The organism is Mesorhizobium tianshanense (genome assembly GCF_007830515.1).
GTDB classification, from domain to species: domain Bacteria; phylum Pseudomonadota; class Alphaproteobacteria; order Rhizobiales; family Rhizobiaceae; genus Mesorhizobium; species Mesorhizobium tianshanense.
The window spans coordinates 110061-165367 of record NZ_VLKT01000001.1 but is presented as its reverse complement, the minus strand read 5'-3'; the positions used below and the strand labels follow the sequence as shown (position 1 = coordinate 165367).

Below are 55307 nucleotides of genomic sequence, written 5' to 3'. Positions count from 1 at the left end.
TCGCCGTCCAGCGTGATGTTTCCGCCGACGCGAGCGCTGTCGATCGTATCGTTCATCCGGTTGAGGCAGCGCAGAAAAGTCGACTTGCCGCAACCTGACGGCCCGATCAGCGCCGTGACCTGACGTTCGGGAATATCGAGATTGACGGCGAAAAGCGCCTGCTTCTCGCCATAGTGCACGGTCACGTCCTTGCCGCGCATCTTGATGTTGGACTCTTTCGTCATCGGATTCAGCTTCTTTTCGACAGCCACTTCGGTCAGCACGTTCATGTCCCTTTACTCCATTACCAGCGGCGCTCGAAGCGCTGCCTGAGAAAGATCGCGATTGCGTTCATCAGAATAAGGAAGCCGAGCAGAACCAGGATGGCGGCGGAAGTGCGCGCGACGAAACCCCGTTCCGGACTGTCGGCCCATATGTAAATCTGGGTGGGCAGCGCCGTCGACGCCTCGAGGACGCCGGCCGGCGGGCTGGTGATGAATGCATTCATGCCGATGAGCAGCAGCGGCGCGGTCTCGCCGAGCGCCTGAGCCAGGCCGATGATCGTGCCAGTCATGATGGTCGGCATCGACAGCGGCAGGATGTGATGGAAGATCGCTTCGGTCTTGGACGCTCCGATTCCAAGCGCCGCCTCCCGGATGGAGGAGGGAACCGAGGTCAGCGAGGCGCGGGTAACGATGATGATCGTAGGCAAGGTCATCAGCGCCAGCACCATGCCGCCGACTAGGGGAACGGAGCGCGGCAGCCCGAACCAGCCGAGGAAGACGGCCAGACCGAGCAGACCGAAGACGACTGACGGAACGGCGGCGAGATTGTTGATGTTGATTTCGATCAGGTCGGTGAACCGGTTCTTCGGGGCGAATTCCTCCAGATAGATTGCCGCCGCGATGCCGATCGGAAAACTTATCAGGAAACACACTAGCAACGCCCAGAACGATCCCGAGATCGCACCGGCAAGGCCCGCCAGCTCGGGAAAGCGGCTGTCGGAATTAAAGAACAGCCCCCAGTTGAACGGTTTCGAGATGGCGCCCGCCGCAGACAGCTGCTCGTAGAACTCGATCTGCCGATCGGTCACGCGACGCTGGCTTTCCGGAGTATCGCGGTCAACCTGGCCCTTCGCGAGCTGATCGAGCGGATCGGAGAGCGGCACGCTGAACCGGGCGACCCCGTCGAGCAGGGCCGGGTTCCTGATGACCTGGTCGCGCACCAGGAATTGGGCGGATGAGGTGAACATGGCGAAATAGGCGCGTTCCGATGAACGCGGCAGTTCCGGAACCTTCTCGCGCAGCGCGCCGCGGACGATGCCGCGCCAATCCGCGCCCATGACGTCGCTCCGATCGATCTCGGCCTTGCTGAGGTCGAGTTCGAACGTCACTACGGACTGCGTGAAGGCACGGTATCCGGTGAAGGTCAGCGTGCCGATCAGGATCGCGAGAAACCCTAGCGCGAATGCAATCGCGATCATCCCGTAGATCTGCAGCCGCCGGTCGGCAGCGTAGCGCCGCTTTCGCCGCGCCGCCATCTCGTCGGACCCCCAGTTGATTACCACTGCAGGAAAAGTGACGGCCGTCATCAGTATTTCTCCCGGTATTTGCGGACCGTACGCAACGCTATCAGGTTCAGCCCGAGCGTGATAATGAACAGCATCAGTCCAAGCGCGAAGGCTGCCAGGGTCTTGGGATTGTCGAACTCGCTGTCGCCGATCAGCAGCGTGACGATCTGTACCGTGACGGTCGTGACCGCATCGAACGGGTTGAGCGTCATCTTGGCGATCAGCCCGGCGGCCATGACCACGATCATGGTCTCGCCGATGGCGCGGCTTAGCGCCAAAAGCACGCCACCGACGATGCCGGGCAGCGCCGCGGGCAGCAGCACCTTGCGGATCGTCTCGCCCTTCGTCGATCCGAGCGCATAGGAGCCGTCGCGCATGGCACGCGGAACGGCCGCGAAAGCGTCGTCGGAGAGCGACGATATGAACGGTATCAGCATCACGCCCATCACCGCACCGGCCGCGAGCGCGCTGTTCGGCGCGGCCTCGACCCCGATCGTGAGGCCCAGGCTGCGCACGGCGGGGGCGACTGTCAGAACCGCGAAGAAGCCATAGACGACGGTCGGAATACCGGCCAGGATTTCAAGCAGCGGCTTGACCACCGCCCGGAACCGCGCGCCGGAATATTCGGTCAGGTAGATTGCCGACAGAATGCCTGTCGGTACGGCGACCAGCATCGCCAGTGCCGAGATGACGAACGTGCCGAAAAACACCGGGATTGCGCCGAATGCGCCCTGGCCGGCGACCTGATCGGCGCGAAGCGCGATCTGCGGCTCCCAGCGGAGGCCGAACAGAAACTCGGTGAGTGGAACCCGAGCGAAGAACTGTGCCGCCTCATAGACCAGCGAACCGACGATGCCCAGCGTGGTCAGAATGGCGACGAGAGACGAGAAAAGCATGAAGATGGTGATCGACCGCTCGACGCTGTGACGGGCGCGGTAGCGGCTTTCGATGACCTTCAGGCCGAAGAACGCGCCGACCGTCACCAGCGCCGCGACCAAGGCGACCATGGCCCAGCGTGCCAGCATTTCGAGCGACTGGAGGTGCGCCACGGCAGCCAGGATTTGGGGCGACGGTTCCCTGAAATTGTTGCCGTTGGCAACCTGCCTGATCTCACTCAGAACCAGCGAGCGCTGCGCGCCGCTCAGTGCATCGGCGCCCGGATAGCTCCCCATCACGATCATGTCGACGATGGCGTTCTGCCCCGTCAACCAGAGAATGAGGAACACGAAAGCGGGCACGCCCGTCCAGATAGCCGCGTTCAGGCCGTGATAGATCGGGCGGGAATGAACTTTCTCCGCCTGACTGGTGCGGACCCGGCGTGCGCGCGAGATCCCCAGTAGCGATACGACAATGGCGGCGAGCGCCAGAAAGCCGAAAAGATATGCCGCCATGACGTCCCCTGCCGGTCAATTAAAACTGCCGCCCGCGAAACGCGGGCGGCAGGCTGTCGGAATTTACGATCCGAACTTCTTGCCTTCGAGAACGGCCTTCTGTACCTCGGCGCGTTTGTCGTCGGCGAGCGGGGTCAGGCCACGCTCGGCGAGGTAGCCATCCGGGCCGAGGGCGGCTTCGGACACGTATTCCTCAAGGAACTCCTTCATGCCGGGAATAACGTCGCGATGAGCGTTCTTGACGTAGAAGAACAACGGACGCGCCACCGGATAGGAACCGTCGGCGATCGTGTCGAAGTTTGGCTCGACGTCGTTGACCTTAATACCCTTGAGCTTATCGGAATTCTCATAGAGGAACGAATAGCCGAAGATGCCGACACTGTTCGGGTCGGATTCGAGACGCTGAACGATGAGGTTGTCGTTCTCGCCGGCTTCGACGAAGGGGCCATCCTGACGCATGCGCGAGCAGACCTCGGTCCACTTGTCTTCATCGGCCTTCTTCAGATCCGCCATGCCCGGGAGATCCTTGCAGCCGTCATGCATCACGAGCTCGACGAATGCATCGCGTGTGCCGGACGTCGGGGGCGGGCCAAAAGCGACGATCGCGGTCGCCGGCAGGGATGCGTCGATGTCCGACCACTTCTTGTTCGGGTTGGCGACGAAGCCGCCTTTGCCGTCCGGAAGTTCGGCGGCGAGCGCCTTGAATATCTGCTCTTCGGTCAAATCCCAGTCGGTGGTGTTGGCGCGCGAGACGGCGATGGAAAGACCGTCATAGCCGATGAGGGCTTCGGTGATGTCCGTTACACCATTGTCGGCGCACAGCTTGACTTCGGATTCCTTGATGGCGCGCGAGGCGCCGGTGATGTCGGCATGGTCGGGGCCGACGCCGCCGCAGAAAGCCTTGAAGCCGCCGCCCGTGCCGAGCGACTCCACGACCGGAGCCGGCTTGCCGGTCTTGTTGGCGAATTCCTCGGCGACCGCCTGCGAATACGGAAACACGGTCGACGAACCGACGATCTTGATCTGGTCGCGCGCGGCGGCATAGCCTGCCGACGCGGCGAGCGCCAGCGTTGCCGCCGACGCCGTAAGGATGAATTTGTTCATGTGGCCTGCTCCTGTTCGGAAGATGGTCTCTCGGCGCCATTGTCTGTTGGCGCCCAGAGAGGCCATAGCCCCCGATTATTACAGTCACATGACAGTTTCATGTCACCCCGGTAACGCCGCACAGCGATGGCGAAAAGAGATGGCCGCTGGTCCCGCCGGCATAGCCGTGGTTTGCCGCCGGAATCAGTGGCTTGCACGGTTTCCGGCCGGAATTCCCCCTCGACAGTCGGCGTCGAAAGAAAATCCGGGCGGGAGCGCGTTGCGTACGGCCAGATCATGTCAAGGCCGCGCCATCGCCGAAACAGGTCCGTTGGGGTAGATCTGACCCTGTTTCTTGCCGGCGGTCGCTGCTCCCGCCCGTAACTGGAGAAGCGGAACTCGAATGCGCTTATTGTCCCAACCGGGCGCACGCTTTGGTATGGTGCGATCGCGCCATAGTCTTGTCCGCAACGCGTTGCCGAATCTCGGCTGAACGCCACAGCCCGACAGGAACCCCTATCCCGCGTTGCGCTGGGTTTCGCCGTCGGCGCCGAGCCAGCGCTCGACCTTTTCGAGCAACGCACTGGGGCTGATGGGCTTGGACAGGTAATCGTCCATGCCTGCCTCCAGGCACCGTTCGCGATCGCCCTTCAGCGCGTGCGCGGTGACGCCGACGATCGGGACATGCGTGCCGGTCTCTTCTTCCAGCCGGCGAATTGCGGCGGTCGCTTCGTGGCCGTTCATCTCGGGCATCGAAACATCCATCAGGATCATGCGCGGATTGAGCCTGCCGAAGGCATCGAGCGCCTTGCGGCCATTGCCGACGATCTCGAAGCCGTAGCCGGTTTCGCCGAGAATCTGGGTGAAAACCATCTGGTTCACCTCGTTGTCCTCGGCAACGAGGACGTCCAGCCGATGCCCGGCGCCCGCCGACGCGCTGGTGCGGGGACGAACCGGTGGCGGCTGCAGCAGCGCCCGTCCGGGCGCTGCCCCATATGTCGGCAACGGCGATGGCTGCGACATGTCGCTCTTGGAACCGTCCGCCGCCGGCTGCGCGCCGGTGCCCATCGTGTTTTGACGGTGCCGCTGGATGGTGGCGACCAGTGTTTCCAGCAGCACCGAAGAGCGCGCCGGCTTGATCAATTGCGCGTCGATGTAGAGATCATGATGGCCGGTGTTGGCCAGCGACTGGTCGACGGATGTCAGCATGATGATCGGCGTATCGGCGAGACTGGCAGTGTTGCGCACGATCCGGGCCATCTCGGCCCCGTTCATGCCGGGCATCTGATAGTCGAGCACGACGCAGTCGACCGGCACGCCGTAGGCAGCGGCGGCGATAAGCACTTTCAGCCCCTCGGCACCGCTTTCGGCCGCGCATGAATCGAAGGTCCATGACGTCATTTGCTCGGTCAGGATCGAACGGTTGACGGCGTTGTCGTCGACGATCAGCACCCGCGCGCCGGTCACATCCACGGGCGTGATGCGTTGCCTGGTCGACGGCGCAGCGCTTGGCAGCGTCACGGTGAACCAGAAGGTCGAGCCCCTGCCTTCGGCGCTGTCGACGCCGATCTCGCCACCCATGAGGTCGACGAGCCGCGAGGTGATGGCAAGGCCGAGCCCGGTGCCTTCATGCCGTCTCGTCGACGACGTGTCGACTTGGCTGAATTTCTCGAAGACAAGCTGCAGCTTGTCCTGCGGAATGCCGATGCCGGTGTCGGTCACCGAGATGGTGAGCTTCGTTCCCGTCGGACCTCTTTCGCCGGTCACGTCGACCAGCACGTAGCCTTCGTCGGTGAACTTCACCGCGTTGCCGAGCAAATTGGTGACGATCTGCCTGATACGGCCGACGTCGCCGACGAACAGACTTTCGAGGCCGGGCTCGATGCGCACGATGAGCTCGAGATCCTTCTCCTTGGCGCGTGTCGACACCAGCGTCGCCACATCCTCGATCGCCTCGGGGAGATTGAAGGGCGCCGGGTCGAGCACGAGCTGGCCGGCATCGATCTTGGAGAAATCCAGGATGTCGTTGATGATGGTGAGCAGCGCGTTTCCCGATTTCACGATGATGTCGGTGAAGATCTTCTGCTTCGGATCGAGATCCGATTTGGCAAGGAGTTCGGCCATGCCGAGCACGCCGTTCATCGGCGTGCGGATCTCGTGGCTCATATTGGCCAGGAATTCCGACTTGGCGCGGTCGGCGAGCACGGCCCTCTGCCGCGCCTCGCGCAGCTCGGCCTCGCGCTGCTTCAGTTCGGTGATGTCGGTGGTCGAGCCGATCAGATAGAGCGAACCGTCGGAAGCGATCATCGCGCCCTTGCGCGCGAACTGATGGCGGACGCTACCGTCGGCCGGCGTTGCGGTCTCCTCGATCTCCTGGGTCTCGCCGCTGCGAAGCACGGCCAGATCGCCTCTTACGAAGGCTTCGCCATCCGCCCCGAAAATCTCGATGTCGGTCTTGCCGATCGCCTCTTCCTTGCTGAAGCCGGTGAGATCGCACCAGCCTTTGTTGACGTAGAACAGCCTGAGGTCCGAGCGCTTGGCGTAGATCGACACCGGCACATTGTCGATGAGGCTGCGGAACACCTCGTTCTCGCGCATGCTGTCATGCAGTGCCTTTTCACGGCTCTTGATCTCGGAAATATCGACACGCACGCCAATGAAAGTGCCGTCGTCGGTCCGCATGTCGTGGACCTGATGCCAGCGGCCGTCGGGATTGACGCGTTCGAAGGGCGCGTTGGGTAAGCGGTAGCGTGCCAGCATGCCGTCGAGCCAGCGGTCGGAATCGCTGTCGTAGAGCCGGTCGAGTTCTGGATCGCCACTGAGCCGGAAATAACCGACCGAATGGCCGAGCGCCAACGCCTCGCGCAATGTGCGGCCGGCCTGCCACGCGGGCTTCAGTGCCGGCAACGTGTCGCGCAGCCTTCGATTGGCAAAGACGAAATTGTCGTCGCGGTCGTAGATGATCACGCCGGCTGGCAGCGAATCCAGCACGGTGACGAGTTGCCTGCGCGCATCTTCGGCTTCTGTCTCGCGGCGCTTCATGTCGGAAATGTCGAAGATGAAACCGGCAACATAGTTGCGACCACTTGCCATGCTGACGCGGTTTTTCCTGACGATGCGGGAGCGGCCGATGCCGGAGAAGGCGAAGTCTTCTTCCACCTCGTAGGGCCGGCCGCTTGCCAGGACCTGCTTTTCGCTTTCTTCGAAGCGCATGGCCTCGTCGGGCGTGGTGAAATCGCCGCAGAGCTTGCCCAGCATTGCCTGCGGTCGCCGTCCGTACCGCGCGGCGAACGCCTCGTTGACGAACACGAAGCGCAGATTGTCGTCCTTGACGAAGATCGGATCCTTGACGTCGTTGATCACCGCCTCGGCCAGCCGCGATTTTTCCAGCGCTTCGGCAAGTTCCGCCTCGCGGTCCTTCATGGCGGTGACGTCGACATAGGAAATGAGTCGCTTGCCGCCGGCAAGCGGTGCTGTGGATGCGATCAGCGTCCGACCATCGTTGCGCGGCAGCTGCCTCGATCCGATCGTACCCGCCCTGATTTCCGCCTCGCGCTCGGCGACGTGCCGCTGCCACGCCTCGTCATCGGAACCATAGGGGTCGACGTCCCGGCTGGCCTCCATCAGGTCGCGAAAACGGCAGCCGACCTCGGCGCGCCGGGGGTCGATCCTCCAGAAATCGTAGAAGGCACGATTGATCACTTCCGCGCGCAGTTCGGTGTCGACGACGACGATGCCGATCGGCATCGAATCGACCATCGTGCGAAGGTTGTCGAAGGTTTTCCGCTCGAGATCGGCCAGATGCTGCGCCGTCTCGCCGCCTGTCGATGGATCGCCCTGCCTCAATTCGTCGAACGCACCGGCGAGCATCGTGACGTTGCGACCGATACCTCGATAGCCGGCAAATTTTCCCTCGGCGTCGAAGCGCGGAAAGCCGGTGATCGAAACCCAGCGGCAGCCGGGCCGGCCACCCTTCAGTTCGTAGACGAAATCACGAAACGGCCGATGTGCCTGCAGGTCTTCCAGATGTGCGGCCGCACTCCGGCTGCCGCTCACAACCTGCTTGAGGAAGTCGAAGCGGAACCGGCCGATAACGCTCGCCGGATCGATACCGGTTGCGGCTCGATAGTTTTCCGAAAGCCAGGAAAAGCGCAGCTCGGCGTCGCTCTCCCAGATCCAGTCCGAGCCCGCCTCGACCAGTTCGCGAAGCGCTTCCGACGTATCAGGATCCCCGGCCGACGACGGCGCATCGCCGCCGCGCGCAGCCGCTTTGCGGGGAGCGCGCTTGCCGCGTCTTCCAACTGGTCCGTCCGCTTCCGCCATGCCGTCCCAACTCGAGAATCAGGGCCGAACCCCTCCCTCCGCGGTTCGCCGGCGGAATGTGCCCCACAAGCATTAACGTTCCGCTAACCTTAACGGATCGTCACCGGTGCGGTGGATTTGGAATTCGCCCGTTGCGCTGCTCAAACCTGGACGAATTTCGGATTCGCCCCACTGCAGCGCCGCGCGTCCTTTCGGACGCGCAAAAGGATGCTGCAGCACTTGAATGTTGCGTTATGATCCCCAGCGAAAATCGATTCCGATTTTCTGGGTCATGCGCTAGCCTTGCCCGCGGCGTTCCGTCGGTTGTCGGCAGAACCGAAGCCGCGTTATAAATCCTGCAAGGTGTTGCTGATGTTGGGACGGATCCTGCCTTTTTTCCTGTGCCCGATGCTGCTGTTCGGGAGCGGTTGCTCGCGCAGCTACGACGGCACCGTCATCATTCCAAGGCCGCTCGATGTCCGGCGGGTCTGGGACAGGCCGCCGCAGGCGCAAGCCGGACAGCCGCAGGTGGGGACCGATGTCTTTCCGGTGGCGCCCGAAGTCCCGAAGGAAGCGGCGACCCGCAGAACGACACCGCCTGTCACGCCGAGAAGACGAATCACGAAGTCGTCCAACAATTCGCCCGTGTCGTCCGAACCGGCAAAACCACTCACCTGCAAGAACGTCAGTCAACCCGGAAAACGGGTCCGGATGGTCTGTGAATAGCCAGCCGGCGTTCAAACGACGATTACCAAAGATCCGCCCTCAAAACCTTGCTGCGCATCCGATGCAGCGGTCGGCCGCACGCCATCAGTTCTGCGGCCCGGGCTTAAGTGGTCGGTCTTCAGGGAAAAAAGCCGGGCCGACCACCCTTACCGGCCGCGCGTCGGTCAATTTTTCGATCGACTGATGCTGGGCGGCGCCTTTGGCCTCGACCCCTGATGCTTTGATGTCCAAGGCTTTGGCATCGGGTCCGGGAATTTCCGCAACGGCTCCAGGATCCGGCCTTGCCGTCGGCAATGGAATGATGGCATTGGCCATGTTGGCGGGCGTTACCGTCCGTGCCCTGAGTTCGGCGACCCGCCGGGAATACCGCCTGACATTACACGCCTTGAAATTCGCGTCGTCGCGGTACCTGAAGGCGGCCGGAAGCTCCGTATAGGGTTTTCGCGTCTCGAGAGCGACCATTTCTTCGGTCTCGCGGCTGGCATCTTCCAGCATGTAGAGGTCGACGCCGGCATCGTCGCAAATGTAGCGGCACTGATCGACAGTGTCCTTCAGATCATCCCTTTTGGCGAATTGCGATTTTGGCGCGGGGAAGAAATATCCGTCCGAAAGGCGCACACAAAACAGCATCGAACCGCCAGGCGTCACGCCGGCGAACTGGGCCGCTGAACGCTGTTGCGCTTGCCGTTCCCGCTTCTTGGCTGCAGGTGCGCAGCCCAGGGCGACGAACCTGGCCTGCAGGCCGGACTTGTCCCTGTACGAATTCGACGCGCTCGCGATCCGGCGTTGCACCTGCGCCTTACTCCTGACGAGATCGGCGCAGGGGTTGAAGAAGAACCCGACCATCGAACTTTTCGCCGAGCATTGGCGCTGTTTCTCCAACCTCTGGATCGCGACAAGCTGCCGGCGCAACTGGGCAAGCTGCGGACTCGACCCGCCGCGATCGGCCGAACGCATCTGGCTTCTGATCGCGCTGCAGCTATCCGCATAAGAAGAGGAAATGCCGAGCGTAAATGTCGCTACCGATACCAGCACAAGGACCATGTCAGACCAGAAACGTGTCATTGGAGCGACTATTGTCCCTGTTTCCGCCGAGAACCTGGAGCGTATTCTTTGTCGATCTTGAATAAGTCGTTTCTAAATGAGGTTTATCTAATTCTGGCAAGCTTACGTTTGCCAGAGACTTCAATATTTGCGCAATATATTCAATAGCGTAAATTCGATTTTACACTTTTGTTTCAAGATTTAGCCGAACCTGAAAACAACTCCGACGCGATCGCCAAAATCTAACATAACCGGTGGATTTTGGGTTCGCTCGATCAATCCGGCCGCCATCGATCAATCTGTCGTTACCACCAGATCCACGCTGAAACCTTTATCCTGCCTTCGGCGTTAATTGGCCATTGCAGCGCTGCGGTCCGTTGGGATGCGCAAAGGAGACTGTACGTTTGATTTTGCGCTTCCGAGAAATCGAAATCGATTTTCGGGATCGTGCGCTGGATGGTCAAAGGACACCGCAAATGTCGATCCACTTCAATGTCTCGGACCTGACCAGAAATCTGTTTCACTCGCTTGGACTGGACCACGAACGCGCGCCGAGACCTCTCAGTCCTGGGCAAAGTCTTCTGCTGGAATGCTATCTGGCCGGCCAGATTCCGGAATCGGCCTGGAGCGACTACGTCTTCGAGACGCCGGAACTGGCACGCCATGTCGATGCGAGGCGCGGGCACCGCTGATGCCGTCGGCTCACCCGGAAACGAGCGGGGATAGCGCCCAGCTATTGTTTGGGCGACAAGCTATTGTTTGGGAGAGTCGAATTGCAGGGTGAAGACGCTGCCTGCAATCCCTTGGGCGAGCGCCGGCGAAAAGCGCAGCGGCAAGCAGTCTTCCAAGGCGGCGATCGCGGCATCGACAAATGATTGCCGTGCCTTCGCGTCGCCGGTCACATTGATGGCGGTCGGCCTGGGCGGGCCGATCAGCGTGCCGTCGCGCTTGAAGCTGAAGCTTAACGTGACGGTGGACTTCCCGGCATCCGCCGGCGGAGTCCAGCACGCCTGGATCGCAGACCCGACGTCGTCCATGGTGTTGAGCGTCGTGGCATTCGATTGACAGGTGGCGCCTGCCAACATCGCGCCCGCAATCGCCGACAGCCCCGCTGCGCGTTTCATTGCAAGTCCTCGTCCTTCCGCCTTGCCCGCACCGCGATATGGTACGGACAATGGCGGCGATCACAATATGTTTTGCAAAGGCACGATGCCCAACGAAACCGCGAAGTGATTTCCCGCGCATAATAGCCCTTGAAAGCAAAAAGGCCGGCACACGGCCGACCTTTCGTTCCACCTCGACACCCGTGCCAGTACATCCGTGGTCGCGAGTTGGAGGTGAATTGCCGATCAGTAGATAGGGTTTTGGTTAACGAATCCTTAGCTGACGGGAGCAGGTCATCGACGCATCATGCGATCCGATGACTGCGGAAAGTCGTCTTGAAAAGACGTACAGATTATTAATCGTTGCCGACCAATATGTTGGCGCATGAAGCATATCTAAGTAAATTTGTCGTATCCTAGAGTTGATTATGGCCGTACTTGGCGCTCTCCCTTCCGATCTTCGCTGTCGCCCAATTTGCGAAGCTGATTGGGAAGGAGTGGTCGACTGCCTGTGCAGGGGCTTTCCGGAGCGTGATCGGAGTTACTGGATACAGGCGCTGACCCGTTTGTCGCAGCGGCCCGCCGTCGCCGAATTCCAACGATACGGCTTTGCCTTGGAGAAGGCTGATCGGATCGTCGGCGTCGTGCTGACCCTTTACAGCCGTTACCGGGGGCAGGACGGCGACGAAATCCGCTGCAACCTTTCAAGCTGGTCGGTCGACGCGGAATTCCGTCCCTATGCCGCCATGTTGGTTGCGAAGGTTCTCAGGCGAAGGGATGTGACCTACACGAACATTTCGCCGGCGCCCGCGACATTGAAGGCCAACTGGGCGCTCGGCTTTCGCCCCTTTTCCACCGGACAATTTGCCTTCTTGCCGGCTTTGAATTCGGCGCCGCGGTCATGTCGCGGGCTCGAAGTTCGTCCCGATCTCGCGGAAATGGCGATGCTGTCCGACAGCGAGAGATACATCCTCTCGGAACACGCCGCGCTGGGCTGCCTGTCATTGATTTGCATTTGCGACGGAGAGGCGTTTCCCTTTGTGTTGATGCCGCGCCGAACATTGCGCGGCCTTATCCCATGCTTTCAGATCGCCTATTGCCGCTCTCTCACGGATTTGGCCCAGTGCGCCGGTGCTCTGGGGCGCTTTCTCTTGCGACGCGGGATCCTGCTTTGTGTCGTCGATGCCAAGGAGCCGATTGCGGGTCTGTACGGGTGGTACCGCCCCAACAGGGGACTGAAATACTTCAAGGGTCCCAGACCACCGTCGCTCGGAGATCTGACGTTCACCGAGCTTGTGCTGTTCGGTCCCTGAACGAAGGCGCGACATCAATCAGGCTGCACCGATTTGCGGCTGACGCGTCGGTGATCTTGCTCGATGCGATTGACGCCGAAGGAGCCCCCGCCTCGGGCGAGGCGAGGGTTCGATTTCTCTGAAACTACGATCCGCTACTGAACAGGGGCGGTCTGAGCTGGTGCCGGCGTCATCGTGTCGGCTGGAGGTGGCGGCAGCTGGCCAGCGGTCGTCGCCGGCGTTCCTCCTGTTTGAGTTTGGCTACACGCCGCGAGGGCAGCAAGCGCCAGGCCGAACGCGGCGAATAAGGGCAGTTTGCGGGTCATATACAGTCCCTTCCATGGACGCCACCCGCGCAGGCGTCATCATCGGGACCGGTGCCCGACAGGTCAACCGTCGCTTCTTCGTCGACGCATCAAACATTCTTACGTCCAGTAAAAAGCAGCGGGCTGGTCGGGGCTGTCGCCTGCAGTTGATTATGAGAATAGCTTGTCAGCGACTTCAGCGGTTCAGCCATGCAGCCAATTCGAGAATTTGCATTTCATTTCAAAATCGTCTCCGGCATTGGCGTAATACTCCTCCGGGACATGCCTGATCGCGGTCAGGTGGAACGAAGAGTTTGCGCACGGCGGAACGATCGGGACGAAGCGGTCAAACCCCTTCGAGGATGATGATCGTCGGCCGGTCGGGCAAGGTCTTCAGCGAAACCGTCAGCGACCGGCCGGAGAGGAATTCCACCGCGAAATCGTCGCCCATCCTGCCTGTGAATTCGCTGATCGGAGTTGAATGGCGATGCATAGGCAGGATCATCGAGGAATAGAGCCGCGTGGTGATTTCGGTCATCCGGTCGAGCGACAGCGTCATGCCGCCGTCGATAGGCACCATGAGGATGTCGAGCCGGCCGATGGCGCCGTAATGCGCGTCCTCCAGCCGGTGGTGCAGATGGCCGAGATGGCCGATGCAGAGTCCCGCCACTTCGAAGATGAAGATGGAATTGCCGTCCTTGCCGAGATCGCCGCCATTGCGGATATCCGTCGGCACGTTGCGGATGTAGACATCGTCGACGACAAGGGCGTGGCGCGCCGGACCGCCGTCCGGATTCCAACCGCGCAGCACATATTCGATAGCAGGATCCGGAAGGTCCGAATAATGGGTGCGGTGGGCCTTGTTCATGGTCACCACGCGCGGCAGCGGGTCAGTGCCGTAGACGCCGGAAAAGTCGGTGGCGATCCTGACGCCGGCGGGCGTCTCGATGATGTAGGTCGAATGGCCGGCATAGGTGATCGTAACGTCGCCGTCGGCGAGAGCCTCGGCCAGCAGAGGCGCCCGCGCCTCTGGCGTCGTGAAACTGGCATAGGTGGCCGACGGCAGCGCTTCGGCGATCGCAACGCATCTCGACGGCGGCGGCACGCCCTGGGCCAAAGCGGCGAGCGGCCAGAAAGCCAAGGTCAGCAGAACGGCGGCGGATAGGCGGAGCATGGCTGTCTCCCGTGGCAGGCCTGGCGCGCTCATGCCACGATAGCGCTGGCGATCATGATGGCTATCGCCGTTACGGTCACGTTTTCGCGAGCGCCGGAGCGGCTGATCGCCTGGACCTTCTGTCCCGGCTTGCGCGACAGATACGCGCCATGGCCCGGCCCGGCGATTGATATCGCCAGCGATCAGGGCGTCGGACGGAAGACGCCGTTCTCGTCGCGCTTGAGCGGCGCGTTTTGCCGGGAAAGCGGCACACCAGGCGCTTCGGTGACCGAAACGCCCTCCGTCCAGTCGGCGGGTGCGATAGCGATGTAACGCGCATATCCGCCTGACCCGCCGAGCGGCTTGGCAAAGCCGATTGTGACCAACGCCCCGGCCTCTGGCACCTTGTCGAGGTTTGCAACGCCTTCCGCCTGCGTGAAATCGTTGTGTAGCAGCCAATGTTCGCCTTCGAGATTGGGCGTGGTGTCGGTGTCGAGCGGCTCATGGCCGTGGAACAGAATCTTCCGCTCCAGATGCAGGAACTTCAGCGCGTCCAGACTGACGCCCGGAAACGGCTTCTGGTTGAAGCGGGCGGCATCGGACCATTTCTTGTACCAATCCGAACGCACGAAGACGACCGAACCCTCCGGTATGCGGCCGTGCTCCTTTTCCCACTCTTCGATGTCGGCGACCTGGAGGTGATAGCCTTCGTCAGTCTGCACCTTGCCGCTGATGTCGATGACGACGAGCGGCCGCACGGCATAAGTGGCCGGCAGGTCGCTGATCGTTGCACCGAGCGGGTTCCAGTGGGAGGGCGGATCGAGCTGCGTGCCATACTGGTCCGTCGACAACTCGTAGGCGCTCGCGACGAACCCATGCTTGTCGTAGGTGAACTCTTCGCCGGCCTTGACGTAGCCCTCGATGCCCTTCCCGGCGACAGCCGGTTTGAATTTGGCATTGGCGAAGCCCGGCCATACGGGTTGCACCGGCTCGTAGGCATGGGTCAGATCGATATACTTTGCCGATTTGAGCGTGTTCTCATAAACCGGCCAAAGGGACGATTCCTGCGCCAAAGCGATCGACGGCACTGACCAAGCGGCTCCCAGCAAGGCGATACGAACGAATCTGGATACATTCATCTGCAATCTCCCCGAAATGTCGCGGAGTATCGCCAGTTTCTCGCAGGACGACAAGTAAATGCATTCCTTCCGGGATGTCGCGGCATACCGCTTCCAACAGGCTCGCCTATCATCCCGCGATCGCCTTGGAGGAGCTGCACGAACAAACGTATTGAAAGACCCACGCCCCGTGGCGTCCCTGCCCGTGATCACGCGCAGAAACCAAAAAAAGGCCGACACATGACCGACCTTTCCTTCCACCTCGATATCCCGCGCCAATACATCCGTGGTCACGAATTGGAGTTGAATTGCCAGTCGACCTTGGTTTGGGTCGGCCTAAGGGAAGCAACCGTTGGAGCGAAGCGCCTCACGCATTGGCCTGCGACTTCACATAGGCGATATAGCCGCGCACGTCGCCAGCCGGCTCGGCATAGGCCTTGCCGAGCTTCTTTTCCATCGCCGCCATATATTCCTTCGCCCAATTGGGCAGCTCGTAGTCGATGACGGCCAGGAATTCGAGCGTCGCCGCCAACCGGATGTCGGCGATCGATGGGTTCTTGCCGCCGATGAACGGCTTGCCGTCGCGGAAGAAGCTGTGAAAGACCTCCAGCGGCTCGGCAATTGCGGCCGCCGCGGTCTTTTGGGCTTCCGATTTCTTGTCGGGGTGGGCGTCGCTATGGCCGACCTCGCCGGCATATTGCGGAAAGTTCAGCGCGGGATAGGTGGCGCGCGCCACATAGGGGTAGAGCGTGCCGATCAGGTAGAACATGGCGCTGTCGATCATCGCCCGTTTGGCAGGCGCCTTCGGGTAGAATTTCTCCAGCCCGTGCTTGTTGGCGAGATACTGCATGATGGCGCAGCTCTCCCACAAGACGCCTCTCGGCAAGCCCTTGTCCTCGATCATCGGCGTCAGATGGGCCGGGTTTCGCGCCATATATTCGGGCGAGCGCGTGTGGCCCCAGACGTCGGTCTCGGAATGGTCGAGCCCGGCCGCGCGGGCAAACACCCTGACGGTCATGTTGTTGACGCTCGGCTTCAGCATGCTGAGGCTCAGTCCGGGTTTTTTCGCTGATTTCGCCTTGGCCTTCGCCGAGGGCTTTTTGGCCGAAACCTTGGCCGCCGGCTTTGCCGCTTTCGCCGCTGGCTTGGCGGCAGCCTTGACCGCCGGTTTCGCTCCCGGCTTGGCTGCCTTGGCCACAGGTTTCTTCGCCGTCGCTGTCTTCGCCATTGTGTTCCTCCTTTGTTTGGCTGTCGTCAGTATGGATTTTTCGGTGCCCGGTCGTCCGACAATGTGGCGCGGGAACGCTCGACCAGCGCCTGGATCGCGTCGGCAAGATGCACTTCAGCAATATTGTAGTCGCCGCGCGCGACGCGGACCTTGTGCGCTTGCATCAGCACGTCGGCATGGCTGAAGCCCGCCGGCGGCTCGAAACGGTAGGAGGCGAGTTCGATCAGCAGGCCGAGCGGATCCTCGAAATAGATCGAATCCATGAAGCCGCGATCCTTGACGCCGCTGTGCTTGACGGCGCGCTCGTCGAGCCTGGCGACCGCCTGCAGGAAGGTGACGCGCGACACCGCAAACGCGATGTGGTGGACGCAGCCGATATCGGTCGGTGTGCGCCGTTTCTCCGGCGTGCGGCTCTCATCGGTGAAGACTGTGATCAGCCGGCCATCGCCCGGATCGAAATAGAGGTGGCTTTCGCTTGCCTTGTCGAGATTGGGCTGCTCGAAGATGAAGGGCATGCCAAGCACACCCTCCCAGAAATCGATCGAGGTCTGGCGCCCCGCACCAACCAGCGTGATGTGATGGACGCCCTGCGATTGCAGTTTCTGCATTGGTTTTCCTCCCTGCGATCTTCTCGTCTCGATACTGGACGAGCGTCGACCTATGTTCGCTGCACGTCGTTCCCCGGCGGCGTTCTGCGCACCATGCTGGACCCTTGGCCCCTGATTATGTGACGCGATGCTAATTCAATTGGGGGCGCCGCGCCAGAAGCGACGAATATGGGCGGCTTATCGCCAAGCGAAACGGAGCGTGCCTGCCGGCGGTATGTTCACCCGCCAGTCAACGGGCTGAGGACGTACCAAACGACCTTCACGGCTTCATCAGTTTCCGAAGGGGAACCGTCGGTATGACGCAATCCCCCTCTGGCGGAGTATTATCTTCCTCTGGGGGCTGAGGTACTTTTACTATTTGGACGGGCCTGCCTTTCCAGTCACAAACGTCACATGTCGGTCGTTCCCACTCATCTTCAGGGTCTTCCGAACGATATCCACGCTCGGGTGAAAGACGATGGGACCCGCAGGACGGGCAGACTTCAGGAACTCCGCGCATGTGTCGGATGACTGCAGAAGTTGCCAAACTAATCGCATTCTCAGTGGTCGAAACCGCAGTTTCTGCATCGTGCCACTTTGAGGTTTTTGAATGAGTGAGCCAATTCGCGAACTGCCACTCGCTTTCCAGAAGCGTCTTGAACAGATGACGCCGTTCCTTGTGTGTTTCACCCGGCATGGAAACGAGGCAGATATGATCAGCCCATGCTTGGAGATTAGCGCGCTGGGGCTTCTCCTGCTCGAAACGCCAAGGCATTACGGTTTGCGCCGCTGACACAAATGCCAGCAGCGCCTCGCGGCATCGCACTCCTATAGCCTGATAGTCCGCGACCTCTTGGGCTTGAGCCAGCGCGTCGGAGGCTCCGGACATAATGCGATAACATTCAGCCATCGGCTCAACGGGGAGATCGGACAGCTTCTTTTTCTCACTCCGCGGAATTCTCAAACACAAGCCAACGTGAAACGTCAGCGCGAGATCCATATTCGGAAATTGCTCTTGCGCGTAAAGATTGGTTGGGTTCGTGATTACCCACCATCGATCCTTGTTGGTGTGAATGTCCCAAACGCAATGCTGATAATCGAGAACGTTTTCGACATAGACTTTTTGAAGGAACTCGACCGTTAGATCAGGAGCCTGCCACTCAAAGTAGCGCGTCACTGTATCGATTTCATCTTGGGTCGCCGGCAGCATGAATTCCTTTTAGCTAATTCCTGCAGGCTATGCGCGCCGCCCTACCAACAGCCTTAGGATAACACGCAGAAGTGTCCGGATTTCCCGGATCGACCGCGAACATGACGACTGCGATGACGAGAGGACAGCCACGACGCGGAGCCTGATGTCTGCGACGGCGAGACGGTCATGTGGCCCGAAAACCTGAAGTCGCAGGAAGTGCTCGTGCGGCTGTGACCGCCGGCTGATCATTCCGCGTCCGAAACGACATGGCCCGCTGCCTCACAGGTGGCGGGCTTTCTTTATCTTGTGGCAGAAAAGTCACGCAGCTTGAATATGCAGAGATTCAACCGGTGCGAGCTTATTATCCAGCTAAGCGAGGCGTACCGTTGTTCAAGGGCCAAGGGGGCTCTCCTCCCGAACTAGCGCCCGCCGCCTCTCGCTGGGTGGCGGGCTTTTCTTTGCTTCAGGCTTTGAAGGCCGCGCTAGCGTGCCCGACCAATAAGCCGGCCGACGACGGCGGCTTATCGCAGGGCTGAGCGTTCCATTGCTTACCACCATCGAAATGCGGGTAGCTCCCGGCGATAGGTACAGGGTCACGTCTCTGCCCGGGCTTTCCGAGCTAAAGTACATTGCTGCGTCCTCCGGACCGCCGGCCGCAATGAAGATCGTTTCGAAGCTGTCTTGGATTGTTTTCCATATCTCGGCGGTCTTGGCGCCGTTTCTGATTTCGATCTTCTTCCACATGGCAGTCTGCCCTCCCCATGTCGTGCGATCTACCGATAGTCGCAGGAAACCCTTGGAAATCAAACAGGGGGCGATTCGACCGATACCCTGAAAGGAAATTGGCCAAACGTTGGACAGGGCCGGTTCGATTTTAGCTAAGTGTTTGATTTTATTGGTACGCCCAAGGGGAATCGAACCCCTGTTCCCGCCGTGAGAGGGCGGTGTCCTGACCGCTAGACGATGGGCGCGTTCAAGAACCGGCGATATAGGCTGACGGCCGGGAAAAAGCAACTGGGCTTCGGGCTGCCGATCACATCGGCGAAATATCCGTCGCAAGCCTATCGTTTTGGCTCGATCAGGTCCCAGAGATTGCCGTGGAGATCGGCGAAAACCGCCACAGTGCCATAGGGCTCAACGCGGGGTGCCTCGCGGAACTCGACGCCCTTTTCGAGCATTGTCGCGTGGTCGCGGACAAAGTCGTCGGTCTCGAGGAACAAAAAGACACGGCCGCCGGCCTGGTTGCCGATGCGGCTTTCCTGCATCTCGCCGGCCGCTTCGGCCAGCAGCAGCCGCGCGCCTTGCCCGTTCGCCGGCGCCACCGTGACCCAGCGCTTGCCGCCGCCCAGATCGACGTCCTCGGTGAGCAAAAAGCCCAATTTGCCGACATACCAGGAGATCGCCTCATCGTAGTTTCGAACGACGAGCGCAACAGTGGCGACGCGTCGATTTTCGGCAAAGCCAGTCATTGGTTGCGGATCGAAAAGCGCCCGACGATACGGCGCTCGGTGGTGTCGTAGACAAAGATGGCGCGGCTGCCGTCGGCAAGCTCGGCATCGATGGAGAGGCGGTTGCCCGAGAGCGACTGGCTGACGACCTTGGCGCCGACCGGCAGCACGATGTCGCCGGTCAGTGGCTCGCCTGATGGCACCTGGATGTCGCCGGCAAGTGATGGGTTGGCGGGCGGCGGCGCGGTGCGCGTTTTGTAGACAAGGGCTGCGATCACCACCATAAGGGCAAGGAACAGCAGGCCGAGATTGATGGCGACGAAGCGGACAAGCTTCCTGCGCACTTTTTCGACCTCGGGGTCGAGCGGCTTTTCCTCGTCTTCGTCGGCAACAGCCATGGCAGAATATTCCGGAACTTTTTTCGATGAGCGCTCATAACGAAGAGGCCTCCATATTGATAGAGGATGGTTTGACAGGGGATGGATTGATGGAAGGCGGATCGCCAGACGGGGGATCGCCAAACGGGGGATCGACCGTGCTGGAGGCAGGCCCCGATGCGGCCGGCCAGCGCCTCGACCAATGGCTGGCCGGCAAGCTCGGTCCGGACATGTCGCGCAGCCGGGTGCAGATGCTGATCAGGCAGGGCGCGGTGAAGGTTGGCGGCCAGCCGGTCAGCGAGACCAAGCGCAAGATGGCGGCCGGTGACCGCGTGTCGGTCGACATGCCGGAGCCGGAGCCGGCGGAGCCGCAAGGCGAGAACATCCCGCTCGACGTCCTCTATGAGGACAGTGAATTGATCGTCATCAACAAGCCGCCAGGGCTTGTCGTCCATCCCGGCGCAGGCAACTGGACCGGCACGCTGGTCAACGCGCTGATCCACCATTGCGGCGACAGTCTTTCCGGCATCGGCGGTGTGCGGCGGCCGGGCATCGTCCACCGCCTGGACAAGGAGACCAGCGGCGTCATGGTCGTCGCCAAGACCGACCGCGCCCACAAATCATTGTCGGAGGCCTTTGCCGACCATGGCCTGACCGGCGATCTCAAACGCGCCTATCTGGCGCTGGTCTGGGGCATACCGACGAGACCGACGGGCACGGTCGACGAGCCGCTCGGTCGCGCCGCCGACCGCGTGCGCCGTGCCGTGGTGCCGGAGGGTCGCGACGATGCCCGTCACGCCGTCACGCATTTCAGCGTGATCGAGCGCTTTGGCGAGCAGCAGAAGGACTTTGCCACGGCCAGCCTGGTCGAATGCCGGCTCGAGACCGGCCGCACCCATCAGATCCGCGTCCACATGGCCCACATTGGCCACCCGGTCGTCGGCGATCCCGATTACGGCCAGGCCTTTCGCACCAAGGCGAACCGGCTGCCCGAGCCGATGAAAGGCCGGGTGAAGGCATTTCCGCGACAGGCTTTGCATGCCCGCCTCCTTGAATTTCGGCATCCGGCCACCCATCTAACGATGAGGTTCGAGGCAGCGATACCGAGCGATATGGAGGAACTCGTCGACGGCTTTCGCAAACTCTGAACCGCCTTCCACCCATTCAAAGCCAGATCGGCAAAAACCTGACCGGCGTTGTTCACTTTGGCGTGACACACTGTTTCGTGTTGAACCAAATGCTGTCCTTTCTGGTTTTGTTCCTATATACATCCGTTGTCGCGAACGAGCCTTTGGCGTTCGCGACATATGCCCGCCGCGTTTCGGGGGCACCACTCCAAAGAGAGGGGGCGCTATCATGGCCCAGTCATTACCCAGTATCGTTTCCGGCGAAGGCGGCCTCAGCCGCTACCTGGAGGAAATCCGTCGCTTTCCGATGCTTCAGCCGCAGGAAGAGTACATGCTCGCCAAGCGTTATGCCGAGCATGAGGACACCACGGCTGCGCACAAGCTCGTCACCAGCCACCTCAGGCTCGTCGCCAAGATCGCCATGGGCTATCGCGGCTACGGCCTGCCGATCGGCGAGGTGATCTCGGAAGGCAATGTCGGCCTGATGCAGGCCGTCAAGAAATTCGAACCGGAGCGCGGCTTCCGGCTCGCCACCTACGCCATGTGGTGGATCAAGGCCTCGATCCAGGAATACATCCTGCGCTCGTGGAGCCTGGTCAAGATGGGCACGACCGCCAACCAGAAGCGCCTGTTCTTCAACCTGCGCAAGGTGAAGGGCAAGATCCAGGCGCTCGACGACGGCGACTTGAAGCCCGACCAGATCGCCGAGATCGCCACCCGGCTGAACGTGTCCGAAGCCGAAGTGGTGTCGATGAATCGCCGCCTGTCGGGCGACGCCTCGCTCAACGCACCGATCCGGGCGAGCGAGGGCGAGTCCGGCGAATGGCAGGACTGGCTGGTCGACGACCACGAAAGTCAGGAAGAGATGCTGATCGAGCAGGACGAGCTGGAAAACCGGCGCGGCATGCTGTCCGGTGCTCTTGCCGTGCTCAACGAGCGCGAGCGGCGCATCTTCGAGGCGCGCCGCCTGGCCGAGGAGCCGCTGACGCTGGAAGAGTTGTCGGCCGAATTCGACATCAGCCGCGAGCGCGTGCGCCAGATCGAGGTGCGCGCCTTCGAGAAGGTGCAGGACGCCGTCAAGGCCGCCGCCAAGCGCCAGATACAGGCCCTGCGCACCATCGACGCGCAGCCGGCGGCGTAAAGCCAGCTTCGGCAACGAGATATAGCGGCGGCGCCAGGAAACTGGCGCCGCCGTTTCCTTTTGTGGGTTCGGCCAATAATGGCGGCGGCCTTCATCTTTTGACATCAGCTCCGCCCCTCATCTGAAGGGGGCTGGCCGCAACCTTGGCTCCATCTCTACGACGTTGGGAATTGGCGAAATCATCGACGAAAGCGTCTTTCTCCCCGTCACTATACGGGGAGAAATGTCCGGCAGGACAATGAGGGGCGGCGCTGACTTCCCGGAAGGCGAGCCGCCGTCTGCTAGCCCTTCAAAGGCAATCGAGCGGAAACTTCAGATACCGGCGGCCGTTGGATTCCGGTTCCGGCAGGCGCCCGCCATTCATGTTGACCTGCAGCGCGTGCAGGATCAGCCTCGGCATCGGCAGCGTCCTGTCGCGTGCCTCGCGCAACGCCACGAAATCGGCCCCTGTCCTGCAGGCGGCAACATGGATGTTCTTGGATTTCTGTTCGGCAACCGTGCTCTCCCACAAGGGTTCGCGCCCTTCCGCCTGGTAGTCATGGCCGACGAAAAGGCGTGTCTCGTCAGGTAGCGCGAGGATATCCTGGATCGAGCGCCAGAGCCGCGCGGCACTGCCGCCGGGAAAGTCCGCTCTCGCCGTGCCGCTGTCCGGCATGAACAGCGTATCGTGGACGAAGGCGGCGTCGCCGACTACATAGGTGACCGAAGCCAGCGTATGGCCAGGCGAAAACAGCACCCTCGCCGGAATGTTGCCGACCGAAAAGCTCTCGCCATCAGCGAACAGCCTGTCCCATTGCGAACCGTCCGCGGGAAAATCCGGCCAGTTGTAGATCACCTTCCACAATTTCTGGACGTCGACGACCTTCTCGCCGATCGCCGTGGGCGCCCCTGTCCTTTCGCTGAGATAATGCGCCGCCGAGAAATGGTCGGCATGGGGATGCGTGTCGAGGATCCACTCGATCTCCAGCCCGCTTTCCCCGATGAAGGCCAGTACCGCGTCGGCATTTTTCGTTGCCGTTGCGCCGGACTTCTCGTCGAAATCAAGGACCGGGTCGATGATCGCGCATCGCCGCGTCTGCGGATCGGCAACGACATATTGGATGGACCCGCTCGGCGTGTCGTAAAAGCCTGTGACCTGCGGCTTGACCGATGATGCGTCCAATCCCGGTTTCCTCAACTCGCATTGAGGCAGGAATGCTTTTCTCTGCCGTGACGAAAGAAGAGCATGATCATCCGCGAACGCGGCACCGTCAAGCACCGCATGCTCGCGCCAGCGCGAAAACCGAAAATTCTCCTGTGCTGACCCTGCCGCTCAGGCTGAGGGCTGCTTGGTCTTCCTCAGATAGGGCAGGATCGTCTCGTAGGCGCCGAAACGCTTGATTGCATCCTCGTTGGAAACCGCGGCGGTGATGATAACGTCCTCGCCCTGCTTCCAGTTCGCCGGCGTCGCCACCTGGTGCTTGGCGGTCAGCTGCATCGAATCGACCGCGCGCAGGATCTCATCGAAGTTGCGGCCGGTCGTCATCGGATAGGTGAGGACCAGCTTGATCTTCTTGTCGGGGCCGATGACGTAGACCGAACGCACCGTCGCATTGTCGGCGGGCGTGCGGCCTTCCGAGGTTTCGCCGGCACCGGCCGGCAGCATCTCGTAAAGCTTGGCGACCTTGAGGTCCTTGTCGCCGATCAGCGGATATTTCACCGAATGGCCGGTCGCCGTCTTGATGTCGTCCTGCCACTTGCCGTGGCTTTCGACCGGATCGACGGAAATGCCGATGATCTTGACGTTGCGCTTGTTGAACTCGCCTTCCAGCCCGGCCATCGTGCCGAGTTCGGTCGTGCAGACCGGCGTGAAATTCTTCGGATGGCTGAAAAGCACCGCCCAGCCGTCACCGATCCATTCGTGGAAGCTGATCGTCCCTTGCGTGGTTTCGGCCGTGAAATCCGGCGCGATATCGTTGATACGAAGGCTCATGACGTGTTCCTCCCCTGTGATTGCAGCCGGCATTGACCGACCACCGGCGCTGCTTTTGCCTTTCTACCACTCCGGTGTCGTCCTTCAAACGCCTATTGCCGCCGACGTTGGCGTCGGCCGCGAAAAATTTTCGTTCTTCTCGGCAAATGGAGCAGGAATTACGCCGCAAATGAAAGCGAGGAGGCTCAGCCCTTGTTCACCGCCAGCGTCGTCGCCAGATCCTCCATGCGCTGGGCGAGCGCGCCAAGCGCATTGGTCAGCACGGAATCGTTCTTGTCGGCCTTGGTCAGCGCGTCATCGCGCGTCTTGCGCAGCGTCAGCACTTCGCTTTCCATGCCCTTGACGCGCTTTTGCAGCTCCGAAAGCTCGTCCATGACCATGATGCCGGCCATCACGGTCAGCCGCTGGTCGCCGATCTCGCCGAACGAATCCTTCAGATGCGAGACATAGCGGTCGAAGCGCTCGGCAAGGTCGATCAGATGCTCTTCCTGGCCCTCGTCGCAGGCCATGCGATACTGCTTGCCGTCGATGGAAACCGTGACTTGTGCCATTGGGCCAGCCCCTTATCTGTCCAACACGGCGCGGATGGTTTCCATGGCGGTCACCAGCCGGCGCGACACTTCCTTGTTGGCGTCTTCCAATCGTTCGGCGCGCGCTTCGGAATTGTCGAGTTCCTGGGCCAGCCGCGAGCGGTCGGCGTTCATGCGCTGCACCTCCGCCTCGGCTTCCGTATAGTCCCGCTCGTGCTCGAGCTTGGCCGCGACGGCATTTTCCAGCCCATCGATGGCCTTACCCAGCCTGGCGATGACTTCCCTGAGTGTCGTCTCCCCGGTCATGGCTTTCGTCCTGCGCCCTGCCCATCACCGAATCATCCACGTTCATAACGCGTTACCCTTGAAAGATTACGCGCCGTGTGAAGCCAACGTCAATAAAGCTCTCGCGACTGTCCCCCGCTAACGCTAATGTAGGGTTCCTCAAGGCCCTTCTGGCGGCATCACAAGCCCGGCAAAAGCGCGCCGGTTTATTGACTAAAAAGCCGCGCCTGCTATGTGTCGCGCACCCTTTTCAAGGGCTCTCCCAAGGCCCAAACCCCCACACTGGAGGAAGCATGACCTCGCGTGAACAACATGACCGGATGGCCAACGCGATCCGTTTTCTTTCCATGGACGCCGTCGAGAACGCCCAGTCCGGCCACCCCGGCCTGCCCATGGGCTGCGCCGACATCGCCACGGTGCTGTTCACGCGCTTCCTGAAATACGATCCGAAGAACCCGCATTGGCCCGATCGCGACCGTTTCATCCTGTCGGCCGGTCACGGTTCGATGCTGCTCTATTCGCTGCTCTATCTGACCGGCTACGAGGACATCACCCTCGACCAGATCAAGCATTTCCGCCAGTTGGGGTCGAGGACGGCGGGCCATCCCGAATATGGCCATGCCGCCGGCATCGAGACGACGACCGGCCCGCTCGGCCAGGGGCTGGCCAATTCGGTCGGCTTCGCGCTCGGCGAGCGCATCATGAACGCAGCTTTCGGCAACGACCTCGTCGACCATTACACCTATGTGCTGGCGGGTGACGGCTGCCTGATGGAGGGTGTTTCCCAGGAAGCCATCGCGCTGGCGGGGCATCTCAAGCTGAACAAGCTGATCGTCTTCTGGGACAACAACAACATCTCGATCGACGGTCCGGTGTCGCTGGCCGACAACACCGATCAGGTCGCCCGCTTCCAGGCCTCCGGCTGGAACGCCAGCCACATCGACGGCCAGGATCCGGAAGCGATCGCCTATGCCATCGAGGCGGCACGCCATTCGGACAAGCCGACGATGATCGCCTGCAAGACCACCATCGGCTTCGGTGCGCCGACCAAGGCAGGCACAAACAAGGCGCACGGCTCGCCGCTCGGCGCCGAGGAAATCGCCGGGGCGAGAAAATTCTTCGGTTGGGATTCGCCCCCCTTCGAGGTTCCGGCCGACATCCTCGACGCCTGGCGCGTCGCCGGCAAGACCGGCGTCGAGGCGCGCACCGACTGGGAAGGCCGCCTCGCCAAGGCCGACGCCAAATTGAAGGGCGAGTTCGAACGTCGCATCGGTGGCACTCTGCCGGCGAATTTCGACGCCGTCATCACCGACTACAAGAAGAAGCTCAGCCAGGACAAGCCGAAGGTCGCCACCCGCAAATCGTCGGAGATGGCGCTCGAAATCATCAACGGAGCCGTGCCGGAAACCATCGGCGGCTCGGCCGACCTGACCGGCTCCAACAACACCAAGACCAGCCAGACCAAGAACATCACATCGGACGACTACGGCCAGCGCTACATCCACTACGGGATCCGCGAGCATGGCATGGCGGCCGCGCTCAACGGACTGACGCTGCATGGCGGCATCATCCCCTATGGCGGCACCTTCATGTGCTTTTCCGACTATGCCCGTCCGTCGATGCGGCTTGCCTCGCTGATGAGCATCCGCTCGATCTTCGTCATGACCCATGATTCCATCGGTCTCGGCGAAGACGGCCCGACCCATCAACCGGTGGAGCATCTGGCCGCATTGCGAGCCATTCCGAACCACAATGTCTTCCGCCCGGCCGACGCGGTCGAGACCGCCGAATGCTGGCAACTGGCCATCGAACAGGAAAAGACGCCTTCGACGCTGGCGCTGACCCGGCAGAACCTGCCGATGGTGCGCAACGACTTCGTCGCGGAGAACCTCAGCCGCCAGGGCGCCTATGAACTGGCCGCCGCCAATGGCGACGCGGCGGTGACGATCTTCGCTTCGGGCTCCGAGGTCGAGATCGCGCTGGCGGCGCGCGAAGCACTGGAGAAGCACGGTCATCCGACCCGCGTCGTCTCTGTGCCGTGCTTCGAATTGTTCGACAAGCAGAGCGCCGACTATCGCAAGAAGACGATCGGCAACGCGCCGGTCAAGATCGCCGTCGAAGCCGGCATCCGCCAGGGCTGGGATCATTTCATCGGCACCGACGGCATCTTCATCGGCATGACCGGTTTCGGCGCCTCTGGTACGATCGAACAGCTCTATCCGCATTTCGGCATCACCGCCGAAGCGACGGTGAAGGCGGCGGAAGCCCGCCTGCACGGCGAGTGAACCCTTTGCTCGGGCGGCGAAACCGCGGACATGATGTCGCGGGGCTAGTCCGAGCTTAATCGATTTAACTCCAGTCGCCGACGGCTGGATTCTTTTCATGTCCGCCGCTATGAAACTGCGGGCACCAACTCCCAGGGAGAGACAAATGACCGTCAGAGTTGCCATCAACGGATTTGGCCGCATCGGCCGCAACATCCTGCGCGCCATCCACGAGTCCGGCCGCAAGGATATCGATGTCGTCGCCGTCAACGACCTCGGCCCGGTCGAGACCAATGCGCATCTGCTGCGCTACGACAGCGTGCATGGCCGCTTCCCGCATGAAGTGACGGTTGACGGCGACCAGATCACCGTCGGCAAGGAAAAATTCAAGGTCACCGCGATCAAGGACCCGACGCAGCTGCCGTGGAAGGAACTCGGCATCGACATAGCGCTCGAATGCACCGGCATCTTCACCGCCCGCGACAAGGCTGCCACGCACCTGACCGCCGGCGCCAAGCGTGTCCTCGTCTCGGCGCCTGCCGAGGGCGCCGACCTCACCGTCGTCTATGGCATCAACCACGACAAGCTGACCAAGGACCACGTCGTCATTTCGAATGCCTCCTGCACCACCAACTGCCTGGCGCCGCTGGCAGCCGTGCTGCATGAGGCCGTCGGCATCGAGAAGGGCATGATGACGACGATCCACTCCTACACCGGCGACCAGCCGACGCTGGACACCATGCACAAGGATCTCTACCGCGCCCGCGCCGCGGCGCTGTCGCAGATCCCGACCTCGACCGGTGCGGCCAAGGCGATCGGCCTGGTGCTGCCCGACCTCAAGGGCAAGCTCGACGGCATCTCCATCCGCGTGCCGACCCCGAACGTCTCGGTCGTCGATTTCAAATTCATCGCCAAGCGCGCGACCACGGTGCAGGAGATCAACGAGGCGGTGATCGCCGCCTCCAACGGCAAGCTGAAGGGCATTCTCGCCGTCACCCATCATCCGAACGTGTCGATCGACTTCAACCACGATCCGCATTCCTCGATCATGGCGCTCGACCAGACCAAGGTCATGGACGGCAACTTCGTTTCGGTGCTGTCCTGGTACGACAACGAATGGGGTTTTTCCAACCGCATGTCTGACACCGCCGTCGCCTTCGGCAAGACCATCGCCTGATTGGAAAACAACCATCGTCTCGTGGTACGAAACGCCCGGCTTCGTCCGGGCGTTTTTCGTTGGAGATTGGCCTGAACGGCGATCGCGCTTCGTCATCCTGAGGACGCCGCAACCCCGCTTCGCGGCTGCTCCGCCCTAGGATGACGACGTTGGAGTGGCATAGGGCAAAAAACCACCCTCCCGCCTTGCACTGGTCATGTCTTCGCCTCACTCTCCCGTAAAGCGAGTGGAATACGAATTCGAGGGGGCAATTGGCGGATGGAGCATACGATCTATCTCGTGACGCTGGTCGGCGCCGCACTGATCGTTGCCGCCGCGTTTTCGAGCCTGATCGCCTTCCGCTTCGGCGCCCCTCTCTTGCTGCTGTTTCTCTGCATCGGCCTGGCCACGGGAAGCGACGGCCTCGGCATCCAATTCGACAATGCACGGCTGGCTTATTTTGCCGGCTCACTGGCGCTGGCGGTCATCCTGTTCGATTCCGGTTTCGGCACGCCGCTCAACGCCTTGCGCCAGGCGGCCGGACCGGCGCTGTCGCTGGCGACCGTCGGCGTTCTTTTGACCACCGGCCTGTTCGGCGCCGCCGCCTACTATCTGCTCGATCTCAGCTGGCTGGAATCCCTCCTGCTCGGCGCCGCGGTCGCCTCTACCGACGCCGCAGCGGTCTTCTTCCTGTTGCGCGCCGGCGAGATCAATCTGCGCGAGCGCGTGCGTTCCACGCTCGAGGTGGAATCCGGCACCAATGACCCGATCGCCATCTTCCTGACCATCACCCTGGTGGAGATCATCGCCGTCAACGCCAATCCCGAGGCCAGGGTGCTGGCTACCGACCTCGCCCTCGGCTTCCTTCTCAACATGGGGCTTGGCGCCATCGTCGGCATTTTCGGCGGCCTCGCCATCGTGCGCCTCGTCGAGCGGCTCAATCTCGACCACGGACTGCTACCGATCTTCGTGCTGACACTGTCGCTGATGGTATTCGCCGCCGCCGGCGCCATTGGCGGCTCCGGCTTTCTGGCCGTCTATCTCGCCGGCCTGATATCAGGCAATTCCGACATCCGCGCCGTCACCATCCTCAAGCGCTTCCAGGACGGCATGTCGTGGCTGGCACAGATCATCATGTTCCTGATCCTCGGCCTGTTCGCGACGCCCTCGCAATTTCCGGCGATCCTGCTGCCGGCGGTGCTGCTGGGCCTGTTCCTGATATTCGTGGCGCGGCCGATCGCCGTCTGGCTCTGCCTGATGCCGTTCCGCCTGCCGCGCCCGGAAGTCGCCTTCGTCTCATGGGTGGGCCTGCGTGGCGCCGTGTCGATCCTGCTCGCCATCACGCCGCTGCTTGGCGGCCTTGAGAACGGTCGCCTCATCTTCAACACCGCCTTCATCGTCGTGCTGGTATCGCTGGTCGTTCAGGGATGGACCGTCGGACCGCTGGCGCGCCGCCTCGGCCTGATCGTGCCGGCCCGCCTGGGCCCGCTGGACAAGGTCGAACTCGAATTGCCGGGCTCCGCCCATCACGAGCTTCTCGCCTATCGCGTAGCACCTGGCAGCCCGGTGGCGCGTGGTGAGCGCATCCCACGCTGGGCACGGCCCTCGCTGGTGCTGCGCGACGGGCGCTCGATGCGCTTCCAGGACATGGGCAGGCTCGCCGCCGGCGATCATGTCTACATCTTCGTGCCGGATCGCTATCCAGGCCTGCTCGACAAGCTGTTCGCCAGCCGCGCCGTGGTCGATCCCGAGGATGCGGACTTCTTCGGTGCCTTCGCCGTCGATCCGGCGCGCTCCGCCGCGGAACTGGAAGCGGCTTACGCGCCGGGCCTGACCGAGGAGGAACGCAAGCTGACCGTCGGCGACCTGGTGACGGAGCGGCTCGGCGGCCATGCCGAATATGCCGACCGCGTGCTGCTTGGCCCGATCGAGCTGATCGTCCGCGACGTCGACGACAAGGGCAAGATCACTGGCCTCGGTCTTTCCCTCGAGCCGACGGCGCCGATGGCTCGGGTGCCTGTGTTCCTGAGTGCTGGCGAGATCGGCGACCGCATCGTTGCCTTTGTCCGCAAGTGGCGCAAGCGGACCAAAAAGCAGAATGCCGAAGCGCCGGCGGACCCGGAACCGGCTCCACAGCCGGTGGTGGAAAAGGCAATCGACGAGGGCTGACGGCTCCCGACACGGGCTGTGGTCATATTTTCCGCGTAGCACCATTGCAGGTCTTGCATCGTCGTTGATGCGGGGTAAGGTCCCCGCGATTTTTCGCGAAAGGGAACAGCATGGTCGGCTTCAAGACACTGGACGACATCGGCAATATCGATGGCAAGCGCGTGCTGGTGCGCGTCGACCTCAACGTTCCCGTCACTGAGGGCAAGGTCACCGACGCCACGCGCATCGAGCGCATCGCACCGACCATCGCAGAGCTTTCCGGCAAGGGCGCCAAGGTCATCCTGCTTGCCCATTTCGGCCGGCCAAAGGACGGGCCGTCGCCCGAATTCTCGCTTGAGCCGATCGCCAAGGCGACCGCGGACGTGCTCGGCCGCCCTGTCGGCTTTGCGCCGGACTGCATCGGCGACAAGGCCGCAAGCGCCGTCGCCGCTATGGACAACGGCGACGTGCTGCTGCTCGAAAACACCCGCTTCTACAAGGCCGAGGAGAAGAACGACCCGGATTTCACCGAAAAGCTCGCCGCCAATGGCGACATCTTCGTCAACGACGCCTTTTCCGCCGCCCACCGCGCGCATTCGTCGACGGAGGGGCTTGCGCACCTGCTGCCGGCCTTCGCCGGCCGCACCATGCAGGCCGAGCTCGACGCGCTGGAAAAGGGCCTCGGCAATCCGGCCCGACCTGTCGTCGCCATCGTCGGCGGCGCCAAGGTCTCCAGCAAGATCGACCTGCTGATGAACCTAGTGAAGAAGGTCGACGCGCTGGTGATCGGCGGCGGCATGGCCAACACCTTCCTCGCCGCGCGCGGCACCGACGTCGGAAGATCGCTGTGCGAACATGATCTCGCCAAGACCGCCAAGCAGATCATGATCGAGGCGGCCGAAGCCGGCTGCGCCATCATCCTGCCGGTCGACGGTGTCGTCGCCAGGGAATTCAAGGCGGGCGCCGCCAGCGAAACCGTCGCCATATCGGAGGTGCCGGCCGACGGCATGATCCTCGATGTCGGCGAAACGACCGTGAAGACCGTTGCCGACTGGATCGACCGCGCCGCGACGCTGGTCTGGAACGGTCCGCTTGGCGCCTTCGAGATCGAGCCGTTCGACCGCGCGACGGTGGCGGCGGCCAGGCACGCCGCGGCCCGCACCAAGGCCGGCAAACTGATCTCGGTCGCCGGCGGCGGCGACACGGTGGCCGCCCTCAACCATGCCGGCGCCGCCGACGACTTCACCTATGTCTCGACCGCCGGCGGCGCCTTCCTGGAATGGATGGAAGGCAAGCCGCTGCCCGGTGTCGATGTGTTGAAGGGCTGAGGCGAGAGGCGAACGAGGGCGTTTGCGCTTTTCAATCGATTCGAGCTTTCCGCTCGGAATGGTTCGACTTGAACCTGCCTTGCTCTGGTGGTCTGCTGGATACGGACAAACCGTTTCTTCAGGAGAAGCACAATGAGCGAACGTCTCGAGGACATTGCCGCCGCGATGGTGGCCGACGGCAAGGGCCTTTTGGCCGCCGACGAAAGCTCCGGCACCATCAAGAAGCGTTTCGACGTCATCGGCGTCGAATCGACCGCCGACAGCCGCCGCGACTATCGCGAGATGATGTTCCGCGCCAAGGAGGCGATGACCAGATACATATCCGGCGTCATCCTCTACGACGAGACCATCCGCCAGAAGGCCGCCGACGGCACGCCGCTGGTCGACATCATCAAGGCGACCGGCGCCATCCCCGGCATCAAGGTCGATGCCGGCGCCAAGCCTCTGGCCGGGTTCCCCGGCGACACCATCACCGAAGGCCTCGACGGCCTGCGCGAGCGCCTGGCCGACTATTACAAGCTCGGCGCCCGTTTCGCCAAATGGCGCGCAGTGATCGACATCGACGTCGCCAAGGGCGTGCCGTCCGCCACGTCGATCGGCTCGAACGCCCATGCGCTCGCCCGCTATGCCGCGCTCTGCCAGGAAGCCGGCATCGTGCCGATCGTCGAGCCGGAAGTGCTGATGGACGGCGCCCACGACATCGGCGCTTGCTACGAGATCAGCAAGGCGACGCTGACGAAACTTTACACCGAGCTCTACGCGGCCCGCGTCGTCCTCGAAGGCACCATCCTGAAGCCGAACATGGTTCTCGCCGGCAAGAAGTCGGGCAAGGTGAGCAGCCCCGCGGAGGTCGCCGAAAAGACCATTAAACTGTTCCGCGAGACGGTGCCGGCAGCGGTGGGGGGCATCGCCTTTCTCTCCGGCGGACAATCGGACGAGGAAGCGACCGCCAACCTCAACGCCATCAACGCCATCGGCCCGCATCCGTGGAAATTGACCTTCTCCTACGGCCGCGCCTTGCAGGCGGCGCCACAGAAGGCATGGAGCGGCAAGGCGGCCAACGTCGCCGCCGCCCAGGCCGCCTTCGCCCACCGCGCCCACATGAACCATCTGGCCGCGCTTGGAAAATGGCAGCCGGAACTGGAACAGGCCGCCTGACCGTTTTTTTCTTCGTCCGAACCTGGGCGATATGGCCCAGGTTCCATCTGCTCCAAAATACTCCAAAAAACGCGATGGCCGTGTCGGCTTGCGTCGAGCCCAAACGTCCTTGGGGCTCAACGAGGAGCAGGCTCATGCCAAACAACAAGATCGTTTCACGGGAAGACTGGTTCCAGGCGCACAAGGCGCATCTGGCCCGCGAAAAGGAATTGACGCGCTTTCGCGACCGCGTCGCCGCCGAACGGCGCGAATTGCCCTGGCTGAAGATCAGGAAGGACTATGTCTTCGAGACCGAACAGGGCCCGAAGAAACTGGCCGACCTGTTCGGAGGCGCAAGCCAGCTGATTGTCTACCACTTCATGTTCGGGCCGGGTGCCGACTATCGTTGCGAAGGCTGTTCCTTCCTTGCCGACCACATTGACGGCGCCAACCAGCACCTCAAGCACCACGATGTGTCGCTGGTCGTGATCTCGCGCGCGCCGTTGGCTGAATTTCTGCCCTACAGGCAGCGCATGGTCTGGAAATTCGACTGGGTGTCGTCCTACACCTCGGACTTCAACTTCGACATGCAGGTTTCCTTCACCGACAAGCAGATCGCGGACGGCGATACGACCTACAATTTCGAGCAGCGCGCGCGGAAATCGAAGGACCTTCCCGGTACCAGCGTGTTCTACAGGGACGAGAAAGGCGACATCTTCCTGACCTTCATGTCGCGTTCCAGGGGCGGCGATCCGCTGATCGGCGCTTATCACTATCTCGACCTGACGCCGAAAGGGCGCAACGAGACCGGCCCCTACCACAGCCTGATGGACTGGGTACGGCTGCACGATGAATATGCGGACAGGCCCGAGATGCAGGACGCCTGTTGCCATTGACGGCGGACGCAGGGTCTTTCGCCTTAGGCCCGACATGCGCTAAGTGCTGCTCGCTATCCCATTAACGGACTTGCCCATTAACGGTTTGCGATGCAGCGCTTTCTGACCCTCCTCACCTGGCTCGCCTTTCCTGTCTATGTCTGGCAGGGGCTCGGCGTGCGCCGCCGCACCACCCGCATGCTTCCTGCGCAAGGTCCAGTCATGCACGAGATATCGGGCCAGGCGCCAGCGGTCTCGCTTCTGATGCTTGGCGATTCTTCCGCCGCCTCGGTCGGCATCGGCAATTCCGAGTACGGGCTGGCCGCGCAACTGGCCGATCTGATCTCGAAACGCACTGGCCGTGCGGTGCGCTGGCGGGCAGCCGGCTTCAACTCGGCAACCTCAGGCCAGATCCGCGATCATGTGCTGCCCAATCTGTCGGCCGATCCGTGGACGCACATCGTGCTCGCCATCGGCACCAACGACACCAAGAACTTTCACTCGGTGCCACGCTTCAAGAGGGAGTTTGGCGGCCTGCTCTACGCGCTGCGCGCCAAATGGCCGGAGGCGCGCGTGGTGTGGTCGCCGGTGCTGGAATTCACCCGGGCGCCGGCAATGCCGCCGCTGCTCGGAACGATCCTGGAAATCCGCGCCGCCGAGATGAACCGCATGGGCGAGCGCCTTTGCCTCGAACGCGGGGCGGTGCCGGCACCGCGCCTGCCGATCACCGATGCCGAGGCCGGTTTTGCGTCCGACGGATTTCATGCTTCGGAAGCCGGTTACCGGGCCTGGGCGGAACATCTCGTCGGCCTGGTGCTGGATGAGAAACGTCCGGCGTAGCCGGTGAAACGCCAACGATTTGGCTTGCTCGAGTTGCGAACGGTGAAAGTCGGTCCGCCTTCAGGCGGAACGAAACGTCCCGTTTCGAAGAACTTGAACGGCCAGGAGCCATAGCGCCGGGGGGCGGCCTCCGATCTACGTCCAATGTCCCAGCGCCGCTGTTAAGGAAATCGCCGCCATGGCCAGCACCGCCAGCTTCCAGAAATCGCTGCGCCGCTTCAGCCCCGGCAAGCCGAGCGGCTTGATCATCTGGATGACCATCATGGCGACGATGACGAGCGCGAGGAATTTCGACATGCTGCCTTTGACCAGCATCGCGGCCAACTGTCAAAGCGCTCCTTGCGCTCTTCCCTGGTCACTATTCACGACGGGATCAAAGCGGACAGGCGCTATGCTGGACTGCGAAACGGCCAAACCTGGCGCGCTCGCCAAAGACCGCACACCCCTCCTGACAGACTGCTGTCAGGAGGGGTGTGCGATAGTGTCTCCATCGAAAGAGAGGAGACCAGTCATGAACGGTTTTACCATTCTGCGCAGCGTGCAGCACTATGTCGGCAAGATCCGGACTATGCGCAACGAGATTCGCACTCAGCGTTTCATGAATGCGTTGCCGCAGAGCATCCGCAAGGACATCGGTTGGCCGGATAATTACGAAGGCCGCCACAATCGCGGATGATTTTTTCGCGGCAACGGTTGGACGCGGACGCCGCAGCGCCCAGATAATAGGTCCGGCGAGCCGAAAGACGGAGCAGGAAATGTCCGAACAGAAGACCATCGGCATTCTTTTCATCGATCGCTTCGCCGACTGGGAATACGGCTTGCTGGCGGCTTCGGCGGTCGAATGGTTCGGCGCACGCGCGGTGTCGCTGACGCCGGACGGCAAGCCTGTGAGGTCGGCCAGCGGATTTCTGCTGACGCCCGACCGCTCCGCCGAGGTCGACGAGAATACCGATCTCGATGCCGTCGCCGTCATCGGTTCCGACCAATGGGTCGATGCGCCGCCGGACGTCTCAGCACTGCTGACAGCGATTGCTGCGCGCGGCGGCGTGGTCGGTGGCATCTGCGCCGGCACGTTGGCGCTGGCGCGTGCCGGCCTCTTCGAAAAGGCAGTGCACACCAGCAATGGTCGTGAGTGGATCAATGAAAAGGAACAGGGTTACGCTGGCGCCCAGAACTATCAGGACGTGCCCCATGCCGTCGCTGACAGTCGCATCGTGTCCGCGCCGGGTTCGGCTCCGGGCACCTTCGCCCTTGCTTATTTGAAGACGCTCTATCCCCAGAGAAGCAGCGACCTCGCGCAGATGCGTACGCTGTTCGCCAAGGAGTATGCTGAAGGGGAATATGCTGAAGCCTCCTGACAGTATGGTGTCAGGAGCGGCGTGCAATAGTGCGACAGTATCAGGAGACAGACATGGCCTTCATCCCTGCAAAAGCCTCGGCTTGGTTCGAGATCCCTGTTACCGATATGGATCGGGCGCGCGCCTTTTATGCATCGGTGCTTCAGAACGATCCCGTTCTGGAGGAGAGCGGCCCAAACCCGATTGCCATGTTCGCCGCGCAGGACCGCATGGCATCCGGGCACGTCTACCCCGGAAAACCCGCGGCACCGGGAACCGGCCCGACAATCCATCTGTCGGTTGCCGCACCGATCGAGGACGCCATGGAACGGGTGAGGCAGAGCGGCGGCCAGGTTGTCTCGCCGGCGATCTCTATTCCGGCCGGCACATTCGCCTATTGCCTCGACCCGGACGGCAACAGCTTTGGGCTCTTCGTCTAGGTGCCGCATGGTAAAGAGCTGGAGCGAAAGGCTGAACACATCGGGCACCAACGGCATCAAGCCGTCGCCGCGCACTGTTGGCGACGTCGTCGAGGGCCAGTCGATGCTGGTGCCGACAGCCCGGCAGGTCGATGATTTCATCCGCTCTATCCCAAAGGGCGTGGACGTGGACGTCCGCGCATTGCGCACCGCGCTCGCCATCGAGCACGGTGCCGAAGTGACATGCCCGGTCACGGTCGGCTATCATCTGCGCACCGTCGCCGAGGCCGCCAACGAGGATCTGGAGCGCGGCATGACGCTGAGCGACATTGCGCCGTTCTGGCGGGTGCTGGACGCAAAGACGCCGACAACAGGGAAATTGTCCTTCGGCGCGGCATTCGTCGCCGCGCAGCGCAAGCGCGAAGGGCTCGAACCATAGAAATCGAGGGACCGTACGATGCGCCGCGCCGACAGGCTCTTCCAGATCGTGCAGCATCTGCGCGGTGGCCGTCTGGTCACCGCCCAGAAGCTTGGCACGTGGCTCGAGGTTTCCGAGCGAACCATCTACCGCGACATCGCCGACCTGCAGTCGACCGGCGTGCCGATCGACGGCGAGGCCGGCGTCGGCTACATGATGAGGGAGGGTTTCGACCTTCCGCCGTTGATGTTCACGCGTGACGAGATCGTCGCGCTGGTCGCCGGCGCCCGTATGGTGCGCGCCTTTGGCGGTGCCGCCATGGCGCGGGCCGCCGACGAGGCGCTGGTCAAGATCGGTGCCGTGCTGCCCGATGCCGAAAAGGACCGCATCGCCCGCACCGAAATCCACACGCCGATGTGGGTGGTGAGCGATGCCGCCCGCGAGGCGATCGACCTGATCGAGCGCGCGGTGGAGAAACGCCAGGTGCTGACCATCGACTACTCCGACGAAGCAGGCCGCGGCACCGCGCGCGACATCAGGCCATTGGGCCTGTGGTTCTGGGGCAAGGTGTGGACGCTGGTCGCCTGGTGCGAGATGCGCGACGATTTCCGCGCTTTCCGGATCGATCGCATCGCTTCGGTGGTCATTGCCGGCCGCGTCTTCAAGCCGGAGCGCGGCAAGCAACTCGCCGACTTCTATCGCGCGGTGGAGCGCAGCGAGGACTACGGCATGAGACCGGACCGGGCTGCGCGAACCTGACACGCGCGAGTTTGCGTCAAAAATGCCCGCTTGAGGCGGGCTGTGTGAAAACGTTGACGGGCCCGCGACAGCGCGGGGTAGCCTGGCATATCCTTCTGCAGCTTCGACGGCACAAGCGCCTAATGGTACAGGAAGAGCGGCTGCCGGGCTTCGGTCAGAACCGCACGCGTGCATGAGCCGAATATCTCGCGAATACCGCTATGGCCGTAAGCACCCATGACGATCATGCCGGCGCCCAACACCTTCGCCGTCCCGAGGATCGCTTCCGCCGGCGTGCCGGCTTGCCTATCGCCCAGTCCCACTCCTTTTACCCACGCGATCCCGTGCCGACGGAGCAGCGCGCAGGCGCGCTCAGCCTCGGCGGCGGCTTGCAGTTCGGACCTGTTGTCCTGGGTCAGAATATGCACCTCCCGCTCCGCCGCGATGCCAAGGAGTGCCAACATATGGAGGGTGCGGGAAGCGGCGGCGCTTCCATCGAAAGCAACCAACAGAGGGGCGGTGTCGTTCTCGGCCTGACCGCCCTCATCAGCATCCGGAACCATCACAACGGGCCTCAACCCGCTGCGAAAGATGCGATCCACGCAGAGCGGAATTCTGTCGAGCTCTCCCTCGACGTCGAAAAGGCTGTTCCGTCCCACGACCACCAGATCGTGCTCGATGGATTCGATGCCGATGCTTGAAAGCGCATCGGCATCGATCCGCTTGGTGGAAAATGTTATGCCCGCCCGCCGCGCATCCGAACTGAACGCATGCAGAACGGTATCGATGCGTTCGTCAGCGCTATTCAGTAGTTTGAGGTCAAATTCCCTTTTGTAGGCAAGTCCGCCTACCGGGACTGGCTGCGGGCGCTGGATCCAGTCGGAATTAACAACACCCAGTCCCTCCACATTTGCGCTCAGACGACCGGCCAGGCGAAGCGCGAAACTGGCGCCGGCGATGCTCGAGCTTGAGCCATCCAGGGCAACGAGAATACTTTTGAGCATGTGAACACCCTTGTCGGAAAGTAGCGTAGGGTAGCCAAGACCAGCGTTTTCTCCTTGACTTGCATCAAAATCGGCGGGGCCAACAAAGTTGCTCGCCTTCCGCCTCCCCATGATGGTGTCCTCCGCCAAGCCTTACTCCACCCAAGCCTTCGATCGCCACGGCACCCCTTAGTGGGATGAGGAACGCGCGCCGGCTTGATTCAAGACAAACAATTTAAGTTGGCCATGTGCCACACAAATTGGCGACGGCAATGATAACCCGAAGGGGCCACGGACCAGGCGAAGCCGCCCACAGTTGTCTGGACCGTGCCAACCGAAAGAGATGAACGATCTGGTCCTCTCGCAGACGAACGGTGTGCCAATACCGGATGGTCCTCCTGTTTTGGGGCTAACCAATGCCGAAGCGCGCTCCAGACTCGAACAATACGGCCCGAATGCTCTCCCCCAACCGTATGCGCCATCCCTCGCCGCCGTATTCTTGCGGCAGTTCCTCAGCCCGCTGATCTACATCCTTGTCTTCGCAGCCGTGGTCTCGCTGGCATTGGGAGACGCAAAGGATGCGCTGTTCATCGGCGTTGTCCTGGTGATCAACGGCATCATAGGAGCCGCACAGGAACATTCGGCCGGGCGGGCGGCGGCAGCGCTCCGAAATCTGGAAGAACCGCATGCGTCGGTAGTCCGCGATGGAGCGCAGTGCAGGATCGACGCACGCGAACTCGTTCCCGGCGATCTGGTGCTCCTGGAAGCCGGGGCAAGGGTTCCGGCCGATATTCAGCTCCTGCTCAGCGAAGACCTTCAATGCGACGAGTCGCTGCTGACCGGCGAATCCAGACCGGTGAAGAAGAGGCCCTCATCGTCAGGTGCGGAAACGGGGCCGGACGTTGCCTATGCCGGTTCCATGATCACGCGTGGACGCGGACGAGGTGTCGTCGTTTCGACCGGCGGAGCAACGGAGATCGGCAAGATCGCGGAGGAGATCGGCAGGCGCTCGATATCCAAGCCGCCGCTCCTCATACGCCTGGAGCGCTTTTCGCGGATGATCGCGATTGCCGTCTGCCTTGCGATTCTTCTGCTGGTCGCAGTCGGGCTTCTGCGCGACATCCTCTACCGCGATCTGTTCATGCTTGCGGTCGGTCTTGCGGTCAGCGCAATTCCCGAGGGGCTGCCCGTCGCGATCTCCGTCGCTTTGGCCATCGGCATGCGGCGGATGGCCAGGGTAAACGTCATCGTGCGCAAGATGCCGGCAATGGAATCGCTCGGCTCCTGCACCATGATCGCGACAGACAAGACGGGCACGCTGACGATGAACGAACTCACCGTCACGGATATCCTGCTGCCGGACGGAACGCGACTGAAATGCGAGGCGGGCCAGGATCTGGACGCGTGTTCGATCGTGTCGCCGCACGGCGACAATGTGCAGGCCTCGTTGCGCGCATCCGCCCTTCTGAAAGCGGCTTCCTTGCCCAATGAGGGGCGTCTGTTCAAGGAGCGGGAAAGCTGGAGCCGGCACGGCGACCCCGTCGATGTCGCCCTGCTGGCGGCAGCCCGCAAGGGTGGCATCGAACAGGAGGAAATCGCCACGCACTATCCACTCATCACGCGCATCCCCTACGAGCCTGACCTCAAATACGCGGCCTCTTTTCACCGCCGCAAGGGCCGTGTTCGTATTTTCGTCAAGGGCGCGCCCGAAACCCTGATAGCGATGGCCAGCCAGATGGATGCTGATGGCCGACCATTGCCGATCGACGGTGAGTTTCTGCTGCGCCAGAAGGAGGATCTTGCCGGAATGGGCCTGCGCGTCTTGGCGTTCGCCCAGGCGGAGATCGACACGACACCAGATGACGGGTACGCGCATCACCACCTGGTGGATCTCACCTTTCTCGGCATGGCGGGAATGCAGGATCCGGTGCGCCCCGAAGTGCCCAATGCCATCCGCGACTGCTATCGTGCCGGCATCGAAGTGGCGATGGTGACGGGCGATGATCCGCGAACGGCGAGCGTGATCGCCGAGCAGGCCGGCTTCGTGTTCAATCCCGACCAGGTGGTGACGGGCGAGGCGGTGCGCCGCGCCGAGCAGGAGGGGGAAGCGGCACTCGACAAGTTGACGCGCCATGCCCGTATTTTCGCCCGCGTCGATCCGGCACAGAAGCTCTCCATCGTTTTGTCCCTCTCACGCAACGGACATTTTGTCGCCGTCACCGGCGACGGCGTGAACGATGCGCCAGCGCTGAAGCATGCCCATGTCGGCGTGGCGATGGGACGAGCCGGCACGGATATCGCCAAGGAAAGCGCCGATATCGTCGTCACCGACGACAATTTCGCCTCGATCGTCAACGGTATCCTGGAGGGGCGTGTAGCCTACGCCAACATCCGCAAGGTGGTCTTCATGCTGGTATCGACCGGCGCGGCGGAAGTGGTGCTGTTCCTGCTGGCAATGCCGATGGGGCTGCCCATGCCTTTGCTGGCCGTCCAGCTCCTTTGGCTCAACCTGGTCACCAATGGCATACAGGACGTGGCGCTTGCCGCCGAGGCGGCCGAGGGCGACGAACTTCGCCATCCGCCCCGCCGTCCTAACGAGCCGATCCTGGATCGCGTGATGATCCGCCGCATCTGGCATTCCGTTCTGGTCATGGGCGTTGGAGGCTTCGCCGTCTTCTACTGGTTGCTCCAGCAGGGCTATCCCGTGGAGCAGGCGCGCAACTCTCTGCTCCTTCTCTTCGTCCTTTTCGAGAATTTCCAGGTTTTTAACAGCCGGTCTGAACACCTCTCGGTCTTCCGTCAAAGACTGTTCGCCAATCCCCTCCTCGTTCTCGGCGTGCTCGGGGCGCAGGCGTTGCACATCGGCGCGATGTATATTCCAGGACTGAGCGACACGCTGCAGATCGCGCCGGTTTCGCTGCGCGAGTGGGGGATGTTGCTTCTCCTTGCCGCCACCCTGCTGGTGAGCATGGAATTCGAAAAATGGCGGGAGCGGCGCAAGGCCTCCAGACAATGAGCTTCAAGACGCTCAACGCCTCGACCGATGAGGCAATCACTGCCGAAGACGTGGTGGGGCGCCTTGACAGATGCATAGCGGCCCATCTCCCGCGCCTGGACAAGGCCGGCGCGGCAGAGCCCGACAAAAGACGCCGCGCCACTGCATCCACGCCCAGCGGGTCACGAAATCGCCGCGCCGGGCTGTGAGATACCGCCCGGCTTGATGCCTCGCCGAGTACCCTACTCCTCGTCGTCCGTATCCTCGTTCTTCGACTTCAGCGCCGAAAGCTTGGCGAAGACGGCATTGGCGTCGAGTTCCGCATCCTCGTCCTTTGGCTTCTCCGGCGCCGGCACCAGCCGCTCGGTCAATGCCGCCGGCAGCAGCGTGTCGCCGGCCGGCTGTGCCTGTTCGCGGCCACGCGAGGCGCGGTTGACTTCCATGTCGAGGTCGATCTGCGAGGCGAGACCCAGTGTCACCGGATCCATCGGCTGCAGATTGGCCGAGTTCCAGTGCTTTCTGTCGCGGATCTGGTCGATCGTCGACTTGGTGGTGCCGACGAGGCGCGCGATCTGCGCGTCCTTCAGCTCGGGATGGTTGCGCACCAGCCAGAGGATGGCGTTCGGCCGATCCTGGCGCTTCGACAGCGGCGTGTAGCGCGGACCCTTGCGCTTGGATTCCGGCACTCGCACCTTGGGGTCGGACAGCTTCAGCCGATGGTTCGGGTCCTTCTCGGCGCGCGCGATCTCGTCGCGGGTCAGCTGGCCGGTCATGATCGGGTCCATGCCCTTGATGCCTTGCGCCGACTCGCCGTCGGCGATCGCCTTGACCTCGAGCGGATGCAGCGAGCAGAACTGCGCGATCTGCTCGAAGGAGAGCGCAGTATTGTCGACCAGCCAGACGGCGGTCGCCTTGGGCATCAGCAGGGTATTGGCCATCGCAAGATATCCTTCTCGTTCGCCCGCGTTCCCGCGCGGGCGGTGGTTTTAGAGCCACCAAAATGGGAAATTCGCGGTCTGTATAACCGCTCTCTCGCCATTTCGCAATGTTTTTGGGAGGTCGCGAGGGCGATGATGGCCAGACCCGTCAAAGAGCCCTTGGCGATCGGGGCCATGTCACTCGCGTTTTCGCTAGTCGGCTTCCGCTGACCGACCGCGCGGCTTCAAACCGCGGTCAATAGCTGAAGCTCGGCCTAGAAGGGCCCGGCATCGAGGCTCCAAAAGACAAAACCCGCCGGACAGGGTCCAGCGGGCTCGGAACCGGCGACGGAAATCCGTCTGCTGCGGCTCTGGCTTCTAAAGCTTGATCTCGGACCTAGGCACCGCGAAGAGCGCCTTCGGACGGGATCAAGCCCGAGATCAAAGCGCCTTGCGGGCGATTCTCTCGATATCGGCACGGTTGATGCCGAGATCGTTAAGCTGACGGGCGTTGAGCTTGTTCAGTTCGCGCACGGTCTCGTTGTACATGCGCCAGTTACGGAAAGCGCGGATCGGGTTCATGGTAGTCCTCCATTTCGTTGGGTCATTCGTTTCGATGGCGCGTAAATAGGCATCGCTGCCCAGGAATTGAACAGACGCTTTTGCATGGCCGCAATGCAATTGTGCATTGCAGCATTAAGCTTTTGTTCAGCTTGTTGGGGCGTGTGTCTTGGCCGATGCGTCAGCCGACATCGAGCACGATCTTGCCGATGTGATCGCCGTCCTCCATCCGCTCATGCGCCCGCCACGCTTCCTTGAGCGGGAAGATCATGTCCATGACGGGTGCCACCTTGCGGGTGCCGAGCAGCGGCCACACCTGCGCCTCCAGTGCCGCGGCGATCGCCGCCTTGAATTCGACGGTGCGCGGCCGCAGCGTCGAGCCAGTGTGGGTGAGCCGCTTGACCATGATCTTCGAGAAATCGGCGCTCGCCACCGCCCCGGCCTGCGTGGCGATCTGGACGATGCGGCCTTCCACAGCCGCGGCCTCGTAGTTTCGCGCCACATAGTCTCCGCCGACCATGTCGAGGATGACGTTGGCGCCGCGACCGTCGGTCGCCTCCTTGACCGCCGCGACGAAATCCTCCTCGCGGTAGTTGATCGCCCGGTCGGCGCCGAGCTTCAGGCAGGCGTCGCATTTCTCCTGGCTGCCGGCAGTGGTGATGACGTAAGCGCCGAAGGCCGAGGCGAGCTGGATCGCAGTGGTGCCTATCCCGGACGAGCCGCCATGCACGAGCAGCGTCTCGCCGCTCTTCAAGGCCCCGCGCTCGAAGACGTTGTGCCAGACGGTGAAGTAGTTTTCCGGCACCGCCGCCGCTTCGGTGTGGGTAAAGCCGGCGGGCAAGGGCAGCACGCTGCCGGCATGAACCCTAACGTATTCGGCATAGCCGCCGCCGGGCGTCAGCGCACAGACCCGGTCGCCGACGCGCCAGCGCGATATCTCGTCGCCAAGGGCTGCGACTTCGCCGGCGGCTTCGAGGCCGGGCAGGTCCGACGCGCCGGGCGGCGGCGGATAGGCGCCCTTGCGCTGCTGCACATCCGGCCGGTTGATACCGGCGGCGCGCACCCGGATCAGGATTTCGCCGGGACCGGGCATGGGCACGTCGCGCGTTTCAGGTTTGAGCACCCGCGGCCCGCCGGGTTCCGAGATCGCAATGGCCGTCATCTTCGCCGGAATTTTATTCTGTCCATTCGCCATGAATTTTCCCGTCTCGCTTCGCCAGTTTCTTGCCAGCGCCAGTTTCTTGCCGACCATTTGCATCCATGCCCCTGCCCTATGTATGCTGATTGCCAAATCAGGCAAATGGCCACGACAGCGCCGGGCATCCGATTGGACGCCCAAAGGACGCTGCAGCAGTCTAATTTTTGCGCATGAGCGAGGAGCGACGATGGCGATCTTCGACGACGAACCCAAAAAGAAAGCGCGCCCGCATGAGATCGGGCAGGACCTGTCGCTGCTTTCCGTCGATGAACTGTCCGAGCGGATCGGCATCTTGCGCGACGAGATCGCCCGGCTGGAAGCCGAGCTCAAGGCCAAGGGCACCACCAAGTCGGCTGCCGAGGCGCTGTTCCGTCGCGGATAGTTTCCAGAGCGGAAAGCGCCCGCCGCCGAAAAGCCCGAATGCGACTGTCTTCAGACCCTCCCTAAATTCTAAATTCCAGCCGGATCAGCTAAATGTTCGCAAGCTACCGACCGATCCTCTCGCTGCTTCGCGGCACCGCTTTCCTGCTGGCGGCGACCGGACTGCACGGGCTGCTGTTGCCGCTGCGCGGCCAGGTGGAAGGTTTCTCGACCGCATCGCTCGGCCTGATGGGCACGGCCTGGGCCGGCGGCTTCGTCACCGGCTGCTTCTTTGCGCCGCGCATCGTGCGTCGCGCCGGTCACGTACGCGCTTTCGGCGCCTTTGCGGCATCGGGAGCCATCGTCGCACTGCTCACCGGCCTGATCATCGACGAATATTTCTGGATCCTGCTGCGCGCCTTCACCGGCTTCACCATGGCCGGCGCCTTCATGGTCATCGAAAGCTGGCTGAACGAGAAGTCGACCAACGAGAACCGCGGCGCCGTCTTCGGCCTTTACATGATGGTCACCTATGCCTCGATCATGGGCGGCCAGATGATCGTTGCCGGCGGCGACGTGAAGTCGGCCTCGCTGTTCATGATCACCGGCATCCTGTTCTGCCTGTCGCTCATTCCGACCGCGGTCTCGACGGCTTCGCACCCCAAGCCGCTGCAGGACGTCTCGCTCGACGTCAAGGGGCTCTATGTCAATTCGCCGGTGTCGGCGATCGCCTGCGTTTTGATCGGCATCGCCAACGGCGCCTGGGGCACGCTCGGCGCTGTCTATGGCGCCCGCATCGGCATTTCCACGGCCGAGATCGCGCTGATGATGAGCCTGGTGGTCGTCGCCGGCGCGGCCATGCAGCTTCCGGCCGGGCGTCTCTCCGACAAGACCGACCGCCGCTTTGTGCTGGCGGGCCTGGCCTTCGGCGCGGCGCTGTTCGCCGTCGCTGTCTTCCTGTTCGAGCCGCGCTCCGGCGTCTTCGTCATTGTCTGCACCGCCGCTTACGGCGCCTTTGCCTACACGCTGTATTCGATCGCCGTGGCCCATGCCAACGACCACGCCCGGGCGGAGGACTTCGTCAAAGTGTCGGGCGGCCTGCTGCTGCTCTATGGTTTCGGCACGATGATCGGGCCGTTGCTGGGCGCCGCTCTGATGGGCTGGATGCGGCCGGAAGGCCTGTTCCTTGCGACTGCATTGGCGCATCTTTGCCTGGCGGGTTACACGCTGCTGCGCATCAACCGTCGCGCGCCGGTGCCGATCGAAGACCGCGACGCCTTCAAGACGCAACCGGCCGAGCGCTCGATCACGCCGGAAGCATTGCGGCTCGATCCGCGCAGAAAGCCTGAAACCAACGGTTGAGATTTGGAAAACTTTGCCCCACAAATAAGGCATGATGTTTTCCGACGCCTTCATGGCGATTGCCGATCCCAACCGGCGCTATCTCTTGGAAGAGCTCCGGCGCGGCCCGAAGACCGTCAACGAACTGGCCGCTGGGTTGCCGGTCTCGCGCCCGGCTGTGTCTCAGCATCTGAAGGTGCTGCTCGAAGCCGGGCTGGTCAATGCCAAGCCGGAAGGGACAAGGCGCGTCTATACGGTCAGCAATGCCGGCTTTCTGAAGCTCAACATCTGGCTCGACCAGTTCTGGGACGCAGAGCAGCCTGGTTGACCGCGGGAACTGAGAATGCGCCACCACGCCTCGGCAGTGACGCACCAAGCGCGTCCAGCCGCGTGCTCTTGCCTTCCGGATCGGTGAGCGCCTGGAACAAGAAGCCCGAGTTGTGCCGGATCATGCGGCATCGGGCCTAACCGTTATTGTAGGGGAAGAGCTTGAAATACGGCTGCGCTTCCTCGATCACGCGGGCAACAGACGGCCGCCGCAGCAACCGGTCGTGATAGCGCCTCACTGCGGGATATTTGTCGCCGAACGGCTCGACCTTGTTGGCATAGAACAATGCCGGGGCAGCGGCGCAGTCGGCCATGGTGAAGGCTTCACATATGGCCCATGTCCTCGACTGCATGTCCTGTTCGATGATGGCGTAGGCGCTGCGCAACTGGACGCGCGCCTCCTCGACGCCGAACGGATCGGTCTTGTCTTCCGGCCGCAGGCGGTCGCCGACGATCTTCTGCATCGGGTGCTGCACGTAAAAGTCATAGAAGCGGTCAGCGAGGCGGGTCTGGCGGGCGAGATCGACATCGGCAGGGATCAGCTCGACCGGTCCTGGATAATGCGCGTTGCATCGTCAGGGACATTGTTTTGCTCGTTCCTTTGGTGGTTCGCCTCACGGACATTCGGTGTCGAGGTTCGGCCCGCCATTTACCCGGCTTGGCCATGGGTGACGATGGCCTCGACGATCGTGGCCCAATCGTCGGGATGCAGTTCATGGCCGCCGCCTTCGATGCGGACAAGCCTCGCGCCGGCGACCGCCTCTGCGAGAGCGGCGCCATGCTCGACTGGAAAGATCGGATCCTCGGTGCCGTGGATGACGAGGAGCGGAACCTTCAATTCGTGCAGGCGGCCCTTCCAGTCCTCGCTGCCCCGATCTTCGCCGCCCCGATCTTCGCCGCCCTTGAGCAGGAAATGATTGGTCGCGCTCAAGAAGCCGCCGGATCGGTCGTAATCCTGTTCGACGAACGCCCTCGTCCGCTTCTCGTCGAAGGCATGCGCGGTGCCGGCGATTGCGTGCGCGTCCTTGACGATGAAGTCGACCACCTGGTCGCGATCAGACCAGTCGACCTTGGCGCCTTCGGCCGAATGCTTCATATAGGCCTCGGTCATCCCTGGCAGATGCGACGTGTCGGTTCCCATCGGCGAGGTGCTGATCGCCGTAAGCGAGATGACCCGCGACGGGTGTTTCAGCGCCACGAACTGCGCAATCATGCCGCCCATCGACATGCCGACCACATGCGCTTTCGCGATGCCGTGGTCGTCGAGCACGCGGATGGCGTCGTCCGCCATGTCGTCGAATGTGTAAGGCGGTTCGCCCGGCGCATATTTGGTTGAACGACCGGTATCGCGATTGTCGTAGCGGATCACGAACAGACCCTTGCCGGCCAGTTTCCGGCAGAACGCCTCCGGCCACCAGAGCATCGACGCCATGGCGCCCATAATCAGCAGCATCGGTGGATGCGCGGGATCGCCAAACGTCTGGGACACGATTTCGGGTTCCGCAGCCTTCATCATGATCGCAGTCTCCTCTCTGTAAACCAATTGCATTTTGCAATCAGTTGCACTATGATACAACTGATATGATATTGCAACCAGTTTTTGTCGGAGAATCGCATGAGCATCGATCGCCGGTCTGGGTGCCCGATCAACCTGTCGCTTGAAGTGTTCGGCGACCGGTGGAGCCTGATCATCCTTCGCGACATGATTTTCGGCGGCAAACGCCATTTTCGCGAATTGCTCAACGGTTCGATCGAGGGCATCGCTTCCAACATCCTTGCCGACCGGCTGAAGCGGCTGATGGAATTGGGCATGCTGACCAAGGCCGACGATCCCTCTCACAAGCAGAAGGCGATCTACAGTCTGACCGAAATGGCCATAACGTTGGTGCCGATCCTGGCGCATCTTGGCGCCTGGGGTCGCATCTGGCTGCCGGTCAGCGAGGAGCTCTCGATCCGCGCCGAGCTTCTGGAAAAGGGCGGCCCGCCGATGTGGGAAAAGTTCATGGACGAGCTGCGCCACGAACATCTGGGCATGCCTTCCGGCACGCCGCCGGATGCCACCGTCCGCGCGACCTTGCAGGCCGGATACGAGGCGGTTGTCGCCCGAAAGGCGACGGGCGCCGGGTGCGATCCGGGCGCCTGACCAACTTATTTTCCCCATTGCAGGCCGGCTCTGCTATTAAAGGGATTGAAAACTATAATTTACGGGATTGGAAAAAACCGTTGGTTGAGAACTCTAAGGATACTGCCCGCGCGCGGGCCGATTTGCGTTTCAAGAAGCAGGAAGAAGCAGCCACGGTTCGTCAGAAGGCGATGGCGGAATATGTCGCCGAGAGCGACGCCCGTCAGATAAAGACCAACAAGCTGAGGGCGTTGCGCCTTGCCAAGGAAGCGGAAGACCTCGCCAATGCGCCGGCTGTCCCGGCGAAAAAGCCGGCGCGGGCCAAGAAAAAATAGGGCCGGTTCGTTGCGCATGACGCTGGAAACCGGAATCGGTGTCCGGAAAGGATCATGAGCTGCTTCAAACTGTAGAGCGTCCTTTGCGCATCCAACGGGACGCGCGGCGCTCTGATCCTCGACAACGGGTCTGGAAGCGTCCGGATGGCAGCGCCATATCAGGACAGTGCCGTCAGCGGCGCTGCCATTTCGCCATTTCACGCGAAGCAATTTCAACCGAAACCGGGATTTTGTATCTGTCGTCCCGGATCAATGAATCACGTTTCAACAGTTAGCGCGTAGCTGATGCCGTTTAGCGCTGGTAGTTCCAAGGCATGAGCGCCTCGATGTCGCTGTTTGGCCAGCCATTGGCGATGCGCTCGAGGGTTTGGGTGAGCCAGGCATGCGGATCGATATTGTTCATTTTGGCGGTGGCCAGAAGCGTGGCTATGGTGGCCCATGTCCGTCCACCACCGTCACTGCCGGCGAACAACGAGTTCTTTCTCGTAATTGTTTGAGGCCTGATCGCACGTTCGACCGTGTTGGAGTCCAGCTCGATGCGGCCGTCGGCAAGGAAGCGTTCGAGCGCAGCGCGGCGGCCGAGCGCGTAGCGGATCGCCTCGGCAAGCTTCGACTTGCCCGATAGCCTGGGCAGTTCCTTTTCCCACCGGGCAAAGAGCGCGGCGACAACCGAAGCCGATTTGTCCTGGCGGGCTTCCATCCGGGCTGCTGCATCCTTGCTGCGGACGGTTTCCTCAGTCGCCCAGAGCGGGGCCATCTGCGCCACCGTCTGCGAGGCGATGACGGACGAGCCTGCGACATGCAGTTCGTAGAACTTGCGCCGCACGTGGCTCCAACATCCGGCCAGCGTCATGCCGTCGTTGGCCCGATCGGGCTTGGCCAGCCGGTTATAGGCGGCATAGCCATCAACCTGCAGGATGCCGCAATAGCCTTCCAGATGGCGGGCGACGCATTCGCCGGCGCGACTGTCCTCGAAGCGGTAGGCGACGATGGGCGGTCCGCTGCCCCCGAACGGCCGGTCGTCGCGGACATAAGTCCACAAATAGGCCGTCTTGGCCTTGCCCGATCCCGGGGCCAGCGTTGGCAGCGTGGTCTCATCGGCAAAGACCCGCTCACCCTGCTTGATGCGGGTCAGTGCGTAATCGGCGAGCGGCTCGAGCTCGAAGCCGACCTTGCCCATCCACTGCGCCATCTGTGACCGGTCGATCTCGACCTGGTCGCGGGCATAGATCGCTTCCTGGCGGTAGAGCGGCAGGCCATCGGCGTATTTCGACACCGCGATCTGCGCCAGCAGCGCTTCGGTCGGAATGCCGCTTTCGATGATGCGGGCGGGTGCGGCTGCCTGGATGACGCCGTCCCAGCCCTTGTAGGCATATTTGGGGCGACGCGTGACGATCACCCGGAACTTGGCCGGGGTGACATCGAGCCGTTCGGAGACGTCCTCGCCGATCAGGATCTTTTCCAGCGCTTCGCAGCCGGCAGGCGTTTCGGGCTCGACAACCACCTCGACCCGTTCGAGATGGGCCGCAAAGCCTTTGCGAGGACGCGGAGCGCGCTTCGCTTTCGAGCCGCCCGCAGACTTCTCCATCTGCGCTTCGATGGCCGCCACGCCGGTTTCGATCTCATCGAACACCAGCGCATACTGTTCCTCGCTCAGCGCGCCGGTCCGCAACCTTTCGGAGCGGCTGCCGAAGCGCGCCCGCTCCAGCATCTTCACGACCGCCGTCAGTCGTGCGATCCGCTCATCGGCGCTCTTGTTGACCAGCTCGAGATGGACGTTGCGCTCCTCCAGAAGGGCGGCCTTTTCGGCCATGGCAATAACCATCGCCTTGAGCGCGTCAACGTCGTCCGGGAGCGCAAGATCGGGTGCCGACATGGCCAAAATCAGAGCATATTCGCGGCCAGTTTTCCCGCTTTTTCAGCTCCCTGATTCATCATGCCGCAGGGTTTTACCCAACCGATTGCGGCCGCCTGACGGTCTCCGTCCGAACCCGTTTCCAATCCATTCCGTCAACCAGAGCCATGAGCTGGGCATGATTGAGCTGGACCCGGTGGTGGCCGATCCGCGGCCAGCAGAACTTCGCGTCGTCCAGTCGCTTGGCATAAAGACACACGCCGCTACCGTCCCACCAGACGATCTTGATCCTGTCCGCTCTTTTGGCGCGGAAGACATAAAGCGCGCCGTTGAACGGATCCGAGCCGGCATCGCGCACTAGAGCCAGAAGGCCGTCGGGACCTTTTCTAAAATCGACGGGATGACTGGCGACCAACACCTTCACGCCGGCCGGGATCATGCCTGGCGAACCGCGCGGATAATCCTGGCCAAATGATCCTGGCCGACGTCGGCGCCGGCCCGAATGACCACATCGCCCAAACAGATCTCCACTGTCGAAGACGCCGCTTGGGTGACCTCGACAAAGCCAAGCCGATCCGCATCTCGCTGCGGCGTGACCGCACCGCTCTTGATCGCCTTGCTCCGCCAGCCGAACAGCTGGGCGGGCGCCATCCCCGCTTGTCTGGCAATGGCCGATACATTCGCGCCCGGCTTCAGTGTCGCCTCGATCAGCCGCGACTTCGCTTCCGCCGACCAGCGCCGCCGCGGACGCTGCGGGCTTGCCTCCAGCCGGTTCGGGACCGCCTCAAGAACATGGAAACTTCTATCATCAGGCATAGGCGCAGACATAGAAATTGACACTGCAAGCTCCTCGGCTCCTTGCTTCAGTGTCACTATCTCTCGCTCATCACCTCAAGCCGCGCCAGATGGGGTCAGCTTGGCGCTTACTTTCAACAGGAGACTGCCATGACCGCACTGACGCTCGACAAAGCTATTGAGATCATCGGCGCCGCTTTCGCCAAAGGCGCCGAGCTCGAGCTCAGGCCGCTTGGCGTCTCGGTCCTCGACGCGGGCGCCCATCTGGTCGCGTTCCAGCGCCAGGATGGCGCCTCGTTCCTGCGCCCGCAAATGTCGGCCGGCAAAGCCTATGGCGCGCTTGCCATCGGCATGGGCTCGCGCCGCGTCGAAGCCTTCGCCAAGGAACGTCCGCATCTTATCGCTGGCGTCTCCGACGTGTCGGGCGGACGCATCCTGCCCGTCGTTGGCGGCGTGCTGATCCGCGATAAGGCCGGCGCCATCATCGGCGCCGTCGGCATTTCCGGCGATACATCGGACAATGATGAGGCAGCCGCCATCGCCGGCATCGAAGCGGCTGGTTTCACCGCCGATCCAGGCTGAGGCCAAGCCTTTAATTCATCAAGCCTCTAGTTCATGTTTATGTCACGGGTGGCCGCTCGCATCGAAACCGAGAAGCCGGCCAGGACGTCGACCAGTGCGATGACCATCAGCGTGAAGAAGACCGAGTGCGCCGCGCCCTTCACCAGCAGAAACTCGACCAGGAACGCCACGAAGACGAAGGTCGACAACAGGTGGTCCATGATCGAAGCGCTCGACGTGCGTGTCGATTTCACGATTTCGACGAAGAAGAGGAGCAGCCCGATCAGCACGATCAGATCGCCGAGCGTCATCGAGAACACCCCGCCCGACATCATGCGGATCGATAACATCTGGATTGCCCAGGGATCGTCGCCACTGCCGAATATTCCCAGAAGCCCGAGATTGTAGAGGACGAAAGGCACGATCAGCAGCGGAATGGCACCGAACATCTGACGTCTCCGGTTGGACAGCCTTCTCTAGTATGCGCCCGGCGTTTGCCGTCAAGAAGTTTCGTACGTGACCGCGAACACGGACAAAGACCGTACGAAATAACCATGTCAGCCGGCCCCGGCTGCCATCCGATACGGCTGCAGGGATGTCTGAAACTGGTTCGGTATGCGATCACCTGCGCACAATGCAAAAGGACCGGCGCAATGGCCGGTCCTTCGGGAGTCACAAAACCGTCGAAAGCGTCTCTCAGCTTTCCTTCGGCTCCAGAACCTGGCGACCGCGATACATGCCGGTCTTCAGGTCGATATGGTGAGGGCGGCGCATCTCGCCGGAATTCTTGTCCTCGACATAGGTCGGGGCCTTCAGCGCGTCGGCCGAACGGCGCATGCCGCGCTTCGACGGGGAGGTTTTTCGTTTCGGTACGGCCATGGATATGCTCCACTACATGGTCAAAATGCCCCGGCTGCCCTCGTGAAAGGGCCGCGTCAGGGGCCGGAATCTGAGAAAGTCGGGTGCCTATACACGCCCTGTGCCGTTTTGGCCAGCGCCGTCACGATTTTTTTTAAGCTACCGCAGACAGCCGACATAGGCGCCGGACCGGCCTGCGCGCCGCTCGATCAGCGCGGCCAGACGTCTCAGCCCCGGTCCGGGCTTCGCCGGGTTGCGGGCGATTGGGTTCGGCAAGGTGACGGCAAGCAGCGCCGCCTGGCGTCGCGACAGCCGTTTTGCCGAAACCCCGAAATGGTGCTGGGCGGCGGCCTCGATGCCATAGATGCCCGGGCCCCATTCGGCAATGTTGAGATAGATCTCCATGATGCGCCGTTTCGACATCACCGCGTCGAAATAGACGGCCAGCGGCAGCTCGACGACTTTCCGGACCGAGCCCAGCGGCCGCGACCAGAGGTAGAGGTTCTTCACCGTCTGCATGGTGATGGTCGAGGCGCCGCGCGTCATCTCGCCGGCCAATGCGTCGTCGACGACGCCCCTCAACTCGCCAAGATCGATGCCGCGGTGGAAACAGAACTGCCCATCCTCCGACATGATGACCGAATGCGCCAGCGCCGGCGCCACATCGTCGATCGAAACCCAGCGCCGGTCGTAGCCGGAAAACGTCGCCAGATCCTTCAGCATCAGTGTCGATATCGGATGCACGAATGGCGGCAGATACAGGAAGGTCAGCACCGCCGGTATCAGCGCCAGCACGACGGCGACGGAGATACCGCGCCGGACCCAGCGCCGGGGCCGGCGTTTGAGACCGATGCGGCTGCCGCGTTTCGGCCTCACCATATCCAGCCCTTCGGTTTCGTGATCGACGATCGGTTCCGCCAAGCCGCCCAATCCATGCTGCTCCCTGCCCCGGCATAATGGCGCTTGGCTTCTTGCGCAACGTCTGAGTGTCGGCTACCCGTCCCGGGCATGATGAAAGACGATCAAATGCCATTCGAGGCAGCGCTTGTCGAGCGCGCAGGTCCGCTCGAGGCGCTGCTCAGGCGGCTCCTCGACGACCGCCCGCTTTCAGGCGAGATCGCGCGGCCGCAACGCCTGATGGCGGCGATGCGCCATGGCGTGCTGAACGGCGGCAAGCGCCTGCGCCCCTTCCTGGTCATGGAAAGTGCCGCGCTGTTTTCCGCCGACGGCGAGGCGGCGCTGCGCGTGGCGGCGGCGCTCGAATGCGTGCATTGCTATTCGCTGATCCATGACGATCTGCCGGCCATGGACGACGATGATTTGCGCCGTGGCCAGCCGACCGTGCACAAGGCCTTCGACGAGGCGACCGCCATCCTGGCCGGCGACGCCTTGCTGGCGCTTGCCTTCGATATTGTTGCCGACGAAGCGACGATGCTGCCGGGCGAGCGACGGGCGGCGCTGATACTGGCGCTGGCCCGCGCCGCCGGGGCCGGCGGCATGGTCGGCGGCCAGATGCTCGACCTCGAAGCCGAGCGTATCAGGCCGGACGAAGCCGGCATCATCAGGCTTCAGGCGATGAAGACCGGCGCGCTGATCCGCTTCGCCTGCGAGGCGGGCGCAATCCTTGCCGGCGCGCCGGCGGCCGATCGTGAAAGACTGGCCGAGTTCGGTTCGGCGATCGGGCTTGCCTTTCAACTCGCCGACGATTTGCTCGACCTGACGGCGGACGCGCACCAGATGGGCAAGGCGACAGGCAAGGATGCAGCCGCCGGCAAGGCGACGCTGGTGGCGCTGCACGGCGCGAACTGGGCGCGGGACCAGCTTCAAGGCCTCGTCGGCCAGGCCCACGCGCTGCTCGATCCCTATGGTGAAGCCGCCGTACTTCTGAAGGAAGCTGCGAAATTCGTGGCGGCCCGCACCAGCTGACGGACGGCCGCGACGGATAGTCACGGCGTCACTAGCTAGCGCAACCGGCCAATCGGGATGATTTCCGGCGATGTCTCGATATATGGCTCGCCCTGCCAACTGCCGAGCCATTCTTCGACGACCAGACCGGTCTCGTCCAGCATCTGCGCAAGGCTTTCCTTTGCCGGGAAGGCAATTTTCGATTCGGCGCTGAGCACCCTCCCGCTGTCGGGGATTTCGTAATGGGTCGAGTAGATGACGACACCGGTGGCGGGATCGCGCCGGAAATCGTTCCATGCTCTCACAGTGCCCAATCCGGGATGACCCAGTTCCCGTTGCGACCGTTCCGGCGTCCACTCGAGCCATTCCTCCGTGGCTGGATTTCGCGTGTCGAAGATGAAGCGCCCATCGGGAGCCAGATGAGCAGCGATCGTGGCAAGCACCGCCTCTCGATCCTCTGGCGTCAGAAACACCTGGAAGGCGTGGCCGGTCAAAAGCACCAGATCGAAACGTCGTCCGAGCCGGACGTTTCGCGCATCGGCCTCGACCCAGTCGACCCTTTGCCCGCCGGCTCTGCAGCG

The 55307-nt window shown here is 62.3% G+C and carries 57 protein-coding genes and 1 tRNA gene (2 of these 58 cut by a window edge); 25 read left to right on the top strand and 33 right to left on the bottom strand.

The annotated features are described in order from the left end of the window. The 5 genes from pstB to IQ26_RS00835 all read right to left on the bottom strand — a co-directional run. A protein-coding gene (pstB, locus tag IQ26_RS00855; protein WP_145711368.1) for a phosphate ABC transporter ATP-binding protein PstB crosses the window boundary here: on the bottom strand, positions 1-269 show its 5' portion. It extends 547 nt beyond the left edge of the window; 269 of the gene's 816 nt are visible here — the first part of the coding sequence; the start codon lies at positions 267-269; the stop codon falls past the left edge of the window. A 14-nt stretch (positions 270-283) separates the two neighbouring features. Continuing rightward, complete coding sequence (gene pstA, locus IQ26_RS00850; protein ID WP_145711366.1) at positions 284-1570, bottom strand: phosphate ABC transporter permease PstA; 1287 nt, start codon at positions 1568-1570, stop codon at positions 284-286. Further along, entirely contained in the window at positions 1570-2940 is a 1371-nt protein-coding gene (pstC, locus tag IQ26_RS00845) for a phosphate ABC transporter permease subunit PstC (RefSeq protein ID WP_145711364.1), read from the bottom strand. The genes pstA and pstC overlap by 1 nt, the downstream gene beginning before the upstream one ends. A 63-nt stretch (positions 2941-3003) precedes the next feature. Then, on the bottom strand, positions 3004-4044 hold the full coding sequence (locus IQ26_RS00840) for a PstS family phosphate ABC transporter substrate-binding protein (RefSeq protein WP_145711362.1): 1041 nt from the start codon (positions 4042-4044) through the stop codon (positions 3004-3006). 495 nt (positions 4045-4539) lie between these two features. Continuing rightward, a complete protein-coding gene (locus IQ26_RS00835; RefSeq protein WP_145711360.1) occupies positions 4540-8346 on the bottom strand; it encodes a PAS domain-containing protein in 3807 nt (1268 codons plus the stop codon). 303 nt (positions 8347-8649) lie between these two features. Here IQ26_RS00835 and IQ26_RS00830 point away from each other — a divergent pair, with 303 nt between their 5' ends. Next, a complete protein-coding gene (locus tag IQ26_RS00830; RefSeq protein WP_240546943.1) occupies positions 8650-9051 on the top strand; it encodes a hypothetical protein in 402 nt (133 codons plus the stop codon). An 84-nt stretch (positions 9052-9135) separates the two neighbouring features. Here IQ26_RS00830 and IQ26_RS00825 read toward each other — a convergent pair whose 3' ends face one another. After that, complete coding sequence (locus IQ26_RS00825; protein WP_145711358.1) at positions 9136-10116, bottom strand: DUF2865 domain-containing protein; 981 nt, start codon at positions 10114-10116, stop codon at positions 9136-9138. A 455-nt stretch (positions 10117-10571) separates the two neighbouring features. Here IQ26_RS00825 and IQ26_RS00820 point away from each other — a divergent pair, with 455 nt between their 5' ends. Further along, positions 10572-10787 carry a hypothetical protein gene (locus IQ26_RS00820; RefSeq protein WP_145711356.1) on the top strand — a complete coding sequence of 72 codons (216 nt, stop codon included), beginning with the start codon at positions 10572-10574 and terminating at the stop codon, positions 10785-10787. A 60-nt stretch (positions 10788-10847) separates the two neighbouring features. Here the strand turns inward: IQ26_RS00820 and IQ26_RS00815 are convergent, their stop codons facing one another. Further along, on the bottom strand, positions 10848-11219 hold the full coding sequence (locus IQ26_RS00815) for a hypothetical protein (RefSeq protein ID WP_145711354.1): 372 nt from the start codon (positions 11217-11219) through the stop codon (positions 10848-10850). Positions 11220-11764: 545 nt separating this feature from the next. Between IQ26_RS00815 and IQ26_RS00810 the strand changes: the two genes are divergently transcribed. Then, positions 11765-12511 carry a hypothetical protein gene (locus IQ26_RS00810; protein ID WP_240546942.1) on the top strand — a complete coding sequence of 249 codons (747 nt, stop codon included), beginning with the start codon at positions 11765-11767 and terminating at the stop codon, positions 12509-12511. A 630-nt stretch (positions 12512-13141) separates the two neighbouring features. Here IQ26_RS00810 and IQ26_RS00805 read toward each other — a convergent pair. The 8 genes from IQ26_RS00805 to IQ26_RS00770 form a co-directional block, all read right to left on the bottom strand. Next, the gene (locus tag IQ26_RS00805; protein WP_145711350.1) at positions 13142-13969 is read right to left on the bottom strand and encodes an MBL fold metallo-hydrolase; all 828 of its coding nucleotides are present in this window, start codon (positions 13967-13969) and stop codon (positions 13142-13144) included. Between the two features lie 182 nt (positions 13970-14151). After that, positions 14152-15087 (bottom strand): cyclase family protein, encoded by a 936-nt coding sequence (locus IQ26_RS00800; protein ID WP_145711348.1) that lies wholly within the window; start codon positions 15085-15087, stop codon positions 14152-14154. Between the two features lie 346 nt (positions 15088-15433). Further along, positions 15434-16294 carry a glutathione S-transferase family protein gene (locus IQ26_RS00795; protein ID WP_145711346.1) on the bottom strand — a complete coding sequence of 287 codons (861 nt, stop codon included), beginning with the start codon at positions 16292-16294 and terminating at the stop codon, positions 15434-15436. Positions 16295-16320: 26 nt separating this feature from the next. Further along, entirely contained in the window at positions 16321-16902 is a 582-nt protein-coding gene (locus IQ26_RS00790) for a VOC family protein (RefSeq protein ID WP_145711344.1), read from the bottom strand. A gap of 259 nt (positions 16903-17161) precedes the next feature. After that, positions 17162-18091, bottom strand: coding sequence for a hypothetical protein (locus IQ26_RS00785; protein ID WP_145711342.1), 930 nt, complete (start codon positions 18089-18091; stop codon positions 17162-17164). 878 nt (positions 18092-18969) lie between these two features. Then, positions 18970-19044, bottom strand: a tRNA-Glu gene (locus tag IQ26_RS00780). Between the two features lie 90 nt (positions 19045-19134). Continuing rightward, complete coding sequence (locus tag IQ26_RS00775; protein WP_145711340.1) at positions 19135-19542, bottom strand: VOC family protein; 408 nt, start codon at positions 19540-19542, stop codon at positions 19135-19137. Further along, on the bottom strand, positions 19539-19919 hold the full coding sequence (locus IQ26_RS00770) for a fimbrial protein (protein ID WP_145711338.1): 381 nt from the start codon (positions 19917-19919) through the stop codon (positions 19539-19541). Before IQ26_RS00770 ends, IQ26_RS00775 begins: the two co-directional genes overlap by 4 nt. A gap of 26 nt (positions 19920-19945) precedes the next feature. On the opposite strand from IQ26_RS00770, the gene IQ26_RS00765 reads away from it, so the two are divergent. Continuing rightward, positions 19946-21046: an RluA family pseudouridine synthase gene (locus tag IQ26_RS00765; RefSeq protein ID WP_145711336.1), complete on the top strand. Its 1101-nt coding sequence runs from the start codon at positions 19946-19948 to the stop codon at positions 21044-21046. Between the two features lie 208 nt (positions 21047-21254). Then, a complete protein-coding gene (gene rpoH, locus IQ26_RS00760; protein ID WP_145711334.1) occupies positions 21255-22166 on the top strand; it encodes an RNA polymerase sigma factor RpoH in 912 nt (303 codons plus the stop codon). Between the two features lie 289 nt (positions 22167-22455). Here rpoH and IQ26_RS00755 read toward each other — a convergent pair whose 3' ends face one another. The 4 genes from IQ26_RS00755 to IQ26_RS00740 all read right to left on the bottom strand — a co-directional run bounded on the left by IQ26_RS00755 (position 22456) and on the right by IQ26_RS00740 (position 24974). Continuing rightward, the gene (locus tag IQ26_RS00755; RefSeq protein WP_145711332.1) at positions 22456-23328 is read right to left on the bottom strand and encodes an MBL fold metallo-hydrolase; all 873 of its coding nucleotides are present in this window, start codon (positions 23326-23328) and stop codon (positions 22456-22458) included. A gap of 150 nt (positions 23329-23478) precedes the next feature. Then, positions 23479-24138, bottom strand: a complete 660-nt coding sequence (locus tag IQ26_RS00750) for a peroxiredoxin (protein WP_126035289.1) — start codon at positions 24136-24138, stop codon at positions 23479-23481. A 185-nt stretch (positions 24139-24323) separates the two neighbouring features. After that, positions 24324-24689, bottom strand: a complete 366-nt coding sequence (locus IQ26_RS00745; protein WP_145711330.1) for a cell division protein ZapA — start codon at positions 24687-24689, stop codon at positions 24324-24326. 12 nt (positions 24690-24701) lie between these two features. Then, positions 24702-24974 carry a DUF4164 domain-containing protein gene (locus IQ26_RS00740; protein ID WP_126035294.1) on the bottom strand — a complete coding sequence of 91 codons (273 nt, stop codon included), beginning with the start codon at positions 24972-24974 and terminating at the stop codon, positions 24702-24704. A gap of 272 nt (positions 24975-25246) precedes the next feature. On the opposite strand from IQ26_RS00740, the gene tkt reads away from it, so the two are divergent. The 7 genes from tkt (at position 25247) to IQ26_RS00705 (ending at position 34701) form a co-directional block, all read left to right on the top strand. Then, positions 25247-27238: a transketolase gene (tkt, locus tag IQ26_RS00735; protein WP_145711328.1), complete on the top strand. Its 1992-nt coding sequence runs from the start codon at positions 25247-25249 to the stop codon at positions 27236-27238. Between the two features lie 145 nt (positions 27239-27383). Beyond that, a complete protein-coding gene (gene gap, locus IQ26_RS00730; protein ID WP_145711326.1) occupies positions 27384-28394 on the top strand; it encodes a type I glyceraldehyde-3-phosphate dehydrogenase in 1011 nt (336 codons plus the stop codon). A gap of 258 nt (positions 28395-28652) precedes the next feature. Beyond that, positions 28653-30542, top strand: a complete 1890-nt coding sequence (locus IQ26_RS00725; RefSeq protein ID WP_145711324.1) for a potassium/proton antiporter — start codon at positions 28653-28655, stop codon at positions 30540-30542. A 110-nt stretch (positions 30543-30652) separates the two neighbouring features. Further along, entirely contained in the window at positions 30653-31849 is a 1197-nt protein-coding gene (locus tag IQ26_RS00720; RefSeq protein WP_145711322.1) for a phosphoglycerate kinase, read from the top strand. Between the two features lie 132 nt (positions 31850-31981). Next, positions 31982-33007, top strand: a complete 1026-nt coding sequence (locus IQ26_RS00715) for a class I fructose-bisphosphate aldolase (RefSeq protein WP_145711320.1) — start codon at positions 31982-31984, stop codon at positions 33005-33007. A gap of 134 nt (positions 33008-33141) precedes the next feature. After that, positions 33142-33882, top strand: coding sequence for a DUF899 domain-containing protein (locus tag IQ26_RS00710; RefSeq protein WP_145711319.1), 741 nt, complete (start codon positions 33142-33144; stop codon positions 33880-33882). Positions 33883-33972: 90 nt separating this feature from the next. Beyond that, complete coding sequence (locus IQ26_RS00705) at positions 33973-34701, top strand: SGNH/GDSL hydrolase family protein (protein WP_145711316.1); 729 nt, start codon at positions 33973-33975, stop codon at positions 34699-34701. Between the two features lie 135 nt (positions 34702-34836). On the opposite strand, the gene IQ26_RS00700 is transcribed toward IQ26_RS00705, so the two are convergent. Beyond that, the gene (locus IQ26_RS00700) at positions 34837-35025 is read right to left on the bottom strand and encodes a hypothetical protein (RefSeq protein WP_162457827.1); all 189 of its coding nucleotides are present in this window, start codon (positions 35023-35025) and stop codon (positions 34837-34839) included. A 187-nt stretch (positions 35026-35212) separates the two neighbouring features. Here IQ26_RS00700 and IQ26_RS39625 point away from each other — a divergent pair, with 187 nt between their 5' ends. The 5 genes from IQ26_RS39625 (at position 35213) to IQ26_RS00675 (ending at position 37634) form a co-directional block, all read left to right on the top strand. Continuing rightward, positions 35213-35377 carry a hypothetical protein gene (locus tag IQ26_RS39625; protein WP_145711314.1) on the top strand — a complete coding sequence of 55 codons (165 nt, stop codon included), beginning with the start codon at positions 35213-35215 and terminating at the stop codon, positions 35375-35377. Positions 35378-35456: 79 nt separating this feature from the next. Continuing rightward, positions 35457-36059: a DJ-1/PfpI family protein gene (locus IQ26_RS00690; protein ID WP_145711312.1), complete on the top strand. Its 603-nt coding sequence runs from the start codon at positions 35457-35459 to the stop codon at positions 36057-36059. 53 nt (positions 36060-36112) lie between these two features. Then, entirely contained in the window at positions 36113-36478 is a 366-nt protein-coding gene (locus IQ26_RS00685) for a VOC family protein (protein ID WP_145711310.1), read from the top strand. 7 nt (positions 36479-36485) lie between these two features. Beyond that, positions 36486-36896 carry a hypothetical protein gene (locus tag IQ26_RS00680; RefSeq protein ID WP_145711308.1) on the top strand — a complete coding sequence of 137 codons (411 nt, stop codon included), beginning with the start codon at positions 36486-36488 and terminating at the stop codon, positions 36894-36896. An 18-nt stretch (positions 36897-36914) separates the two neighbouring features. After that, positions 36915-37634, top strand: a complete 720-nt coding sequence (locus tag IQ26_RS00675) for a helix-turn-helix transcriptional regulator (protein WP_145711306.1) — start codon at positions 36915-36917, stop codon at positions 37632-37634. 119 nt (positions 37635-37753) lie between these two features. On the opposite strand, the gene IQ26_RS00670 is transcribed toward IQ26_RS00675, so the two are convergent. After that, positions 37754-38746: a universal stress protein gene (locus tag IQ26_RS00670; RefSeq protein ID WP_240546941.1), complete on the bottom strand. Its 993-nt coding sequence runs from the start codon at positions 38744-38746 to the stop codon at positions 37754-37756. 193 nt (positions 38747-38939) lie between these two features. On the opposite strand from IQ26_RS00670, the gene IQ26_RS00665 reads away from it, so the two are divergent. Beyond that, positions 38940-41612, top strand: a complete 2673-nt coding sequence (locus IQ26_RS00665; protein WP_145711304.1) for a cation-translocating P-type ATPase — start codon at positions 38940-38942, stop codon at positions 41610-41612. A 221-nt stretch (positions 41613-41833) separates the two neighbouring features. On the opposite strand, the gene IQ26_RS00660 is transcribed toward IQ26_RS00665, so the two are convergent. The 3 genes from IQ26_RS00660 to IQ26_RS00650 all read right to left on the bottom strand — a co-directional run bounded on the left by IQ26_RS00660 (position 41834) and on the right by IQ26_RS00650 (position 44264). Further along, the gene (locus tag IQ26_RS00660) at positions 41834-42529 is read right to left on the bottom strand and encodes a DUF1013 domain-containing protein (protein WP_145711302.1); all 696 of its coding nucleotides are present in this window, start codon (positions 42527-42529) and stop codon (positions 41834-41836) included. A gap of 420 nt (positions 42530-42949) precedes the next feature. Continuing rightward, positions 42950-43090 (bottom strand): DUF1127 domain-containing protein, encoded by a 141-nt coding sequence (locus tag IQ26_RS00655; protein ID WP_145711300.1) that lies wholly within the window; start codon positions 43088-43090, stop codon positions 42950-42952. A 160-nt stretch (positions 43091-43250) separates the two neighbouring features. Then, positions 43251-44264, bottom strand: coding sequence for an NAD(P)H-quinone oxidoreductase (locus tag IQ26_RS00650; RefSeq protein WP_145711608.1), 1014 nt, complete (start codon positions 44262-44264; stop codon positions 43251-43253). 190 nt (positions 44265-44454) lie between these two features. Here IQ26_RS00650 and IQ26_RS00645 point away from each other — a divergent pair, with 190 nt between their 5' ends. The 3 genes from IQ26_RS00645 (at position 44455) to IQ26_RS00635 (ending at position 46296) form a co-directional block, all read left to right on the top strand. Continuing rightward, on the top strand, positions 44455-44649 hold the full coding sequence (locus tag IQ26_RS00645; RefSeq protein WP_145711298.1) for a DUF1192 domain-containing protein: 195 nt from the start codon (positions 44455-44457) through the stop codon (positions 44647-44649). Positions 44650-44741: 92 nt separating this feature from the next. Beyond that, entirely contained in the window at positions 44742-45989 is a 1248-nt protein-coding gene (locus IQ26_RS00640) for an MFS transporter (RefSeq protein ID WP_145711296.1), read from the top strand. A 31-nt stretch (positions 45990-46020) separates the two neighbouring features. After that, positions 46021-46296, top strand: coding sequence for an ArsR/SmtB family transcription factor (locus IQ26_RS00635; RefSeq protein ID WP_145711294.1), 276 nt, complete (start codon positions 46021-46023; stop codon positions 46294-46296). A 136-nt stretch (positions 46297-46432) separates the two neighbouring features. Here the strand turns inward: IQ26_RS00635 and IQ26_RS00630 are convergent, their stop codons facing one another. Continuing rightward, a complete protein-coding gene (locus IQ26_RS00630) occupies positions 46433-46759 on the bottom strand; it encodes a glutathione S-transferase family protein (protein ID WP_240546940.1) in 327 nt (108 codons plus the stop codon). 185 nt (positions 46760-46944) lie between these two features. Beyond that, the gene (locus IQ26_RS00625; protein ID WP_145711292.1) at positions 46945-47811 is read right to left on the bottom strand and encodes an alpha/beta fold hydrolase; all 867 of its coding nucleotides are present in this window, start codon (positions 47809-47811) and stop codon (positions 46945-46947) included. A 99-nt stretch (positions 47812-47910) separates the two neighbouring features. On the opposite strand from IQ26_RS00625, the gene IQ26_RS00620 reads away from it, so the two are divergent. After that, the gene (locus tag IQ26_RS00620) at positions 47911-48438 is read left to right on the top strand and encodes a winged helix-turn-helix transcriptional regulator (RefSeq protein ID WP_145711290.1); all 528 of its coding nucleotides are present in this window, start codon (positions 47911-47913) and stop codon (positions 48436-48438) included. Continuing rightward, positions 48420-48752, top strand: a complete 333-nt coding sequence (locus IQ26_RS00615) for a hypothetical protein (RefSeq protein WP_240546939.1) — start codon at positions 48420-48422, stop codon at positions 48750-48752. The genes IQ26_RS00620 and IQ26_RS00615 overlap by 19 nt, the downstream gene beginning before the upstream one ends. A 292-nt stretch (positions 48753-49044) precedes the next feature. On the opposite strand, the gene tnpC is transcribed toward IQ26_RS00615, so the two are convergent. From tnpC to IQ26_RS00600, 3 genes are all read right to left on the bottom strand, one after another. Continuing rightward, positions 49045-50628: an IS66 family transposase gene (gene tnpC, locus IQ26_RS00610; protein ID WP_145711288.1), complete on the bottom strand. Its 1584-nt coding sequence runs from the start codon at positions 50626-50628 to the stop codon at positions 49045-49047. A 73-nt stretch (positions 50629-50701) separates the two neighbouring features. Then, positions 50702-51046: an IS66 family insertion sequence element accessory protein TnpB gene (tnpB, locus tag IQ26_RS00605; protein WP_096453731.1), complete on the bottom strand. Its 345-nt coding sequence runs from the start codon at positions 51044-51046 to the stop codon at positions 50702-50704. Beyond that, the gene (locus tag IQ26_RS00600; protein WP_240546938.1) at positions 51043-51423 is read right to left on the bottom strand and encodes a transposase; all 381 of its coding nucleotides are present in this window, start codon (positions 51421-51423) and stop codon (positions 51043-51045) included. Before IQ26_RS00600 ends, tnpB begins: the two co-directional genes overlap by 4 nt. A 129-nt stretch (positions 51424-51552) precedes the next feature. On the opposite strand from IQ26_RS00600, the gene IQ26_RS00595 reads away from it, so the two are divergent. Next, positions 51553-51984 (top strand): GlcG/HbpS family heme-binding protein, encoded by a 432-nt coding sequence (locus tag IQ26_RS00595; protein WP_145711286.1) that lies wholly within the window; start codon positions 51553-51555, stop codon positions 51982-51984. Positions 51985-52010: 26 nt separating this feature from the next. Here IQ26_RS00595 and IQ26_RS00590 read toward each other — a convergent pair whose 3' ends face one another. The 3 genes from IQ26_RS00590 to IQ26_RS00580 form a co-directional block, all read right to left on the bottom strand. Continuing rightward, on the bottom strand, positions 52011-52412 hold the full coding sequence (locus IQ26_RS00590) for a hypothetical protein (RefSeq protein WP_145711284.1): 402 nt from the start codon (positions 52410-52412) through the stop codon (positions 52011-52013). A gap of 247 nt (positions 52413-52659) precedes the next feature. Next, positions 52660-52842, bottom strand: coding sequence for a 50S ribosomal protein L32 (rpmF, locus tag IQ26_RS00585; protein ID WP_006203806.1), 183 nt, complete (start codon positions 52840-52842; stop codon positions 52660-52662). Positions 52843-52980: 138 nt separating this feature from the next. Continuing rightward, positions 52981-53751, bottom strand: a complete 771-nt coding sequence (locus IQ26_RS00580) for a biosynthetic peptidoglycan transglycosylase (protein WP_145711282.1) — start codon at positions 53749-53751, stop codon at positions 52981-52983. Positions 53752-53829: 78 nt separating this feature from the next. Here IQ26_RS00580 and IQ26_RS00575 point away from each other — a divergent pair, with 78 nt between their 5' ends. Further along, the gene (locus tag IQ26_RS00575; protein ID WP_145711280.1) at positions 53830-54747 is read left to right on the top strand and encodes a polyprenyl synthetase family protein; all 918 of its coding nucleotides are present in this window, start codon (positions 53830-53832) and stop codon (positions 54745-54747) included. Between the two features lie 35 nt (positions 54748-54782). Here IQ26_RS00575 and IQ26_RS00570 read toward each other — a convergent pair whose 3' ends face one another. After that, positions 54783-55307, bottom strand: partial view of a class I SAM-dependent methyltransferase gene (locus tag IQ26_RS00570; RefSeq protein WP_145711278.1) — the 3' portion only. It continues 213 nt past the right edge of the window; the window shows 525 of its 738 coding nt (coding positions 214-738); its start codon lies beyond the right edge, outside the window; it ends in the stop codon at positions 54783-54785.

Excerpts from the sequence above, each read along its gene's own strand:
- IQ26_RS00800 (WP_145711348.1), bottom strand. The coding sequence starts at position 15,087 with ATGAATGTATCCAGATTCGTTCGTATCGCCTTGCTGGGAGCCGCTTGG.
- gap (WP_145711326.1), top strand. The coding sequence starts at position 27,384 with ATGACCGTCAGAGTTGCCATCAACGGATTTGGCCGCATCGGCCGCAAC.
- pstC (WP_145711364.1), bottom strand. The coding sequence starts at position 2,940 with ATGGCGGCATATCTTTTCGGCTTTCTGGCGCTCGCCGCCATTGTCGTA.
- tnpB (WP_096453731.1), bottom strand. The coding sequence starts at position 51,046 with ATGATCCCGGCCGGCGTGAAGGTGTTGGTCGCCAGTCATCCCGTCGAT.
- IQ26_RS00655 (WP_145711300.1), bottom strand. The coding sequence starts at position 43,090 with ATGAACCCGATCCGCGCTTTCCGTAACTGGCGCATGTACAACGAGACC.
- IQ26_RS00790 (WP_145711344.1), bottom strand. The coding sequence starts at position 16,902 with ATGCAGAAACTGCAATCGCAGGGCGTCCATCACATCACGCTGGTTGGT.
- IQ26_RS00835 (WP_145711360.1), bottom strand. The coding sequence starts at position 8,346 with ATGGCGGAAGCGGACGGACCAGTTGGAAGACGCGGCAAGCGCGCTCCC.
- IQ26_RS00725 (WP_145711324.1), top strand. The coding sequence starts at position 28,653 with ATGGAGCATACGATCTATCTCGTGACGCTGGTCGGCGCCGCACTGATC.
- IQ26_RS00765 (WP_145711336.1), top strand. The coding sequence starts at position 19,946 with ATGAGCGCTCATAACGAAGAGGCCTCCATATTGATAGAGGATGGTTTG.
- IQ26_RS00575 (WP_145711280.1), top strand. The coding sequence starts at position 53,830 with ATGATGAAAGACGATCAAATGCCATTCGAGGCAGCGCTTGTCGAGCGC.
- IQ26_RS00770 (WP_145711338.1), bottom strand. The coding sequence starts at position 19,919 with ATGGCTGTTGCCGACGAAGACGAGGAAAAGCCGCTCGACCCCGAGGTC.
- IQ26_RS00635 (WP_145711294.1), top strand. The coding sequence starts at position 46,021 with ATGATGTTTTCCGACGCCTTCATGGCGATTGCCGATCCCAACCGGCGC.
- IQ26_RS00750 (WP_126035289.1), bottom strand. The coding sequence starts at position 24,138 with ATGAGCCTTCGTATCAACGATATCGCGCCGGATTTCACGGCCGAAACC.
- IQ26_RS00785 (WP_145711342.1), bottom strand. The coding sequence starts at position 18,091 with ATGCTGCCGGCGACCCAAGATGAAATCGATACAGTGACGCGCTACTTT.
- tnpC (WP_145711288.1), bottom strand. The coding sequence starts at position 50,628 with ATGTCGGCACCCGATCTTGCGCTCCCGGACGACGTTGACGCGCTCAAG.
- IQ26_RS00705 (WP_145711316.1), top strand. The coding sequence starts at position 33,973 with ATGCAGCGCTTTCTGACCCTCCTCACCTGGCTCGCCTTTCCTGTCTAT.
- IQ26_RS00660 (WP_145711302.1), bottom strand. The coding sequence starts at position 42,529 with ATGGCCAATACCCTGCTGATGCCCAAGGCGACCGCCGTCTGGCTGGTC.
- IQ26_RS39625 (WP_145711314.1), top strand. The coding sequence starts at position 35,213 with ATGAACGGTTTTACCATTCTGCGCAGCGTGCAGCACTATGTCGGCAAG.
- pstA (WP_145711366.1), bottom strand. The coding sequence starts at position 1,570 with ATGACGGCCGTCACTTTTCCTGCAGTGGTAATCAACTGGGGGTCCGAC.
- IQ26_RS00590 (WP_145711284.1), bottom strand. The coding sequence starts at position 52,412 with ATGTTCGGTGCCATTCCGCTGCTGATCGTGCCTTTCGTCCTCTACAAT.
- IQ26_RS00625 (WP_145711292.1), bottom strand. The coding sequence starts at position 47,811 with ATGATGAAGGCTGCGGAACCCGAAATCGTGTCCCAGACGTTTGGCGAT.
- IQ26_RS00680 (WP_145711308.1), top strand. The coding sequence starts at position 36,486 with ATGGTAAAGAGCTGGAGCGAAAGGCTGAACACATCGGGCACCAACGGC.
- IQ26_RS00715 (WP_145711320.1), top strand. The coding sequence starts at position 31,982 with ATGAGCGAACGTCTCGAGGACATTGCCGCCGCGATGGTGGCCGACGGC.
- IQ26_RS00745 (WP_145711330.1), bottom strand. The coding sequence starts at position 24,689 with ATGGCACAAGTCACGGTTTCCATCGACGGCAAGCAGTATCGCATGGCC.
- IQ26_RS00640 (WP_145711296.1), top strand. The coding sequence starts at position 44,742 with ATGTTCGCAAGCTACCGACCGATCCTCTCGCTGCTTCGCGGCACCGCT.
- tkt (WP_145711328.1), top strand. The coding sequence starts at position 25,247 with ATGACCTCGCGTGAACAACATGACCGGATGGCCAACGCGATCCGTTTT.
- IQ26_RS00775 (WP_145711340.1), bottom strand. The coding sequence starts at position 19,542 with ATGACTGGCTTTGCCGAAAATCGACGCGTCGCCACTGTTGCGCTCGTC.
- IQ26_RS00815 (WP_145711354.1), bottom strand. The coding sequence starts at position 11,219 with ATGAAACGCGCAGCGGGGCTGTCGGCGATTGCGGGCGCGATGTTGGCA.
- IQ26_RS00595 (WP_145711286.1), top strand. The coding sequence starts at position 51,553 with ATGACCGCACTGACGCTCGACAAAGCTATTGAGATCATCGGCGCCGCT.
- IQ26_RS00630 (WP_240546940.1), bottom strand. The coding sequence starts at position 46,759 with ATGCAGAAGATCGTCGGCGACCGCCTGCGGCCGGAAGACAAGACCGAT.
- IQ26_RS00650 (WP_145711608.1), bottom strand. The coding sequence starts at position 44,264 with ATGGCGAATGGACAGAATAAAATTCCGGCGAAGATGACGGCCATTGCG.
- IQ26_RS00690 (WP_145711312.1), top strand. The coding sequence starts at position 35,457 with ATGTCCGAACAGAAGACCATCGGCATTCTTTTCATCGATCGCTTCGCC.
- IQ26_RS00805 (WP_145711350.1), bottom strand. The coding sequence starts at position 13,969 with ATGCTCCGCCTATCCGCCGCCGTTCTGCTGACCTTGGCTTTCTGGCCG.
- IQ26_RS00665 (WP_145711304.1), top strand. The coding sequence starts at position 38,940 with ATGAACGATCTGGTCCTCTCGCAGACGAACGGTGTGCCAATACCGGAT.
- rpoH (WP_145711334.1), top strand. The coding sequence starts at position 21,255 with ATGGCCCAGTCATTACCCAGTATCGTTTCCGGCGAAGGCGGCCTCAGC.
- IQ26_RS00675 (WP_145711306.1), top strand. The coding sequence starts at position 36,915 with ATGCGCCGCGCCGACAGGCTCTTCCAGATCGTGCAGCATCTGCGCGGT.
- IQ26_RS00710 (WP_145711319.1), top strand. The coding sequence starts at position 33,142 with ATGCCAAACAACAAGATCGTTTCACGGGAAGACTGGTTCCAGGCGCAC.
- IQ26_RS00720 (WP_145711322.1), top strand. The coding sequence starts at position 30,653 with ATGGTCGGCTTCAAGACACTGGACGACATCGGCAATATCGATGGCAAG.
- IQ26_RS00825 (WP_145711358.1), bottom strand. The coding sequence starts at position 10,116 with ATGACACGTTTCTGGTCTGACATGGTCCTTGTGCTGGTATCGGTAGCG.
- rpmF (WP_006203806.1), bottom strand. The coding sequence starts at position 52,842 with ATGGCCGTACCGAAACGAAAAACCTCCCCGTCGAAGCGCGGCATGCGC.
- IQ26_RS00740 (WP_126035294.1), bottom strand. The coding sequence starts at position 24,974 with ATGACCGGGGAGACGACACTCAGGGAAGTCATCGCCAGGCTGGGTAAG.
- IQ26_RS00840 (WP_145711362.1), bottom strand. The coding sequence starts at position 4,044 with ATGAACAAATTCATCCTTACGGCGTCGGCGGCAACGCTGGCGCTCGCC.
- IQ26_RS00820 (WP_145711356.1), top strand. The coding sequence starts at position 10,572 with ATGTCGATCCACTTCAATGTCTCGGACCTGACCAGAAATCTGTTTCAC.
- IQ26_RS00645 (WP_145711298.1), top strand. The coding sequence starts at position 44,455 with ATGGCGATCTTCGACGACGAACCCAAAAAGAAAGCGCGCCCGCATGAG.
- IQ26_RS00795 (WP_145711346.1), bottom strand. The coding sequence starts at position 16,294 with ATGGCGAAGACAGCGACGGCGAAGAAACCTGTGGCCAAGGCAGCCAAG.
- IQ26_RS00620 (WP_145711290.1), top strand. The coding sequence starts at position 47,911 with ATGAGCATCGATCGCCGGTCTGGGTGCCCGATCAACCTGTCGCTTGAA.
- IQ26_RS00600 (WP_240546938.1), bottom strand. The coding sequence starts at position 51,423 with ATGCCTGATGATAGAAGTTTCCATGTTCTTGAGGCGGTCCCGAACCGG.
- IQ26_RS00685 (WP_145711310.1), top strand. The coding sequence starts at position 36,113 with ATGGCCTTCATCCCTGCAAAAGCCTCGGCTTGGTTCGAGATCCCTGTT.